The following is a 56,740-nucleotide window of genomic DNA, read 5'->3' as shown; positions in this document are numbered from 1 at the left end:
GATCTGGAACGTGTTGGTGCCGCTCGCGGCCAGCGTGAACAGCTGATTCGTCTGCGAGCCGACGCACGTGTACTGCTGCACCTGAACGCCGGACGTCTTGGACGCGGCCGGGATGTCGATGCACTTGCCGCTGTTGACGTTGGCCAGCTGGTACTGCGAGCTGGTCACCGCGGTCAGCTTGAACTGCTGCCAAGCGGCGCCGTCGGTGCAGCCCCACTGCTGGAGCAGCGCGCTGTTGTCCTTCGAGCCTGCGGTGACGTCGATGCACTTCGCGCTCTTGGTCACCACGAGCTGGTAGGTGCCACCGGCCGCGGGCAGCGTCGCCGCCTCGGACGGCATCATCGAGACCGCGACCAGCACGGCCGGAACGGCGACGGCCGCAACCGCCCCGAAAATCAGCTTCTTCCTCATAGCGGGTTCCATCCGTCCGTGCCGGCAAGGTACTTCTGCGGGGTGTAGCTGGCGGCCGTCGAGTCGGACATCTGCGGCCGGTTGCTGTTGGTGGTCGCGCCCGAGCCGGTGTTCTTGTACTCGTAGAAGCGCGCGTTCTTCCAGGAGTTGCTGGACATGTCGATCCACGGCTGGGCGGTCGCGAGCGCGGAGCTCAGCGACGACTCGCGGTAGAGGACCTGGGCGTCGGCACCCCACGGGCGGCCGAGCTGGGTCTTGCCGCTAGCGGCGCCGGTGATCGTGCACTTGTAGAACAGGAAGCCGTACGCCGTACCCGCATCGGTCTTCGCCGCGGTGATCGGCCCGCCGCTGGTGCGCTTCTCGTAGATCGACGACGCGTTGAAGACCGCGGTGCCGCCGCCGAAGATGAAGTCGACGGTGCCCTCGACGTACGAGTTCGTGTAGTACGAGCGACCGGAATTGACCAGCAGCGTGTCCTGCGCGCCGAGGAACCGGACGTTGTTGAAGACGGACTTGTCCGCGCCGACGTTGGCCGCGACCGCCTGGCTGCCCTCGCCGTAGTCGTTGGACATCGTGAGGTTGGTGGCGGCGAAGTCGTGGCCGCTCACGAAGACGGTGGCGCTGCCCGAGGTGCCGTAGCCGCCGGCCGAGCTGTGGTTGTTGACGATCACCGTCTGGGCCGCCGATGAACCGAGACCCTGCAGCGTCACGTACGGCTTGTTGGCCGGGATGGTGACGATCTCACGGTAGGTGCCGGCCTTGATGGTGATGGTCCGGCGGGTGGTGTTGTTGGCCGGCACCGCGTCGATGGCGGCCTGGACCGTCTTGTACTGCCCGGTGCCGTCCGCAGCGACGGTGGCGCCGGTGGTCGAGCCGCCGGAGACGGCGTTGAACGCCCACTGCTTGTTCGAGTTGGAGGTGCAGGTCTCTTGGATGATCGCGGCCCCGGACGCGGTGGAGGCACCCTGGTCGGAGAGGCAGAGACCGCTGTTCACGTTGATGATCTGGAACGTGTTGGTGCCGTTGGCGGCCAGCGTGAACAGCTGATTGGCCTGCGAGGACACGCAGGTGTACTGCTGCACCTGGACACCCGAGGTCTTCGACGCGGCCGGGATGTCGATGCACTTACCGCTGTTGACGTTGACCAGCTGGTACTGCGAGCTGGTCACCGCGGTCAGCTTGAACTGCTGCCAGGCCGCACCGTCGGTGCAACCCCACTGCTGCAGCAGCGCGCTGTTGTCCTTGGACCCGGCGGCGACATCGATGCACTTCGCGCTCTTGGTGACCACGAGCTGGTAGGTGCCACCCGCGGCCGGAAGGGTCGCCGCCTGGGACGGCAGAGCGGCGTAGACGATGGCGGCCGTGGGGATGCTGATCGCCAGCGCGGCTACCAAGAACCTTCGTTTTGCTCCGGACAACTCTCTCGATCCTCTCGCCCGTTCGGTGACGGTGCGTATGGGAGCGCTCCCAATGCGTCACACTGAGTGATGCCACCCGGGGGAAGGCGGCACCCTGGTAGATGGACAAGCGGCTACCCGACAACAGAAACTGCGAAAACTTCTTGGTTGTCGCTTCCGGGAAAGCTGTGTCACGATGGCGCCCGGCTTCCGTTGTCGCAGTTCATGCCACTCCCGACACTGTCCGAGATCGATAGTTGTCAATGTTCTGAGGGTTGATGGCCGACGACCACGTGAGGAAGGGCGTCAGGTGACCCAGAGTCAGATCGCTCCCGGAGTCTCGCTGCTCGTGCGGGAGGCCCAGTCCGGCCACAACGACGCCCTCGACGAGCTGATCGCGCTCCACCTGCCGCTCGTCTACAACATCATCGGCCGGGCACTGGCCGGTCACCCCGACGTCGACGACCTCGTGCAGGAGACGATGCTGCGGGCCATCCGCGGCCTGCCCGGGCTGCGCGATCCGGAACGCTTCCGCTCCTGGCTGGTGTCCATCGCGTACCGGCAGATCCAGCTCTACCTGCGCTCCCGCAAGGCGACCCGGATGCGGCGGGTGGCCGAGCCGGTCGAGGTGGCCGACCCCCGCGGTGACTTCGCCGACCGCACCGCCGCCGAGCTGGTCGTCGCCGACCAGCGCCGAGAGCTCGCCGAGGCGGCCCGGTGGCTCGACGACGGCGATCGTCGGCTGCTCGGCCTGTGGTGGCAGGAGGCCAGCGGCGAGCTCACCCGCACCGAGCTGGCCGAGGCCCTGGCCGTGCAGCCCAAGCACGCCGCGGTGCGGGTGCAGCGGATGAAGGCCCAGCTCGACGCGGCCCGCGGGGTCGTCCGGGCGCTGCGGGCCAAGCCGCGTTGCCCGGAGCTGTCCGACCAGTTGCGCCGCTGGAACGGCGTCGCCGATCCACTGTGGCGCAAACGCTTCGTGCGGCACATCCGGGAATGCCCGCTGTGCGAGCCGCGCCGGGCCGGCCTCGTCGCGCCCGAGGAGCTGCTGCTCGGCATCGGCGCGCTGCCGGTGCCGATCGGCCTGGTCGCCGGGATCAAGGTCACCGCGGTGCCGGGCAAGATGACCCTGCTCGGGCTGCTGCAGCACAAGACCCTGACGGTGGCGACGGCCACGACCGTCGCCGTCGGCGGCGGACTTGCGTACGCCGTCTATCACGAGGCCCTGCCACCGGGCGGGGACACCGTGGTCGTCGCGCCGACGCTCACCCGGTCGGCCGCGCCCGGCACCGCCCGCCGGGTGCAGACCAACCCGCCGTCGTCGGCGGCCGCGTCCGCCACTCCCCTGCCGACCGGGATCACCGGCGTCGCGCAGGCCGCCATCTTCGTGGCGCCGGGCGGGTCGGACGGCGGCAACGGCACCGCGGCCAAGCCGTTCGCCACCCTCGCGAAGGCGGTGTCGGTGGTGAAGCCGGGGCAGACGATCGCCCTGCGCGGCGGGACGTACCGCCTCACCGCCGAGCTCGCGATCACCACCAGCGGCACCGCGGCCAAGCGGATCGTGCTCAGCAACTACGGCAACGAGAAGCCGGTCATCGACGCGTCCGGGGTGCCGGTCGACCGGTGGGCGATCACCCAGTCGGCGGCGTTCTGGACGGTGCAGGGGCTGGAGGTGACCGGGGCGCGCAGTCACGCGTACGTCTGCCGGGCCTGCCATGACGTGGTGTTCCGGCGGCTGTCGATGCACGACAACGCGGGCGCGGGGCTGATGCTGCGCGACGCCGGGACGACCGGCAACCAGGTGCTGGACAGCGACTTCGCCGGCGGGAGCAGTGGCCTGAGCATTCAGTTCGGGTCGGGCACCGGCAACCTCGTGCGGGGCAACCGGGCGTACGGGAACCGGGCGGCCGGCTTCGACCTCGGCGGATTCACCGACCCGGTGACCGTCGAGTACAACTGGGCCTACCGCAACCAGGTCGGGTTCGCGCTGGCCGGCAGCGACGTGGCCGCCGCGCACAAGCTGCGGCACGACGCGGCGTGGGACAACGCCGGCAACGGGTTCACCGACGACGGCGGGACCGGGGCATTGCAGTTGAGTAATAACACCGCCTGGCGCAACGGCAGCAACGGCTTCGCGCTGCCGAACGCGCCGGCCCTGCTGCGCTCCAACGCGGCCGCCGACAACCCGGTGGCGCTGGCCGCGAACGCCCAGCTCAGCCGCAACAACTTCGCCGAGACGTTCCGGTCGACCGATCCGGCCGGCGCCCAGGGAGCCCGCCGAGCGGACGGCGCGCTGCCGCGTACCGACTTCCTGGCGACCGGCGACGGCGTCGGCGCATCGATGGGTGGCTATTGATTCACAGCTGATTCTTAGGTTGTTTAGAGGAACTTCGACCTAGCCTGACTATCGACGTTCATCGATAGTTCACCCGTTGTTTGAAGCGGGATTGGCAGGAGGTCGCCCACCATGCACCAGCTCGCACTGTTCGCGATCGATCTCGTCGCGGTGTCGATACTGGTCTTCGGCCTCTACTTTCCCCGGCACCGGCGCCGGGACCTCGTCGTGGCCTACCTCGGCGTCAACGTCGGCGTGCTCGCCGTCACCGGCGCCCTGAGTGAGAGCACCGTCGGCGCCGGACTCGGTCTCGGCCTCTTCGGCGTCCTCTCGATCATCCGGCTCCGCTCCACCGAGGTCGACCAGCGCGAGGTCGCCTACTACTTCTCGGCGCTCGCGCTCGGCATCCTCGGACCGCTGAACGCCGGGCCGATGTGGCTGAGCCCGGCGCTGATGAGCCTGATTCTGACCGTTATGTACTTGGGTGACCATCCTAAGCTGTTCCGCACCTATCGGCGCCAGACGCTGGTGCTCGATTCGGCGGTCACCGACCACGTCGCGCTGGTCGCCCAGCTCGAAGGACTCCTCGGCGCCCGGGTGCACGCCGCCGTCGTGGAGCGGGTCGACCTGGTCAACGAGACCACCATCGTGGACGTCCGCTACTCGCACGCCTCCGCCGACCGGGCGATCGCCCCGGCCGGGGTCGGCCGATGAGCGCGCTGGCCACGCTCGAACCGATCTCGCTGGACGAACTCCTCGAGAAGGCCGAGCTGCAGACCCGGGTCGACCGCAAGTACGTGCTGCCTCTCGACGAAGCGCTCGAACTTCCCGGGCGGCTCGGCGGGCAGGCGCGGGTTCTGGAGATCGCGGGGGAACGGACCTTTCGCTACCGGTCCACCTACTTCGACACCCCCGATCTGATCAGCTACCGGCTCACCGCCCACCGGCGGCGCCGGCGCTTCAAGGTGCGCACCCGCACCTACCTCGACTCGGCGCTGTGCTGGCTCGAGGTGAAGACCGAGGGCTACCGGGGCGGCACCGTCAAGGACCGCCTGCCCTATCAGGCCTGCGACGAGGACAGCGTCACGCCCGGTAACTGGTTCGTCGAGAGCATCCTCGGCGGTGCCGTGCCCGGTCTCGCGCCGACCCTGAGCACCAACTATCGGCGAGCCACCCTGCACGTCTTCGCCGACGACTCCCGGGTCACCATCGACACGTCGCTGAGCTGGGAAGACCCCTCCGGCTTCGGGTTGCACCTGCCGCAGATCGCGATCGTCGAGACCAAGACCCGGTCGGCCGCATCCCCGGTGGACCGGCTGCTCTGGGCCGGTGGACGACGGCCGGTGCGCATCTCGAAGTACGCGACCGGGCTGGCCGCGCTGCGCCCGGATCTGCCGGCCGTGCCCTGGCGTCGTACGCTCCGCCGCTTCTTTTAAGGCATTTTTTTACGCTTTTTTGAGATAAGGCAACAATCCCGTCCCCCATAGACAGGAAATTTCCATGCCACGCACCCCACTGCGCCGACGCGCGGTCGCCCCCGCCGTCCTCACCGCCACCGCTCTGGCCATCTGGGCCGGCGGCACGGCGATCGCCGGCGCGGCCCCGGTCACCACCCTCGCGGCCGGCCCGGCCGCAGCGACCGCCCTCGCTGCGAACCAGGCCAGTCACGACAGCACCGCCGATCACACGTGGAACGAGTCGGACGTTTCGACCGTCACCCTGACCGGCACCGGGGCCACCTCCACCAGCTCGAACGTCACCGTCTCCGGCAGCACGGTCACGGTCGGCGCGGCCGGCACCTACCGGTTCGCGGGCTCGCTCACCAACGGGCAGATCGTGGTCAACAGCACCGGAACCGGGATCGTCCGGCTGATCCTCAACGGCGTGACCGTCACCAACAGCACCGCGGCGGCGATCAACATCATCGCCGCCGACGAGGTGCTGGTGTTCCTGCAGGCCGGTTCCACCAACCGGCTCACCGACGGCTCCACGAACGCGAACGCGGCCCTCGACTCGGCCGCCGACCTCACCATCGACGGCACCGGCTCGCTGACCGTCACCGGTAACGGCAACGACGGCATCTCCAGCGCGGACGGCCTGGTCATCACCGGTGGCGTCATCACCGTGACGGCCAAGGACGACGCCATCCGCGGCAAGGACTACGCCATCGTCACCGGCGGCACGATCACCGCGACCGGCGGCGGCGACGGCATCAAGTCGGACAACGACGCGGACACCACCCGCGGCTATGTCTCGCTGGTCGGCGGCACGGTCACCCTGACCTCGACCGGCGACGCGGTGCAGGCCGCGACCGACGTCATCATCTCGGGCGGGAAGCTGACCGCGAAGTCGGGCGGTGGCAGCACGGTCACCCCCGGGGACACCTCGACCAAGGGCCTCAAGGGCGGCGTCCTCGTGGTGATCAGCGATGGCACCAACACCATCGACGCCTCCGACGACGGCGTGCACTCCGACGCCAACATCATCGTGGACGGCGGCACCACCACCGTCGCCACCGGCGACGACGGCGTGCACGCCGAGACCAACGTCAACGTCAGCGCGGGCACGGTCAACGTCACCAAGTCGTACGAGGGTGTCGAAGGCCTGAAGGTGTACGTGACCGGCGGCAGCGTCAGCGCCACCGCGACCGACGACGCGTTCAACGCCTCCGACCCGGCCTACGGCGAGATGCAGAACTCGCCGAACGCGCTCATCTCGATCACCGGCGGCACGGTCATCGTCAGCGGTGGCACCGACGGGCTCGACTCCAACGGCGCGCTCAGCATCGGCGGCGGCAACGTCATCGTGGCCGGCTCGCCGACCCGGGGCGGCGGCGAGGGCGGCCTCGACTCCAACGGCGCACTGACCATCACGGCCGGCACGCTGGTCTCCTCCGGCCTGAGCGCCTCCACCAGCACCCTGCCCACCGCGGGTCAGGGCTGGGTGTCGGTGACCTTCAGCGCCAACCAGGCGGCGGGCACGGTGGTGCACCTGGCCACCACGTCGGGTACGCAGATCGCGTCGTACCAGTCGTCGAAGATCTTCAAGGGCATCATCTTCTCGTCCAGCCAGATCACCCGCGGCACGACCTACGCCATCTACACCGGCGGCAGCGTCTCCGGCACCGCGGTCGGCGGCGGGCTCTACACCGGAGGCACGCTCTCCGGCACCCAGTCCACCACCGTCACCGCGGGCACCCAGACGACGACCGGCGGCGGCCCCCGCTAGTCATCTTCGCACGGAGCCGGGCAGCGCTGATCAGAACGGCCAGCGCTGCTCGGCTCCGGCCTGCTTCGCCAATTCCCCACCCCCGTCGGCGCATCTCCCGAGATCAAGCGGCGACGGCACAATAGGTGACCTGCGCCGCTGGTCGACACCGCCACAGATGGCGGCGGCGGGATTCGAACCCGCGTCTCCCCGTTTTCAGCGGAAGTATCCGTTGCCTGCGCACCGGGAGGCGCGAGGACCAAGATAGGCGCGGATCGTGGTGTGCGACAACGCATTTACGTGAGCAGCTGGGGGCGATCTCGTCTGCGGTTGTGGGGTTCCCACCGCGTACTCTTCGCTTTGTCATGCGTGAGTTTCTCGCCCGGATCGAGCCCGTCGTGGCCGCGCATCTCGGCGTGCCGTGGCGGGTCAGCGGCTTCACCGACCTCGGTGATCGCGCGTCGCATCGCTGCGGCATTTTCCATGGTTCGCCGATCGGTGTGTTCGCCAAGCTGAACACCGGCGGCGAGACCGGCCCCGAGCTGCGCGGGCTGTCGCTGCTGCGGCGGCACGGCGCGCCGGTTCCCACCCCGATCGGCGAGGTGCCGGTGCCGGGCGGCACCCTGCTGCTGCAAAAGGCCATTCCGGAGACCGCCGAGCGCACTCCCGCCGATTGGGCCGGCATCGGGCGCGTGCTGGGCACGCTTCATCGGGTGTACGGCGAATGCTTCGGACTCCATTTTGACGGGTTCTTCGGGCCGCTCCCGCAGGACAATCGGCCGTGCCCGGATTGGCCGTCGTTCTACGCTTCCCGCCGGCTGGAGCCGCTGCTGCGCCGCGCCGTCGACGCCGGTCATCTGGATTCTTCGCTCGCCGCGGGAGTCACCCGGGTGATCGACCGGCTGCCGTTGTTGTGCGGCCCTTCACCGCGCCCGGCATTGCTGCACGGCGACGCCCAGCAGAACAATTTCCTGACCGCTTCGGACGGCGCATATCTGGTCGACGTATCGCCGTATTACGGCCATCCGGAAGTGGACCTGGCCCTGCTGGACTATTTCGCGCCGGTCCCGCCGATCGTCTTCGACACCTACCGCTCGGTGACGCCGATCGATCCCGGTTTCCCGGCGCGGCGTCAGTTGTGGCGGCTGGCCGGCTATCTGGCGGTGATCACCGTCGACGGTGCGTCCGATTTCGGGCGGCCCTTCCTCGGACGCGTCGCCGACGTGCTCAAGCGCTACTCCTGACCGCTCACTTCATCGTGGAGAGAACCAGGTCGACCGCGCGCTGGATGGCGGCGCGCGACTCGTCGCTGTCGTCCTTGGTGTCGAAGCTGTGCCCGCCGTTCGGCACCTCGACGATGTCCAGCCGGGTCTTCGCGGCGTCGATGAACGCCGTCACCGTCTCCTGGATCATCGGGGAATCCTGACCGGCCCGGGTCAGCACGATCGGCAGGTTGCCGGCGTCGGCGACCGCGTCGGCGGGCAGGAAGCGCGGGTCGACCGGCCAGCCGGGGAAGGGCGCCATCAGCGGGTAGCTGTAGGCGACGCAGCGCAGCCAGGGCGGCGGTTCGCGCAGGTAGTCGGCGCTGAGCAGGGAGCCACCGGAGAAGAACCACAGGGCGATGCGGTCACCGTCGACCCGCGGATCGGCGCGGAGCGTCTCGATCGCGTCGCGCACGTCGTCGGCGGCCGGGACGTAATCGGCCGGCGTGTGCCAGCGGTGGTGAACCACGGCGCCAACGACGCCACGGTCGGCGACCAGCGACGCATAGGACTGAAAGACCGGCCACACCAGCGGGCTCGGGGCCTCGACGGGGAGCGGGCCGCCGTGCACGACGAGCACCGCCGGCCGGAGCCGGGTCACATCGTCAGGCGGATAGAGATCGACACGGCCGTGCCGCTCGGCGTCGCGGATCGTGACCGGCAGGACGAACGGCTTAAGGAGGTCCATCCGCCGCACGCTATCGATGATTATTTTTGTGCGCGATCGGATTACAGACCAAAGAAGTAAGGCCCGGTCAATTGACCGAGCCTTACCTGCGTCTTGCATGGGGTGACCGACGGGACTTGAACCCGCGACCCCCGGGACCACAACCCGGTGCTCTACCAGCTGAGCTACGACCACCATGCCGACGGGGAACCGTCCCCGTGCTGCCGGACAATCATAGCCGCTCCCCGGTGGGGGCCGTCGAGCGGGTTACCGAGCACGGTCGGGTGACCCCGATCTAGAGCTCGGCGGCGATCGCCTTGGCGGTCTCCACGTCGGGGCCCGGCAGCGGGACGAAGACCGTGCGGCGGTAATACTCCAGCTCGCGGATGCTCTCCCGGATGTCGGCCAGGGCTCGGTGGGCCAGGCCCTTCGGCGGCTGGCCGAAGTAAACCCTCGGGTACCACCGGCGGCACAGCTCCTTGATCGACGAGACGTCGATCATCCGGTAGTGCAGGAACGTGTCGAGCGCCGGCATGTCACGGGCCAGGAAACCCCGGTCGGTGGCGATCGAGTTGCCGCACAGCGGGGCGGTGCGCGGGTTGGGCACGAACTCCCGGATATACGCCAAGACCTGCTCCTCGGCCTCGGCCATGGTGATCGCCGAGCGCCGCACCTCCTCGGTCAGGCCGGACTTCGCGTGCATGTCGCGCACCACCGGGGGCATCGCGTCGAGCGCCGCGTCGTCGGCATGAATGACCAGGTCGACGCCCTCGCCCAGCACGTTGAGGTTGGGATCGGTGACCAACGCCGCGACCTCGATGAGCTTGTCCTTGCCCAGGTCGAGACCGGTCATCTCACAGTCGATCCACACCAGAAGATCAGCCACCCGAACAGACTACGCCCGAGCCGACCGCATCGCTGTCACGTCTCGGCGGCCCACCCTTCCGGGCCGTTGGGGCATGCCGCGCCCGAAGCCATGTTTTGTCCGCTTTCAGGCCGAGACTTCCCACTTTGGCGGTTATCGGGCTAAACTGGTCTTAACGGACGAAGCCCCCCTTCGGTTACTCCGTTTCCCCCGGTAAAGGGCCCTCCGCGTCGGCAGCGCGGAGGGCCCTTTCGATTCTCTTCTCGCGCGCCCAACGAAGAAGGCCGCCCTGGTGGGACGGCCTTCCGGGTTCGTTGCTCGGGTCTGTCAGTCGTCGTTCGGCGTGGTCGGCGGGGTACGCCGGCGACGGACCGGCTCGGGTGCGGCCGGCTCGATCGTTGCAGGGTTCGTAACGGTTCGGCGCCGACGGCGCTGGGCGGACGCCGCGAGGAGTTCCGCGGCCTCGGCCCGGTAGCTGGAGATGCCGGTCACCGAGGCGGCGGCCTTCATCGGGGTGGCAGCTTTCGCCGGTCCGGCGGCGGTGCCCGGCCGACCGGCCGCCGCGGCCGGGTTCACCTGGCTTGCCGAACTCCCAGCCGGCCTGGCCGCCGGGCTCACCTGGCTTGCCGAGCTCCCAGCCGACCTCGCCGCCGGGCTCACTTGGTTCGTCGAGCTCCCAGCCGGCCTGGCCGCCGGGCTCTCGATCGGCTTAGCCGCCTGGCTGCCGTCAGGCTTGGCCGTCAGGCTTCCGGCCGGCTTGGCGGCCGGGCTCCCGACCGGCTTGGCCGTCAGGCTCGCGGATGGCTTGGCGGCCAGGCTGCCCGCCACCGGCTTCGCGGCCGCGTTGCTCGCCGCAGGCCTTCCGCTCGGCCGGATGCCGGCGCCGGTACCGGTACCGGCTGCGGGATTGCCGGCCGGCTTGGCGGTGGTGGCGGCTACCCGCTTTGCGGTGGCGGCAGCGGCCGCCGACCTCGCCGTGGTCGCGGCGGTTGCCGGCTTTGCCGCGGTCGACCGAGTGGTTGCCGAGGACGCCGCGGAGGTCCCGGCCGGCCGCACCGCCGAACCAGTGGCAGACCCCGCCGCCGACCTTCCGGCAGCTGCCTTGGCCGGCTTTGCGCCGGGGGTGGCCGAGGCCGCCGACTTGGCCGACGCGGCCGACCTTGCGGTCGAGCTCGCGCGGGTCGGTTTGGCGGCCTCGGCCGGGGTGGCGGCGGTCTTCGGTTTGGCCGTCTTGGCGGTCCGGACGCGGGTGGCTTTCACGGGCTTCAGTTCGGTGTCGGCCGCCTCCACCGGCACGCCCGCCGGGGCTTGGGCCGCGTCCTCGGCGGCCTGGGCACGGGCCTGGGCGGCGCGGGCGGTCACCGTCTCGGCGGCCTTCCGCCAGGCGGCGGGTGCCGGGCGCCCGGCACCGAGGCCGGCAAGCCGACTGGTGAAGGTCGCGGCCGGGCCATCTTCAACGTCGTGGTCCGGCTGGGTGCCATCGGATTCGCCCGATTGGCGTACGACGTCGGGCGTCGGCATCGGCCGCTGCGCCAGCGGGAAGTCGACGCCCGGAGTCGACCCCGATCCCCGCTCACCCGATCCCCGCTCACCCGATCCCCGCTCACTCGGCTCCCGATCAGCCTGCGCCCGGTCACCCTGTCGCGCGTCCTCGTCCCGAGGTGCGCCGGGCATCGGACGTCGGCGACCGGTGACCGGTCCCGACCCGTCCTTACCCTCGCCGCCGCTTACGCCGGACGGTGTGGCAACCAGATCGGATCCCGCGCTGCCCGGGGTCGGCATCGGCCGCTGGGCCACCCGGCCGTCGGTGACCGGCCCGGCGATCATCGCGCTGAGGTCGGCGGTCGGGGTGGCGGCAATGTTCTGCTCGTCCCGGACCGGCGCCGAGCCACTCACCTCGACCGCGCCGGCCGAAGCCGTCACGCCGATCTTCTCCCCGCGCGCCATCGCGTGCATGACCGCCGGAAGATCCGCCGCACCGGCCGCGACCCGCATCGGCCGCTGGCTATTCGCCGCGGAGTCCGTTTCGGCCAGGTCGGCCGCGCCACCCGAGGTCACGCCACCCGAGGTCACGCCGCCAGAGGCTGTGGGAAGGGCGGCCGAGGTCCGTTCCGGGCTGGACGGCTGGGACGGCGCGGCGGGCCGCACCGGAGCCGGAGCAACCGGCTGCTCCGCGGAGCGCGCCGAGCCCGGCGCACCGGCACCCGCCCGCCCGGAGTTCGCATCACGCGCGTGTCGGCCGCCGTCATGGGCCGCGTCCTTGGCCGCGTTCCCGGCCGGCAACGTGGCGCCGGCGGCGGGGGCGGTGGCAGGGGCTGCGCCGGTCACGGAGTTCTGCTTGGGAGCGGACACCGGAGTGCGGTCGTCGTGACCGGGCTCGGTGCCCGCCCCCGCAGCCTGCCGCTCCCCACTGGCGGTTAGGGGCGGCTCGGCGCCGGCGTTCGCGGTCGTCGCGCGAGCGGACGACCCGGCGGTGCCGGCCGGAGTGGCTTCGAGATGGGACCGACCCGGGTTCGCGGCGGCGGCATTCCGCCCGGCCGCCGAACCTCGCTCGACCACCGAAGCAGGAACGGAACCGTCCGCTCCAGCGCCCTGAACGGTAGCCGCGGACGAGCCCGCCGCCGCAACGCCGGCGCCGAGTTCTACGTCACCCGCCTCGCGCTCGACAGCCGCGACGGACGCCCGTCCCAACCCGAGCACCTGCGGAAACGCGGGCCCTTTCGGAGCCGCGACAGCAGCGGACGACGACTCGGCCGCAGCCGGCTCCCCGTTCGCCGCACCCCGCGACGCGGCTTGAGTCGCCGCCGTGGCAGGAGTGGCCGACGCAGCCGGACGAATTCCGCCCGGCGCGATCGGCGTGCCAGTCGTGGCCGGAGCGGGGACTCGCGATCCCGGCGCACCGGCAGCCTGCTCGGCGGGCGTCGCGGTGGGGCGGTTGCCCGCGGCCTGCTGACGGCCGACCCGTGGGGCGTCCGCGCGGGTCAGGCCGGTCGCCGCCCAGTCGGTGGCCTTCGGCCCGGTGACCACGGAAACCCGTTGCTCGGCCGTCCGCGCCTCGCGGGCCGCCATCCGCTCCCGTCCGGCCGGAGTCGGCGACGGCGACGGCGCGGCCATGGACTCCGCCCGGTCGTGAGCTCCGCGCGCGGCGCGCGCGTCCGCAGCACCGGCCGCGTAGGCAGCGGCGACAGCCGCATCACCGGTCGGTGCCGGCGCCGGCCGACCGCCGGGCGCGCGCTTCGCACCCGACGCTTGGTCACCATCCGGCACGCGCTTCCCGTCCGATGGTTCGCCATCAGGGACGCGCGTCGCCTCCGACCGTTCGGCAGCGCCGGAAGCGGTGCGGTCGTCGCCAGCTTCGGAACTGCCGTTCGCCGATGCCGTGGCCACCGCCTTTTCGGCGCCATCGGCGTCAGCAGGAGTCTTGCCGGCCGACTCGGCAGCGGCCGCGGCCTTTTTGCGGGCCACCTCGGCCATGCGGGCGGCGGCCGTCGCCTCGGTTTCCCGGGCTCGCTCGGCGGCGGTCTCCGCCACCCACGCGCCCACGGCCGAGGCCTGGAACAACGGCAGGTCACCGGGCCCCGTGTCGCGCTTGCGCCCGAGCCGCTCCCCCCGCCGCCCGAACAGCGGGTCCGCCGACGACGGGTAGTCGCCGAGCGGGAGTGCACCGCCGGACGTCGGCTTGATGAAGTTGAGCGGTTCGCCGGGCGCCGGCCGCTGGTCGTCCGGCGCCCGGCCGGGGATAGCGGTGGCAGCCGCATATTCGGCGGCGTCCGGCGCGGCCGACCGACCGGAGGCGACGGCCGGAACAGCCGAAACCGAACCGGCCGCCGCAGTCGAAGCAGAACCAGCCGAACCAGAACCAGCCGGACCAGAACCAGCCGAACCAGCCGCCGCGGTCGAAACCGAACCAGCCGCAGACGCGACAGAACCGCTTGCCGCTGCCGCGACTGAGCCGTGGCCGGTCACTGCACCCGAAATCGAACCCCCGGGCGAAGCCGCACTCGAACCGAGGCCGGCCACGGTCGTGACCGAGCCGGCCACCGCGTAACCCGAGGCCCCCGAACCAGCCGCCGCCGAGGCCGGCGAGGACGGAGCGACGGCGGCAGGAACAGCAGAAACCGGGACGCCGGAAGCCGGAACGGCAGAGACCGGGACCGGAGAAGCGTGAGCGGGCGAAGACGGTCGCCCGGAAGCCGGCACCGCCGAAACCGGAACCGCGGCCGGCCCGGTCAGCGCGGGTGTGCCCGCCGGAGGCCAGGTCAGGCGGGAAGCGGAAGCCTCAAGGGCGGCCTTCTCCGCGTCGGCCAAGGTTCGTGGCCGGTGGGCGCCGCCGCGGCCGACGTGGACGTTGGTGAGCGGCAGCGGGACGCCGATCGCGGCCATCAGGTTGGGCACCTGGCTGGGCTCGACCACGTAGACGATCTCGCGGCGCCGGGCCGGCCAGGCCAGGATGATCAGGCCGGTCATGGCGAGCAGCGTGCCCAGGGTGAGCAGGCCCCACGTGCTGGAGTTGATCCAGCCGGGGCGCAACTCGGCCGACGACGTCAGCTGGATGCCGGCTTTCGCGCCGGGGCTCATGATGACCAGGCTGTACGGGCCGCCGGTCACCTCGCCGGGCGACCACGCCAGGTCGCCGTCGGCGCTGCTGCGCAGCCAGAACGACGCGCGCGCGGGCAGCACCCGGGGAGCCTCGCGGCCGCCGACGGGGTATGTCGCGACCGGGAGGGCGCCGGTGCCGATGTCGACCGTGCGGACCCGGACGTGCGGGACGCCCTGCAGGTACTCGTCGACGGCGGCGGACGGGGCCAGGCCGACGAACGCCGGACCGTCCTGGGTGCCGGCGTTGATCCGCAGCTGGGTGTCGCCGATCCGGGTGAAGGGCGCGTCCGTGCGGAGCAGCTGATCCACGTCGGATACGACGTACGCGTATCCGGGTGTGGCGAGACGCTGCAGTTCGCCGCTGAACGCGCCGCCCTGATCGCGGTGCTGCATGGCGGTCCAGAGGGCCGCGCCGGCGAGCAGCGCCGGCAACCCGATGGTCAACAGCAGCATTCCGAGGATGGTGCGGAGCCACCGCATCAGCTTCTCCCCCTTCTTGGGCCGTACTGCGGTGACCATACAAGTCCAAATAATCCCAAAGTGGTCAAATAGCGGCTAACACCCTGATAGATATGACAATGGCCCGGTCCCCGCCGGGACCGGGCCAAACGGCGAACCGGGTCAGGAAATGTTTGCCGTCATCGAGAGCGTCTCCTGGTCGATGTCGCTGGTGCGGACCGTGAACTTGAACGTCCATTGCCCGGCCGACGGCAGGGCGATATCGCCGACCGCGTGGAAGTCGGTGATCCGCAGCAACGGAATCTGGATCGGCTCGATGCCCTTCGACTCCAGGGCCGCCGTTCCGGTCCACTCGACCACGGTGAGCGGCTTGTTGTCGGGCGTGTAGGCATACAGGTGGATCGAGTTGTTGCCGACCGTGGCCGGGAAGATGTCCACCTGCAGCGCCATCGTGCTGCTGGTCACCGTCTGCGACACGGTGGAGCTGGTGGCCGCGGACTCGGCGGCCTCGGCCGTGCGCGGCGGGGCGATCTGCACCAGCGCGGCCGTCACCCCCAGCACCACCGCGGTGATCGCCAGCTCGATCCAGACCACCCGGCGCAGGCCGCGGGGCGAGGCCTCGGCCTGTTTGGAGCGGACCAGCCGCCGGGAGAACCAGGCGACGCCCAGCACCACCCCGGCCAGCGCCACCTTCACCAGGATGAGCCGGCCGTAGGTGCTGTTGACCAGGCCGTCCAGCGACGCCACCTCGATCAGCGCCTGCACCACGCCGGCCAGGATCAGCGCGGTCACCGCGGTGGCCGCCCAGCGCGACCAGATCGGCAGGATCGCGGCCAGCTCACGCTCGTTGGCCAGGCGCAGCAGGAACCCGCCCAGCATGACCAGGCCGCCCAGCCACACCGACATGGCGGCCAGGTGGATCGCGTCGACCACCACCGAGACACCGGCCACCGGCGACGCGGTCGGGTGCCCGGTCAGCGGCCAGGTGGCCAGCGCCGCCACCCCGAGCACGCCGAGCAGGGCCAGGTCGGTCTTCGACTCGCCGGCGCCCTTGAGCAGCGGGCGCAGCAGCAGGGCGGCCGCGCACAGCACGCCGATGCGGACCAGCATCACCGCGCCGAACGTGCTGCCCAGCACGTCGCGCAGATCGCCGACCCGGACGTCGAACAGGCCGGTGCCGATCGAATAGGGCACCTGCAGCCAGATCGCCATCAGGGTGCTGAAGCCGACCAGGCCCAGACCCGTCCAGACGACCCGGGACGGGCCGCGCCGGGAGAGGCGGTGCGGCCACAGCAGGGCCAGCACGAGCGCCGGGCCGACCAGGAGCACCAGCCCCGCGTACCCCAAGTATTTGCCGACCGGGATCAGTGCCCGGACCACCGGGTCGACCTTGCTGTCGTCGACCGTCGACGTCGGCGGGGTGGAAGCGGCACCCACCGAGTAGGTGATGCTGCCCCCGATCGGGTGGCTGTCGGCCGAGATCACCCGGAAGCTCACCAGGTAGGTCCCCCGGCCGCCGCCGGAGCGCAGCGGGATGGTGAGGGTGCCGCCGTCGACCGTGGGCTCGCCCTGGTCGGCGCGGGAGCCGTCCGGCGCGAGCACCTGGATCTTGCCGCTGACCAGCTGCACCGACTCACTGAAGGTCAGGGTCACCTTGTTGGGTGCGTCGGGCACGATCGTGCCGTTCCCGGGGTCGGTGGCGACCAGCGCGGCGTGCGCGCTGGCCGGCGCGGCCGGGCCCAGCAGCACCAGGAACAGCCCGATCAGCAGGCCGAAACCACCCGCCAGGGCGCGGCGACGATCAAAGGTCATGCGCGCCATGCTCCCCGATCCGGTCGAATGCTCCCACCGGCGGGTAGTCGTCGATCTGCCTGACATGGTTCCAGAACCCCCCGACATTTCCCGTTCCCGTACGATGGCCGACCATGACGGCTGGTGAAGGCACCACCGAATTGGCCCTGGCGGCCGGTGCGGGAGACGAGGCTGCGCTGGCGGCGTTCGTCCGGGCCACCCAGGCCGACGTGTGGCGGTTCACCGCCGCCCTGGTCGATCCGGGTGCGGCCGACGATCTCACCCAGGAAACCTACCTGCGTGCGGTCAAGGCGCTGCCCGGCTTCGAGGGCCGCTCCAGCGCACGCACCTGGCTGCTCGGCATCGCCCGGCGGACCTGTGCCGATCACCTGCGTGCCGTGGTTCGCCGCCGGCGGCTCGACGCACGGCTCGCCGCCCAGGCCTGGACCGACCTGCCCGCGCCCGACCCGGCGCATCGGCTGAGCACGGCCGACCTGCTCGGCCGGCTCAGCGAGGAGCGTCGCACCGCGTTCGTGCTGACCCAGGTGCTGGGCCTGTCCTACGCCGAGGCGGCCGAGGTCGAGGACGTGCCGGTCGGCACGATCCGCTCCCGGGTCGCCCGGGCCCGCGACGAGTTGGTCACCGCGGTGTCCCAGGCGCAAGCGGTGTGACGGGTCTCTGGACCGTGCTGATTCCCAGCCAAACCTCAGCAGAATGGTGGAACCTGCTGAGCGAGGACAACGACTGACTGGGCGTGACAATGCATTTGGGCAAGGCGTGGCCGTGGATCTCCACGGTGGCTCGTCTTGGGCTGGCGGCGGTGTTCCTGATCGCCGGTGGGCTCAAGGTCACCGACTTGGCCGAGTCCGGGCGGGCGGTGAACGCCTATCGCCTGATGGATTACGACACCGCCAAGCTGGTCGGCGCGATCCAGCCGTTCCTCGAGATAGCGGTCGGTCTGCTTCTGCTCATCGGGCTCGCCGTGCGACTCAGCGCGGCCATCTCGGCGCTGCTCCTGGTGGTCTTCATCGCCGGGATCATCTCCGCGTGGGCCCGTGGGCTGCAGATCGACTGCGGCTGCTTCAGCAAGGGCGGTGATCTCGCCGCCGGGCGCAACACGGCGTACGGCCTGGACATCGCCCGCGACACCGGATTCCTGCTGCTCGCTGGGATTTTGCTGTGGAAGCCGCGCACCCGGTTCTCGATGGACGGCCTTCTGATGGGAGAACGATGAGCAAGGGCAACCGTGACCGCGAACGCTCGGCGGCGAAACGCATCGTCGAGCAGCAGAAGGCGGCCGAGCGCCGCCGCGCGGTGACGATCTGGACATCCGTCGCGGTCGTCGGCGTACTCCTGATCGCCGGTCTGATCGGTTGGGGTGTGCTGTCCCGGCAGGAGAGCAACGACGCGAGCACGCTGACCACCCCGAGCGTCGCCGTCGACGACGGCACCGCGTTCGCGGTCGGCACCGGCCCGGTCACGGTCGACCTCTACGAGGACTTCATGTGCCCGATCTGCCACCAGTTCGAGATCGCGGCCGACGCCACCATCGACCAGCTCGTCGCGGACAAGAAGATCACCGTGCGCTACCACCCGGTGGCCATCCTCGACCGGGCCTCCAACGGCACCGAGTTCTCCACCCGCTCGGCCGGGGCCGCGGCGGCCGCGGCGGTGGGCGGCAAGTTCAGCGAGTTCCACAAGGTCATGTACGACAACCAGCCCGAGGAGAACAGCGACGGGCTGTCCAACGCCAAGATCATTGAGTTGGGCAAGAGCGTCGGGCTCGGCGACGACTTCGCCACCGCGGTGAACGACAAGACCTACACCGCGTGGGCCACGAAGGTCACCGAGACGTTCTCGACGCGCGGCTACACCGGCACGCCCACCATCGTCGTCGCCGGCAAGCAACTGCAGGGCACCGGCGGCACCATCCCGACCGCGGCGCAGCTCAGCGAGGCCGTCACGGCGGCCGCCGGGTGAGGCTCGGCGCCCTCTTGGTGATCGTGGCCGGCGCGGTTCTCGCGCCGGCCACGCCCGCGTTCGCGCACGGTGGGGACGCTCCCGACGCCACCGCCTACCGCACGACGATCACCGGGATCAGCACGCCGGAGAAGGGCCTGACGGTCCGCACGGTCGAGGCCGGCGCGCGCTTGGAGTTGACCAACAAGACCGGTCACTCGGTCGAGATCCTCGGCTACTCCGGTGAGCCCTATCTCGACGTCAGACCCGACGGGACCTGGGAAAACGTCAACTCTCCCGCGGCGTACATCAATGAAACCCGGACCGGCGACAACCCGGTGCCCGCCTCCGCCGACCCGACCGCCCCACCCAGCTGGCGCCGCATTTCCGGCTCGACCAGCGTGCGCTGGCATGATCAGCGCACCCATTGGCTCAGCTCCGGTCTGCCGCCGCAGGCGCAGGCCGACCCCAGCCGGGCGCATCGCCTGCGCGATTGGGAGGTGCCGCTGCGGGTGCAGGTGCGCACGTTCACGATCGCCGGCACCCTCGACTGGGAGCCGCCGCCGAAAGCCTGGCTCTGGTGGTCGATAACGGCCTTGACCGGCCTGACGGCCTTCGCCCTGCTGCGAAGATGGCCCAGGTCGGTGCGGCCGGTCACCCTGATCGCCGCAATGTCCCCGCTTGCGTACGCCGTGAGCACCACCCTCGACGGCGCCGCCCCTTCCCTGCTGCTCATCACGGTCGGCCTGCTGGCGATCGGGGCGAGTTACCGCCATCCCCCGTTCTTCCTGGCTCTGGCGGGCGCGGTGGTGGCGCTGTTCGCCGGCTTCACCCAGATCGGCGTCTTCGCCGCCGCGGTCCTGCCGGCCGCCGGCCCCGGCTGGCTGATCCGCGCCGCGGTGGCCGTCGCGCTGGCCGCCGGCGCCGCCCTCGCGTTCGAAGGTGTGCTCCGCCTGCGGGCCGCCCTACCCGCCCCAGCTGCCCGGACTATGGTCGTCGCATGAATGAGACCGCCCGACTTTCCGCCGGGGACACCGCGCCCGACTGGTCGCTGCCGACCGACAACGGCGACCGGCTCTCCCTCAAGGACCTTCGCGGCCGCCGGGTGGTGCTTTACGCCTACCCCGCCGCCATGACTCCCGGCTGCACCACCCAGGCGTGCGACTTCCGCGACTCGCTGGCGTCGCTGCAGGCGGCCGGCTACGAGGTGGTCGGCATCTCCCCCGACGTGCCGGCCAAGCTGGCGAAGTTCCGCGAGCGCGACGCCATCACGTTCCCGCTGGTCAGCGACGAGGACAAGAGTGTCCTGACGGCGTACGGCGCGTTCGGCGAGAAGCAGAACTACGGCCGTACGGTGATGGGCGTCATCCGCTCGACGTTCGTGATCGACGAGAACGGCGTGATCGAGCGCGCCCTCTACAACGTGAAGGCCACCGGCCACGTCGCGAAGCTGCGCCGCGACCTGGGAATCGACTGATCAATTCCCATAGTTCGCCCACGTTCCTGCCGATCAGAGGGGCACGACTCGCCGACCGGCAGGGTCCCCCGCTCCCACGGCGGCCGTCATGCGGCAACAGACCCGCAAGGCGGCCGCCGTGCTCGGGGCGGGGCCCTGTCCCGCCGGCCTCTCGGTGGGACAAGGTCACTGCCGGCGGGAGCCGGAATCCGCAGCTGACCGTCTAGAATCTGTTCGACGCTTTGCCCTGCGGGGCGAAACGGGCGGGAGTGGCGAAATTGGCAGCCGCGCGGGTTTTAGGTGCCCGTGCCCGAGAGGGCGTGAGGGTTCGAGTCCCTTCTTCCGCACCCTGGATGATGGCTGTATGGCTGTTGAGTTCGTGGTTGATCCGGAGCTGACCGACGATCTTCGGGCCCGGATCGTGGCGCTCTGGGTCGAGGTGACCAATGCCGGTGGGGCCGTCGGGTTCGTGGCGCCGGTCTCGGCCGCGCAGGTCCGGCCCGTTGCCGAAGCCGCCTTTGCCGGGGTCGACGCCGGGCTCGATCGGCTGATCGTCGGCGTCGACGACGGGGAAATCGTCGCGCTGCTCTTCGTCACCGACAACCGGTTCGATCTCAAGGATCACTGGCGGGTGCTCAAGCGGGTCATGGTCACGCCGCGCATTCAGAAGCGGGGCTACGGGGCCGGGCTCATGCGCGAGGCCGAGGCGCTCGGCCGCAAGATGGGCCTGGCCGGGCTGCACGTCACCGTGCGCGGCGGGATCGGCACCGAGAACTTCTACCGGCGGGTCGGCTACCGCGAGGTCGGGCGGCTGCCGGGCACCATCCGGGTCGCGCCGGGCGACGACCGGGACGACATCCTGATGTGGCTCGACCTGCGGGAATGACGACCGAGGCCGCCGGGACGGCGACGCACGGGGGGTGACGTGCGTCGCCGCCGGCGGCCGGCGGCCGCGCGCTCCTGACCTGGGGGATGGCCGGGGCGCGGCGGAGTGGGGCGCGGAAGTTCTTACTTGCAGGAGCTGGCCGCCAGGTCGACGGACGCCTCGCTGGGTGCTTCTTCGGTGGCGACGGCGGTGTCGGGGGCGGCCTCGGTGGATTCCAGCGCGGGGGCGGCCGAGGACACGGCCGGCGACGGGGACGCGGAGGTTGTCGCCGGTTTCGGGGCGGCAGCCTTCTTCTTGGCCGCGGTGGTCGTCGCAGCCCCGGACGTGCCGGTGGCCAGGCGAGCCGTGGTCTTCTGGGTCACCTCGGGGGACAGTTTGATGCCGGACACCGTGGCGCTGTGGCCGTACACATCAGTGACCTTGATCTTGAAAGGTCCGCTGCCAGCACCGCTGTCGATGATCCAGTAGTTGTAGTCCTCGCGGTGGGTGGTCTTGCCGTTGACCGTGACCGACTTCAGCTGGGTGGCGTGGTTGTCGATGAGGACGGCCAGCCAGTACTGCGACGAGCCCTCCTTGACGCGCACGCTGATCGGACCGGGCGCCGTCGCGGTGGTGACCGTCTTGTAGGTGATCGGGATGATTCCGTCGACCTCGGCGCCGATCTTCTTGAAGGCGGTGCGGCTCAGGTCGAGGTGGCCGGTGCCGCACTCCGGGCAGGAGTCGAGGACCTTGACCCGCACCTTGCCCTTGGGGCCGGTCACGTCGAGGTAGGTGCCGCAGGCCGCGCCGTTCGAGTATTGGTCGGGGCCGAGTGCCACGAACAGGTCGTCGGCGGGCGCGCTGGGGAAGGAGCAGTTGCCGGTCCCGGACCCCAGGTCGTAAAAGGTCGCCTTGCCGGTTTTGGCCGATGTGGACGGGGGCGCCGCGCAGGCCGAACCGGAGTTCTGCAGCACGAGCGCCACACCCAGCACCGAGGCGAGGATCACGGCACCGCCGGCGGCGAGCCAGCGGGGGGAAACGAGGCGAGGTGCGGTCACGCTGAGGGATCCTTCGCGGCGGCGGCACCGCGGGCAACCTTCCTAAGACAGACCTAAGGCATATGCGACACGCTTCACCCGGAGGGTGACGACCTCAGTCCAGTACGGTCACCGCGTCGCCCACGCGCAGTGAGCCGGTGACGACCGGGATGAGGTTGATCGCGAACAGCAACCCGTCACCGAACCGCCGGCGTTGGCCGAGCATCCGCAGCGGCTGCTTGCCCTTCTCCCCGGTCTCCTGGTCGACGGTGGTGACCAGGCAGCGGGGGCACGGTTTGTCGGCGTTGAGGACCGCGTCGCCGATCTTGAGCCGCACCCCGCGGGCGGACCAGTCGTCCTCCGCCCAGGGAAGGGCGCCCGACACGACGAGGTTCGGGCGGAAGCGGGTCATCGGCACCGGTTCGTCGCCGGCCTCGGTCAGCCAGTCGTTGAGCGCGGAGAGGGACGCCGTGTTGGCGATCAGGAGCGGGTAGCCGTCGGCGAAGCTGACCGGCTCACCGTCGGCGGGGTTGCCGCCGACGTGGCGCCCGCCGGGGTCGGCCTGCCAGGCCAGGCGCACCGGGCGGCCGAGGAATGCGCTGCTCCACGCAGTCTCGGCGATCCGGGCGGGGGCCGGCGCGTGGTTCTTGAAGACCCGCACCAGTTCCTCCGGGCCGTCGACCGGCTCGTCCACGGCCAGCGTGGGCATCCCCGGCGCCGACAACTCCAGGCCACCGGGCCGCATCCGGACCGACAGCTGGGTGAGCAGCGGCAGGATGCGCTGAGTGATCCCGACACCGTCGGCGTCGACCATCATCCACCGGCGGTCACCGGCAAGCCCCCACGGCTCGACGTCGGCGACGTCGTGCTCGATCCGGTGGCAACCCTTGACCGGGTAGGTGGCGATGGCCGTGATCTGCATACTTGCAGCCTTGCACGCCGTCAGCTGAGGCCGAGGCCGCGGCGGCCGATCTCGTTGAGGTCGGTGGGCTGGAAGCGGTTGGCCCAGTCGCGCTCGTAGTGCTCGGCCGGGAAGTCGCTGGGGCTCTCCCCCTTGGCGAAGGCGTCGCGCACGTTCGCCGCGTACTCCTCGTTGCGCGGGCACCACGGCGCGGCCGGGATGTACATGACGTTGCCCCAGCCCTTCTGGGCCTCGACCGGGGCAACACTGTGGATCATGTCGCAGTGCCACCAGACCGAGTCGCCGGCCCGGACGTCCGGGATGCCGGACAGCGCCTCCATCAGCGGGGCGTGCCACTTGTGGCCGGCCGGGAAGACCTGGTTGACCGTCACGCCGCACATGTCGTCGTCGGGGACGTCGCTCAGCAGCGGGCGCAGCATCAGGTAGGCCATCGCCTCCGGGATCGGCACGGTGTGCAGGACGCCCTGGTCGTGGTCCATGTCGGACAGCGCGGTCCAGCCCTGGAAGGTGCGGAACGCCGAGCACATGGTCGAGCCCGGGTACTGCGGGCCGGCGGTGCGGTGGGCCGCGTCCCACGGGTCGTACTTCTCGACGTCGCCGTCGAAGAGGTGCCGGAACGCCTGCTGGTAGGCCTGCGTCATCCACAGGTCGAGAGTGCCGGGGTCGAGATGGGTGCCGAGGCCGGCCGAGTCGGCGCCCTCCGGACGACGGCGGATGCGGTCGGGGTAGAGCGAGTCACGGGCCGGGTCGAACCACTGCACGCCGTCCGACTCGTGCGTCCACTGCGCATTCAGGAACGCCTGCACGGTGGCCATCCGGTCGCTCTGCCGGGCCTGCATCTGCGCGGCCGACCAGTAGATCGGGTAGATCTCGGGCTTGGAGCCGACGCTGCCGAAGAAGTCGTCGCCGGGGCCGCGGTAGTCCTCGAAGAAGTGGTTGCTCTCGACGTAGTCGACGATGTCGGCATCCCAGCCCAGGGCCTGGGCACGCTCGAAGTGCCCGCGCACGACCAGGCAGCCACGGCGGCGCAACTTGGCGATCTCGGCCGGCGAGACGGCGCCGGCGGCGATGTCGGCGTAGTCGATGACCGGCCAGACGCTCTCGCCCCGGCGGCGGGCGGCGGTGATGTCGTCGACGGCGGCCTGGACCCGCTGCTCGACGACGGCGAAGACCTCGTCGACGGTGCGGCCGGAGGCGGCGATCTGCGCGCGCAGGGCGGTCTTGATCTCGCGGGTCGCGGCCCCGAGGTCGGCGGGAGTCTCTTCCCAGTGCGGCAGAGCCACGGCGATCTCCTTCTAGTTAGGCATAATTACTTGAAAGCACGGTAAGCCCTGCGCGCTTTCCAGACAAGAGTCCTGCCTAGAATCGGCACATGGCCCCTGCCGTGCCTTCGCCCTCGCCTTCGCCCTCGCCTTCGCCCTCGCTGGAGCTGGTTCGGTCGGTGACCGACGAGCACGTGCTGCGCGCGCTGATGCGGCACCGCCGGCTGACAAGGGCGGAGCTGGCCACCGAGATCGGCATCTCGAAGCCGACCGCCGGCGAGAGCGTGCGCCGGCTGACCGAGCGCGGCCTGCTCGCCGACACCGGCGAACGCACCCCCGGCGGGCGCGGCAAGGGCCGGGTGGGTTCCTACTACGCGCTGGCACCGGCGATCGGCACGGCCCTGGCGGTGACGATCACCCCGGCCGGCGTGGTTGCCGAGTGCGTGGACGTCTACGGCGACACCGTGGCCCGGGCGACCCGGCAGCCCACCGAGCCCAATCAGGTGGCCGCGGCGCTGACCGCCGCGGTCGCCGAGATCAGAACCGGGGAGACGCGCCTGGCCGTCGTCGGGGCGGCCGACCCGGTCGACCGCGCCACCGGCCGCCTGGTGCACCTGCCCGACGCACCGTTCCTGGTCGGCGAACTCGACCCGGCGGCGATCCTCGGCCCGGGCCCGGTCATCGTCGACAACGACGTGAACTGGGCGGCCCTGGCCGAGCGCGACACCGCCGCCGACTTCGCCTACCTCTACCTGGACGAGGGCCTGGGCTGCGCGATCGTCAACGACGGCGCGGTCCGCCGAGGCCACCACGGCCTGACCGGCGAGATAGCCCACCTGCTCACCACCGGCCCCGACGGCCGCGCGGTCCGGCTCATCGAACTCTTCGGCGAGCTGGGCCTGCGCCGCCCGGGTTCCACCGCGATCGACGTCGACCGCCTGCTGGCAAGCCCTCCCGCCATCCACGCCATCCTGGGCACGGCGGTGGCCGGCGCGATCGCCGCGGTGATCGCCCTGGCCGACCCGCAGGAGATCGTCGTCGGCGGCCGCTGGGGTCCGGCCCTGCTCGACCACATCCGATCCGCGACCGCCCGCCTGCCGCGCCGGGTCTCGCTCCGCCCCACGAGGGTGACCAGCGAGCCGGTGCTGACCGGGGTGCGAGCCGAGGCCCTCGGCCGGCTACGCGATCTCATCACGGCGGGCGACACGCCGGGGCGCCCGTGACAGCATCTCCGGATGCGTGAGTCCGTAGCGGTAGTCCATGACCTGGTGTCCCGGTTCGCACCGGCCGACGAGCTCGGCGCCGAGCATCGCGCGTCGGCGCTGGCCTGGCTGGCGAGCACGGACGACGTGTTCCGCCGGGTCAAGCCTGCGTCCCCGCCGCAACACCTGGTGTCCTATGTGGTGCCGGTCGCCGCGGACGGGCGAATCCTGCTCGTCGACCACATCAACGCCGGGCTGTGGCTCCCGCCGGGCGGTCACGTCGAGGTCGATGAGGACCCCGCGCTGACCGCGCGGCGGGAGATTCAGGAAGAGCTCGGTCTGGGCGACGCGGGTCTGTCGCGGTCGCCGACCTTTCTGACCATCACGCATACGGTCGGGCAGGACCACGGCCACACCGACGTCAGCCTCTGGTACGTCCTGGCCTGCACCGGCGACGAGGAACTGCGCCCGGACGCCGGCGAGTTCAACGCCGTCCGCTGGTGGACCCGCGCCGAGCTGGCGGCGGCCGATCCGGGCCGCTTCGACCCGCACCTCTTCCGCTTCCTGGCCGTCCTCGACCGGGATGTCATGTTCGACGAACTGAACCGACGAACCGGTCTCGAGAGACTGAGAGCCGGCTCGGACCGCTTCGGCCCGGTCGCGGCCGTGCTGTTTACACCCAATGGGCACCTCAGCGTTCGCGCCGGCTGCGGCGGGGGCTACGAAGTGATGATCTTGGACGACCGTGGTGACCCGGTCGCGGCGGGTCGGACGGTCGACCTGGACGAGATCGCCGGCACGATGCTCGACCTGCACCAAGAGCATTCCGCCGCGGACCTTGCCGAGCGCCACACCTACCTTGCCGTCAGCGACCCGGACGTCGCGATCGAAGCGCTCTGGCACATCATCACCGAGCACGGCGAGGGAAGCACCGTGCCGATCGCCCGAGCCGCCGCGGCGAACCCGGTGCTCCGCCGCGTGTGGCCGTGGATCAGTCACGGCACCCTCAACCTGTATGACCGCCGCGACCGGCCCAGCCTGGTCAAACGCGGCCTGGCATTCCACCCGGCGGTGGGCGGGTTCAGAGTGCGCCCCTACGGCGACGGCGAGATCCCCGCCGCCGAGCCGGCGGAGACCGCGATCGCCCGGGCGGCCAAGATTGCCGCCTCCTGGGACGACTGAGTCGATGCCGAACCGGCAAGACCGCCTGACGGAACGCTGCTCGCGGAGCCGGCGCGGGTGATCGCTCTGGTTTCTGAAATTTTTTATGCATATGCTCCTGGGTGTGAATGACGAGGCGCTCAGGTCGGTGGTCGACCTCTTTCACGGTGCCCGGCTTACGCCGACCCAGCGCCGCATCGCGCACAGCCTCGTCGAGCATGCCGCCAAGGCGGCCTACCTCTCGGCGGCCGAGGTCGCCGAGATCGCCGGGGTCAGTCAGCCCTCGGTGACCCGGTTCGCCATGGCGCTGGGCTACTCCGGCTATCCGGCGCTGCGGCGGGAGCTGCGCGAGCTCACCGGGGGCGAGGACGAGCCGGGCGCCGTCGAGGGCAACGCCATGCAGCTCGCGGTGCGGGCCGAGGTCGAGCATCTCGGGCGGCTTCAGGAGCAGCTGGGGCGGCTCGATGACGTGGAGGAAGCTGCCCGCATCCTGATGGGCAGCCGGCCGCTTCCGGTGCTCGGGCTTCGGGCGGCGGCGCCGCTCGCGGGGTATTTCGGGTACTTCGCGGCCAAGGTCCACCCCGATGTTCGCGTGCTTGATGTCGGGGGCACGCCGCTGCTCGATCGGCTTGATCAAGCTCGGGCGGCCGGGGGCTCGGCGCTCCTTGCCGTCGTGCTGCCTCGCTATCCGCGGGAATCGCTCGAAGCGATTCGGGAAGCGAAGAAGAGTGGGTACGCGATCGTCGCGATCACCGACTCGGTGGTCAGTCCGGTCGCTGAGCTTTACGAGCCGAGGCGCTCGCCCGGCTACGCACCCTCGTCACGTCTGGCAGTTGAAGGCCCCCAGCGATCGCGTATAGTTGCGGCAAGCATGCAGGGGCCCTCGCCGATTTGGCCGGGGCCCTCTTGCTTTTCAGGGCCGCTTCCGTGTCACCGGCGCGGCTCGAGGAGGTCGACCACGTTCAGGTCGGTCTCGCCCCCGACCAGCTTCAGCCCGACCTCGGCCCGAGCGGCCAGGTCCAGCGGAGCGAGTCCCTCGACCAGCGCGGCGTGAGTGATCCGGTCGAGCCCGGCGCCCACCAACGGCGCGGCGATCCGAAGCGCAGCCTTCAATGCCGCTCCCTGCGTAGATCCACCGTGCAACACGATGTTGCGGGTGCGGTAGAGGCGCCGCATGGCGATCCGGAAGACAGTGGCTGCGGTCGCGAGCTCTCCCTTGGGGTTGATGACCACCCGGCGCATCCGATGCACCGCCGCGATGTCGGCGTCGCGCCGGAAACGGTTGGCCAGCCTCAGCGTGTCCCCTGCCGTCAGGGCCTCCGCGACCGCGAATGCCCGGTCGCGGTTGGCCGTGCAGGTTGCCAGCTTCTCGGCCAAGGCATCGGGCGTCTCGGGTTGATGCCGGTGGGCGAGAGTGGTGAGCTCCGCGCGAGGCCACGAGCAGGCAATGATCGCCGCCAGCCGGTCCGCGGCGACGGCCTTGCCCGATCGTTCCTCCTCGGCAGGATCGTCAGGATGCGACAGCAGCGACTCGACGGCGGCCCACGCCCCCGCAACCGCCGGGCCGAGAGCACCTCGATTCACGGGTGCGGCGAGTTCCAAGGCGTCGTCGATCAGGGTGCGCTGCCCGTCGACCTGGTACAGCCGGCCTTCGTTCACGAGGGACAACACATCGGCGCCCCTCGCCGGGGTAGCGAAGGGAATGGGGTCCGGATGCTGATCGACCCACATCTGCGAGGCCGGCCTGATCCCACCCCGGTTGCCTCGCATGAACGACGATCGCGCCACCATGCGTTCGACAAGTTCGCGAACCTGACTCACGGCGCTGAACGGATCTCGCGCAGTCACCCGGTAGCAGAATCCCCCGCCAGAACGGACACCGCTGGTCGAATGGCCACGCTGCTTGAGCCAACCCACGACCTCCCGCTCGGAAACCCACGAATCCTGACTCTCGGCCTGCGCACGTTCGGGCGCGCTGTCCAGGACGGCAAGAACGGTGAACTCGCGCGGTGCGGCCGCGTCGAGGGCGACCGCGCCGCGCAGCACTTCCTCGGCACTCGCCCGCTGGTGGGCAAGCTGCCCGATCCATGCCGCCAGGTGGCTCGCGTCGTAGCCGAGGTCGAGCAGATGGGCCGCGACGACACGAGCCAGCCGTTCCGGCTGTGGTCGTCGCCCTTCCGGCTGGGCGGCCGCTGCCGCCCAGCGGCTCAGGTAGCCACCGCGAGCGTGGTCGATGACTTCGCGCAGTCGACGGTGGGCAGGGCTGGGGTCGAGCAACGGCTTGCTCAGCAGCGAGGTCAGTTCGGCGCGTAATTCCTTGTCGCCGAGGCCGACGTCGGGCCCGATGACCTTCAGCAGTTCGTGGCGCTGCCAGTCGACCGCCGCCGGAGATAGAACATGGTGGCGAACCCAGGAACCAGCCTCCAGGAGTTCCTGCAGGGCGAGCAGCGAGCCGATGTCCCACAGGCGGCGCGGCCAGGGCAAACCCTCAAGGGTGAAGAAGTCGATCATTCGGGCGCGAACATGAACGTCATACATATCTATTGAAGTTCTGGACTTCACCAGTGCACAGTAGTCACCCGACACCCCCGCCGTCAGCCCCAGCGGCGGCATTCCGGGCGAGGGCTCTGGTTTCTGAAATTTTTTATGCATATGCTCGCTCGTGTGAATGACGAGGCGCTCAGGTCGGTGGTCGACCTCTTTCACGGTGCTCGGCTTACGCCTACTCAGCGCCGCATTGCGCACAGCCTTGTTGAGCATGCCGCCAAAGCTGCCTATCTCTCGGCGGCTGAGGTTGCCGATCTTGCCGGGGTCAGTCAGCCCTCCGTCACCCGCTTTGCGATGGCGCTTGGGTACTCCGGTTATCCGGCTCTGCGGCGTGAGCTGCGGGATCTCACCGGGGGTGAGGACGAGCCGGGCGCGGCTGACGGCAATGCCATGCAGCTTGCGGTTCGGGCCGAAGTCGAGCATCTTGGGCGGCTTCAAGAGCAGCTTGGGCGGCTCGATGACGTCGAGGAAGCTGCCCGCATCCTGATGGGCAGCCGGCCGCTTCCGGTGCTCGGGCTTCGGGCGGCGGCGCCGCTCGCGGGGTATTTCGGGTACTTCGCGGCCAAGGTCCACCCCGATGTTCGCGTGCTTGATGTCGGGGGCACGCCGCTGCTCGATCGGCTTGATCAAGCTCGGGCGGCCGGGGGCTCGGCGCTCCTTGCCGTCGTGCTGCCTCGCTATCCGCGGGAATCGCTCGAAGCGATTCGGGAAGCGAAGAAGAGTGGGTACGCGATCGTCGCGATCACCGACTCGGTGGTCAGTCCGGTCGCTGAGCTTGCCGATGTGGTTCTGCCCGCGGCGGTCGGCACCCAGCTGGTGTTCGACCTGCATACCGGGCCGATGGCGATGGCGATGGTGCTTCTGCAGGCGATGTGTGACGCGGCGCCGGATCTGGCGCAGCGTCGCCTCGAGGAGTTCGAGCAGGCGGCCGCTCGGCGGCACCTGTTCATGGCGTAGGAGAGGGCGATGTCCGAGATCAGGGCCGCACACGGCAGCGCGTACACCGCAATGGGATGGCCGCAAGAGGCCGCCAAGCGGATGTTGATGAACAACCTCGACCCCGATGTGGCCGAAAGGCCGCAGGATCTTGTGGTTTACGGCGGGACCGGGAAGGCGGCGCGGGATTGGCCGTCGTTCCACGCGATCGTCCGGGAGCTCGACCGGCTGAAGGGTGACGAGACCCTGCTGGTGCAGTCGGGCAAGCCGGTCGGGGTGTTCCAGACGCACGAGTGGGCGCCGCGGGTGCTGATCGCCAACTCGAACCTGGTCGGCGACTGGGCGACCTGGCCCGAGTTCCGGCGGCTGGAGAAGCTCGGGCTGACCATGTATGGGCAGATGACCGCCGGGTCGTGGATCTACATCGGAACCCAGGGGATCCTGCAGGGGACGTATGAGACGTTCGCGGCGGTGGCGGCCAAGCGGTTCGGTGGCACGCTTGCCGGCACGCTGACGCTGACCGCGGGGTGTGGCGGCATGGGTGGCGCGCAGCCGCTGGCCGTGACCATGAACGATGGCGTCTGCCTGGTCGTCGACATCGACCCGTCCCGGCTGCGCCGCCGGGTCGAGACGCGCTACCTGGACACGGTCGCCACCGACCTCGAAGACGCCATTTCCCAGGCGCTGGCCGCGAAAGCCGCGCGGACCCCCAAATCCATCGGTATCGTGGGCAACGCCGCCGACGTCTTTCCCGAGCTGCTCGTGCGCGGCGTCGAGATCGACATCGTGACCGACCAGACGAGCGCGCACGACCCGCTGTCCTACATCCCGATCGGCGTCGAGCTCGCGGACGCCGCCGAGTATGCGCGGACCAAGCCGGAGGAATTCACCGAGCGCGCCCAGGCCTCGATGGCCCGGCACGTCGCCGCGATGGTCGGCTTCATGGACGCCGGCGCCGAAGTGTTCGACTACGGCAACTCGATCCGCGGCGAGGCCAAGACGGCCGGCTATGAGCGCGCCTTCGACTTCCCCGGTTTCGTCCCGGCCTACATCCGCCCGCTGTTCGCCGAGGGCAAGGGGCCGTTCCGCTGGGCCGCCCTCAGCGGCGACCCGAAGGACATCGCCGCCACCGACAAGGCGATCCTCGAGCTGTTCCCCGACAACGAACCCCTCGCCCGCTGGATCAAGATGGCCGGGGAGAGGGTCGCCTTCCAGGGGCTGCCCGCCCGGATCTGCTGGCTCGGCTACGGCGAGCGGGACAAGGCCGGCGTCCGGTTCAACGACATGGTCGCGCGCGGCGAGTTGAGTGCGCCGATCGTGATCGGCCGGGACCACCTCGACTCCGGCTCGGTCGCGTCGCCCTACCGGGAGACCGAGTCGATGCTCGACGGCTCCGACGCGATCGCCGACTGGCCGCTGCTGAACGCCCTGCTCAACACGGCCAGCGGCGCGTCCTGGGTGTCGATCCACCACGGTGGTGGCGTCGGCATCGGGCGGTCCATCCACGCCGGGCAGGTCTGCGTCGCCGACGGCACCGCCCTCGCCGGGCAGAAGATCGAGCGGGTGCTCACCAACGACCCGGGCACCGGCGTGATCCGGCATGTGGACGCCGGTTACGAGTCGGCCGCCGCCAGCGGCGTACACATCCCGATGTCGCCGGAACACTCATGAGCGAGAAGGTCTTCTCGGCCCTGTGGGCCGAGATCGAGGTGATCGGCCGGGTGTCCAGCGGCGGCTATTTGCGGTACGCGCTGAGCGAACCCGAACTGGTCCTCCGCGACTGGTTCCGCAACCAGGCCGACCGGCGCGACATGCCGGTCACCGACGACGGCAACGGCAACCTGTTCGCTTGGTGGGGTGACCAGTGGGGGCGCGGCGCCGTGCTGACCGGCTCGCACTTCGACTCGGTGCCGCACGGCGGCGGCTACGACGGGCCGCTCGGGATCGTCAGCGCGTTCCTGGCCATCGACCGGATGCGCGCGGCCGGCCACACCCCGGGCACGCCGATCGCGGTGGTCGCGTTCGTCGAGGAGGAGGGCGGCCGGTTCGGGCTGCCCTGCCTCGGGTCCCGGCTGCTGTCCGGCGCGATCGACCCGGCGAAGGCCGCGGCACTGACCGATCAGGACGGTGTCACCTTCGGCGAGGCGCTCGGGGCGATCCCGGCCGGGCCGCTGCCCGGCCTGCGGTCGCGGATCGGCGCGCTGGTCGAGCTGCACATCGAGCAGGGCCGTCAGCTCGAGGTCCCGGTCGGCGTGGCCAGCGCGATCTGGCCGCACGGCCGCTGGCGGTTCGACTTCACCGGCCACGGCGACCACGCCGGCACCACCAAGATGTCCGATCGGCGCGACCCGATGCTGACCTTCGCGTACACGGTGCTGGCCGCCAACAAGGAGGCCCGCCTCTCCGGGGCGCACGCCACGATGGCCCGGGTCGAGGTCGAGCCGAACGCCACCAACGCCATCCCGTCGCTGGTCCGCGGCTGGCTGGACGCCCGGGCGGCGGACACCGCGACGATGGATTCGCTGGTGGAGGCGGTCACCAAGCGGGCCACCGAACGCGCCGGCCGGGACGGCACCGAGGTCGCCGTGACGCCGGAGTCGGTGAGCGCCGAGGTCACCTTCGACACCGCCCTGGCGTCGAAGTTGTCCACCCTGCTGGACGACGCGCCGATCCTGCCGACCAGCGCCGGCCACGACGCGGGCGTGCTGTCCGCGCAGGTCCCGACGGCGATGCTGTTCGTCCGCAACCCGACCGGCATCTCGCACTCGCCGGCCGAGTATGCCGAGCCCGCGGACTGCACGGCCGGCGTCGAGGCTCTGGCCACGGTTCTGAGCGAGCTGACATGACGGCCTATCTGGCCGATTACGCTTGGCTCGGCGACCGGTTGGTTTCCGACGTCGGGATCGAGATCATCGATGGCCGCTTCGCTTCCATAAATCATGAAAAATCGGGCAGGCGACTTGAAGGCCTCGTCCTCCCCGGCTTCGCCAACGCCCACTCGCACGCCTTCCACCGAGCGTTACGCGGCCGCGCCCACAGCGACGGCAGCTTCTGGACCTGGCGCGACCTGATGTACCAGGTAGCCGCCACCCTCGACCCGGACAGCTACCTGCGCCTGGCCCGCGCCGTCTTCGCCGAGATGGCCATGTCCGGCATTACCGCCGTAGGCGAATTCCACTACCTGCACCACTCCCCCGACGGCACTCCCTACGCCGACCCCAACGCGATGGGTCACGCCCTGATCGAGGCCGCCCGCCAGGCCGGCCTGCGCATCACCCTGCTCGACACGCTCTACCTGCAGTCCAGTGTGGACGGTGAGCCGCCCGAGGGCGTCCAGCGTCGCTTCAGCGACGAAACCCCGCAACGCTGGCAATCCCGGGTGGCCGAGCTGACTGCCGCGCCGCACGCCCGGATAGGTGCGGCAATTCATTCCGTACGAGCGGTGGCCGCGCACCACCTCAAAGAATTGGGCGGCCACCGGCCCTTGCACGTCCACCTCTCCGAACAACCGGCCGAGAACGAGCAGTGCCTGGCCGCACACGGCTGCACCCCGACCGAGCTGCTCGACCGGCACGGCATCCTCGGCCCGGACACCACGGCCGTGCACGCCACCCACCTGACCGACCACGACGTGCAGCTTCTGGGCGGCACCCGGACCACCATCTGCATGTGCCCCACCACCGAACGGGACCTGGCCGACGGCATCGGCCGGGCCCGCGACCTGTCCGACGCGGGCTCCCCGCTGAGCCTGGGCAGCGACAGCCACGCCGTCATCGACCTGCTCGAGGAGGCCCGCGCGCTGGAGATGAACGAGCGCCTGGCCACCCGCCGGCGCGGCCGTTTCACCCCCGGCGAGCTGCTCACCGCGGCCACCGCGCACGCGTCGATCGGCTGGTCCGACGCCGGCGCGATCAAGGTCGGCAACCGGGCCGACCTGGTCTGCGTGAGCCTCGACTCGATCCGCACGGCCGGCGCCGACCCGTCCGCCGCGATCCTGGCCGCGACCGCCGCCGACATCACCCACGTGATCGCCGACGGCCGGATGATCGTCGACGGTGGCCGACACACATCGATCGACGTCCCGTTCGAGCTGGCGGGGGCGCTCTCGTGAGCAGCCTCCTGGTCGACAACATCGGCGAGCTGGTCACCAACGACCCCAGCGGCGAGGGCCTGCTCGGCCTGCGCCGCAAGGCCGCCGTCCTGATCGACCGCGGCCGGATCGCCTGGGTCGGCCCCAGCTTCCACGCACCGGCCGCCGACCGGCGCTACGACGCCGGCGGCGCGGCGGTGCTGCCCGGGTTCGTGGACAGCCACGCCCACCTGGTCTTCGCCGGCGACCGGGCCGAGGAGTTCGCGGCCCGGATGGCCGGCGAGCCCTACACCGGCGGCGGCATCCGCACCACCGTCGGCGCGACCCGGTCGGCCACCGACGACGAGCTGCGCGGATCCACCGGCCGTCTGGTCGACGAGGCCCTCGGCCAGGGCACCACCACCATCGAGATCAAGAGCGGCTACGGGCTGACCGTCGAGGACGAGGCCCGCTGCCTGCGCATCGCCCGCGAGTTCACCGAGGAGACCACCCTGCTCGGGGCCCACGTCGTGCCGGCCGAGCACGCCGGGAACCCGTGGCGGTACGTGTCGATGGTCTGTGGTCCGATGCTGGCCGCGGCCAAGCCGTACGCCAAATGGATCGATGTTTTCTGTGAGCGCGGGGCGTTCGACGAGGACCAGGCGCGCACCATCCTGACCGCCGGCCGGGACGCCGGCCTCGGGCTGCGCGTGCACGGCAACCAGCTCGGTCCCGGCCCGGGCGTGCGGCTCGCCGTCGAGATGGGCGCGGCCAGCGTCGACCACTGCACCCACCTGGCCGACGACGACGTGGACGCGCTGGCCGGCGCGGACACCGTCGCGACCCTGCTGCCGGGGGCCGAGTTCTCCACCCGCTCGCCCTACCCCGACGCACGCCGGCTGCTCGACGCGGGCGTGACCGTCGCGCTCGCCACCGACTGCAACCCGGGTTCGTCCTACACCTCGTCGATGCCGTTCTGCATCGCCCTCGCCGTCCGGGAGATGCACATGACCCCGGCCGAGGCCGTGCGGTCCGCCACCCTCGGCGGTGCGAGCGCGCTGCGCCGCGACGACGTCGGTGTCGTCCGCGCCGGCGCCCGCGCCGACCTGATCGTGCTGGACGCACCGTCCCATTTGCACCTGGCCTACCGGCCGGGAGTCCCCCTGATCCGCACAGTTCTGCACGACGGAGTGCCTCGATGATCACTGTTCAGCCCACCGGCGTCACCCCCGCCGACGTCATCGCGGTGGCCCGCGGCGACGCCAAGGTCACCCTCGCCCCGGCGACGATCGAAGCGATGGCCACGAGCCGCGCGATCGTCGACAAGATCGAAGCCTCCGGCCGCCCGGTCTACGGCGTGTCCACCGGCTTCGGCGCGCTGGCCAGCACGTTCATCGACCCGTCCCGGCGGGCCGAGCTGCAGCACGCGCTGATCCGCTCGCACGCGGCCGGCATCGGCGCCCCGCAACCCCGGGAGGTGGTGCGGGCGATGATGCTGCTGCGGCTGCGGTCGCTCGCGCTCGGCCATTCCGGGGTCCGGCCGGAGCTGGCGCAGGGGCTGGCCGACCTGCTCAACCACGACATCACGCCGTGGGTGCCGGAGCACGGTTCGCTCGGCGCCTCCGGTGACCTGGCGCCGCTCGCGCACTGCGCGCTCGTCCTGCTCGGCGAGGGCTGGGTGCTGTCCACCGACGGCCGGCGGCTCGACGCCGGCGCGGCGCTGCGCGACGCCGGGCTGAAGCCCCTGGAACTCGCGGCCAAGGAAGGCCTCGCGCTGATCAACGGGACCGACGGCATGCTCGGCATGCTGCTGCTGGCCCTGGACGACGCGCGGCACCTGTTCGCGATGGCCGACGTGACCGCGGCCCTCGCCATCGAGGCGATGCTCGGCTCGGAACGGCCGTTCCGGCCCGAGCTGCACGCGATCCGGCCGCACCCGGGCCAGGCCGCCTCGGCCGCCAACATCCACAAGCTGCTGCAGAACTCCCGGATCATGGACTCGCACCGGGACGACCTCGCACACGCGGTGCAGGACGCCTACTCGATGCGCTGCGCGCCGCAGGTGGCCGGCGCGGCCCGGGACACCCTCGACTTCGCGGCCCAGGTCGCCGGCCGCGAGCTGGTGTCGGTGGTGGACAACCCGGTGGTGCTGCCGGACGGCCGGGTCGAGTCGACCGGCAACTTCCACGGCGAGCCGCTCGCGTTCGCCGCCGACTTCCTGGCCATCGCGGCCGCCGAGGTCGGCTCGATCGCCGAACGGCGGGTCGACCGGCTCCTCGACGTGACCCGCAACCGCGACCTGCCGCCGTTCCTCTCCCCCGACGCCGGGGTCAACTCCGGGCTGATGATCGCCCAGTACACGGCGGCCGGCATCGTCGCCGAGAACCGGCGGCTCGCGGTGCCGGCCTCGGCCGATTCGCTGCCGACCAGCGGCATGCAGGAGGACCACGTCTCGATGGGGTGGGCCGCCACCAAGAAGCTGCGGACCGTGCTCGACAACCTCACCAGCCTGCTCGCGGTCGAGCTGCTCAGCGCCGTCCGCGGGCTGCAGCTGCGGGCGCCGCTGACGCCGTCGCCGGCCGGGCAGCTCGCGGTGACCGCGCTCGCCGCGTTCGCCGGCGAACCGGGGCCGGATGTCTTCCTGGCGCCGGTGCTCGAGCAGACCCGCGCGGTGGTGGGCGGCCGGGAGCTGCGCGCCGCGATCGAGGCCCAGCTCGGGGAGTTGCGCTAGAAATTCAGACGCGGAAACGTCGCTGTCCGGGCTAACTTCCGCTCATGACGGGCTACGACTTTCGCGCGCTGCAGGAACGCTGGCTGCCGGTGTGGGATTCGCTGGCCCTCTTCGCCCAGCATGATCCGGCGCGCGAGCGGCGCTATCTGGTCGACATGTTCGCGTACCCGTCCGGCGACCTGCACATGGGGCACGCCGAGGCGTATGCGATCGGTGACGTGGTGGCCCGCTACTGGGTGCAGCGCGGTTTCGACGTGCTGCACCCGATCGGCTGGGACTCGTTCGGCCTGCCCGCCGAGAACGCCGCGATCAAACGCGACATGCATCCGGCCGACTGGACGTACGCGAACATCGCCACCCAGGCCGAGTCGTTCCGCCGGTACGCGGTCTCGATCGACTGGTCGACCCGGCTGCACACCAGCGACCCGTCCTACTACCGCTGGACCCAGTGGCTGTTCCTGCGGTTCTTCGAGCGCGGGCTGGCCTACCGGCAGGCGGCCGAGGTCAACTGGTGCCCCACCGACCAGACGGTGCTGGCCAACGAACAGGTGGTGGGCGGCCGCTGCGAGCGGTGCGGCAGCGAGGTGACGACCCGGTCGCTGACCCAGTGGTTCTTCCGCACCACCGCCTACGCCGACCGGCTGCTGGCCGACATGTCCCAGCTGGAGGGCCACTGGCCGGCCCACATCCTGACCATGCAGCGCAACTGGATCGGCGAAGCCCCCGACTACCACCTGCGCGACTGGCTGATCTCCCGGCAGCGATTCTGGGGTTGCCCGATCCCGATCGTGCACTGCCCGGCCTGCGGCGAGGTCGCTGTCCCCGACGACGAACTGCCGATCCGCCTGCCCGACCTGCGCGGCGCCGAGCTGGCCCCGCGCGGCGTCTCCCCACTGGCCGCCGCCACCGACTGGGTGTCGGTCCCCTGCCCGTCGTGCGGTTTATCGGCCCAACGCGACACCGACACGACGGACACGTTCGTCGACTCGTCGTGGTATTTCCTGCGCTACCCCAACGCGGCCTACGACCAGGGCCCGTTCGACCCCGCCACGGTGCGCCCGGTCGACCAGTATTTCGGCGGCCCCGAGCACGCCGTGCTGCACCTGCTGTACGCCCGCTTCTTCACCAAGGTCCTGTACGACCTGGGCCTGATCGACTTCACCGAGCCGTTCCGCACCCTGACCACCCAGGGCCACGTGATCCTGAACGGCGCCGCGATGAGCAAGTCCAAGGGCAACATGGTCGACCTGGGCGAACAGATAGCCACCTACGGCGTGGACGCCGTCCGGGTAGCCATGGTCTTCGCCGGCCCGCCGGAGGAGGACATCGACTGGGCCGACATCTCCCCGGGCGGCTCGTCCCGCTTCCTGTCCCGCGCCCTGGCCCTGACCGACCAGGTGCCCGCGCCCGCTGAGAAAGTCACAGCGCTGCGCCGCACCACCCACCGGCTGCTGAGCGCGATCACCGAGCTGATCGAGGCAAGGCGGCTGAACGTGGCCGTCGCCCGCCTGATGGAGCTGGTCACCGCCGCCCGCGAGGCGCCCGCCGACGACCCCGCCATGCGCGAGACCGTCGAGGCGATCGCCGTCGTGCTGTCGCTGTTCGCGCCCTACACCGCCGAGGAGATGTGGGCCCGCCTGGGCCACGACCCGGGCGTCGCCAAAGCCGGCTGGCCCGCGATCGACCCGGCCCTGGCCGCCGAGGACACCGTCGTCTGCGCCGTGCAGGTCAACGGCAAGGTCCGCGACCGGGTGACCGTCCCGGCCGACATCACCGAGGCCGACCTGGTCGCCCTGGCCCTGGCCTCCCCGGCCGTCGCCGGTCGCCCGGTGACCCGCACGATCGTGCGGGCCCCCCGACTGGTCAACGTCGTCGTGCGCTAAGGCACTTCCTTCGCGATGACCTTGGCCAACTCGCGGAACGCCTTACCGCGGTGGCTGATCACGTCCTTCTCGGCCGGCGACAGCTCGGCGTTGGTGCGGCTCTGGCCGTCGCCCAGGAAGATCGGGTCGTAGCCGAAGCCGCCCTCGCCGCGCTGCGCCCGCAGGATCGTGCCCCGCTGCTTGCCCTCGACCAGATGCTCCCGCCCGTTCGGCAGGACCAGCGCGGCCGCGCACACGAACGCACCACCCCGCTGCCCGTCGCCCACATCGGAGATCTGCGCCAGCACCAGCTCCAGATTGGCCAGGTCGTTGCCGTGCTCGCCGGACCAGCGCGCGCTGAACACCCCGGGCATCCCGTTGAGCGCGTCGACCGCGATGCCCGAGTCGTCGGCCACCGTCGGCAGCCCGGTGCGCCTGGCACCCTCACGCGCCTTGATCAGCGCGTTTTCGCCGAACGTCAGGCCGGTCTCCGGCACATCCGGATAGTCCTCGAAGTCGCCCAGGCCGACCAGCGCGATCCGCTCGGCGCCGAGCGCCAGGTCGAGGATGCGCTGAAGCTCCACCAGCTTCTTCTTGTTGGCCGTAGCCAGCAGCAGCTTGCTACTCATGCCAGCTCCTCGCTTCGCTCCGAGCTGCCAAGAGCCAGTTCCGCACTGAGCTCGCCGATTCGCTCGCTACGCTCGCTCATGACGCCAGTGCCTTCTGCTGGGCGGCGGCCAGCTCGGCGCAGCCCAGGACGCCGAGGTCGAGCAGGGCGTCCATCTGGTCGCGGCGGAACACGCCGTTTTCGCCGGTGCCCTGCACCTCGACGAAGTCGCCCTCGCCGGTGCACACCACGTTCATGTCGACCTCGGCGTCGACATCCTCCAAATACATCAGGTCGAGGCGGGGCTCGCCGTCGATGATGCCGACGCTGACCGCCTGGATCGAGCGGTGCATCACCTTCTCCACCTTGCCGGCCAGCGACTTGCGGTCGGCCAGCCAGTTGACCGCGTCGTAGAGCGAAACGTAGGCGCCGGTGATCGCGGCGGTGCGGGTGCCGCCGTCGGCCTGGAGCACGTCGCAGTCGAGGACGATCGAGTTTTCGCCGAGCGCCTTCAGGTCGATGCAGGCCCGCAGGCTGCGCCCGATCAGCCGGGAGATCTCGTGGGTGCGGCCGCCGACCTTGCCCTTGATGCTCTCCCGATCGCCGCGGGTGTTGGTGGCGCGGGGCAGCATCGCATATTCGGCGGTGACCCAGCCGAGGCCGGAACCCTTGCGCCAGCGGGGCACCCCCTCGGTGACGCTGGCGGTGCAGAGCACCCGGGTGTTGCCGAACTCGACGAGCACCGACCCCTCCGGGTGGATGCTCCACTTCCGGCTGAGGGTCACGGGTCGTAGCTGGTCGGCCGCTCGGCCGTCGGGACGTGCCATGCCCCAAACCTTATTGCTTCGGGCGCTCGTTCGCTCTGCCAGGTCCCGCGCCTGTGGATAACCCTTGAAGAGGCTGGTCAGGTGGTCGGGCGGGGCACCGACGGCCGCAGCACCGTCTCCGGCCGCGGCCGGGTGATCGCGACCCCCGCGGCGGCCGGCTCCGGCAGCGCACCGTGCGCGCGCAGGAAACCGTCGACCGCCCGCTGCCAGCCGAAGCCCTCGGCGCGGGACCGGGCGGCCGCGCGCCGCTCCGCCTCGGGCCGCTCCATCAGGGTGCGGACCCCCTCGGCGAACGCCTCCGGAGTGCCGGCCACCGCGACACCGGCGTCACCGACCACCTCGGGCAGCGCGCTCGACCGGTTGACGACCACCGGCGTACCGCAAGCCAAGGCCTCCAGGGCCGCCAGGCCGAACGTCTCCACCGGGCCCGGGGAAACCACCACATCGGCGCTGGCCATCAGCGCCGCGACCGCGGAGCGGTCGGCGATGTGCCCGGCGAACCGCACCGGAAGCCGCGCCGCTCGATAGGCGAGCGCCGCCCGGCGGGTGCCGTCCCCGGCCACCGCGAGCACCGCCGGCACCTTCGCGTTGCGCAGCGCGGCGATCGCGTCGACCGCCAGCTCGGGCCGCTTGGCCGCGGACAGCCGGCTGCAGAACGCCACCAGCAGCTCGTCGGGCCGGGCATAGCGAGCCCGGATGGCCGGGTCGCGGCGGGACGGGTGGAACTCGTCGAGGTCGACGCCGAGCGGCACCTCGACCAGGTTGGGCACGCCCAGCCGGCGGAACTCGGCGGCGGCGAAGCCGGTGGTGCAGACGATCGTGTCGAAGTGCTCGGCGGTGCGCAGGTTGAGCCGGTCGGCCAGTTGGTCGCGCTTGGGCATGCCCCAGACGCCGAGCAGCCCGGCCAGGCTCTCGTGCGAGACCATCAGCGAGCCGACGCCGGCGCCGCGGGCCCAGCCGCCGGTCCAGCGCAGGGTGGCCCGGTCGGAGACCTCGATGCGGTCCGGCTCGAGCGAGTCGAGCAGCCGGGTCAGCTCGCTGCGGCGGGCCATCACCCGATAGCCGCCGGTGCGCGGCAGTGGTGAGCTGGGCAGCGTGATCACACGGCCCTGCGAAGTCTCGATGTCGGAGCGCTCACGGCCGGGGACGATCAGGATCGCCTCGTGGCCGGCGCGCAGGTAGCCCTCGCCGAGATTACGTAGGGCTGTCCGGAGGCCACCGGTATGAGTCGTCACGAAGTTGGCCAAGCGGACAATGCGCATGCAGCAACTCCAAGATCACGATCCGGTGGTGCAACGGTGCCAGAGCAGACCCCCGCCCCCCGGTCCGGGCCTCAGAGATCGTACCGGGCGCCGGGGCGAACCACCTCAACCGGGCCGGTGTATGCCGCGGTGGCCGCATCCACAATAGATGCCTCGGAGAACCACGCAGGTATCAAATGGGTCAGCAAAAGCCGGCCAACGTCCGCCTTGGTGGCCGCCTCGCCGGCCTCGCCGCCGGTCAGGTGCAGGCCGGGCGGGTTGTCCACGCCGTCCAGATAGCTCGCTTCACACAGGAACAGGTCGGCGCCGGCCGCCAGGCGCAGGAGCGGTTCGCAGGGCGCGGTGTCCGACGAGTACGTCAGGACGTGCCCGCCGTGCTCGACGCGTACGCCATAGGTCTCGATCGGATGGTTGACCCGGTCCACGGTGATCGTGAACGGCCCGATCGGAAACGTCCCCGGCTGCAGACCGTAGAACGTGTAGACGTCGTCGAGGGCTTCATTCTCCGAGCTGTACGCCGCGGAGATCCGCTCGGCCGCACCGAGCGGCGCGTAGACCGGAATGGCCGGCCGGGCCCCGGCCGGATCGTATCGACGGACCACGATGTAGGTACAAGCGTCCAGCATGTGATCGCAGTGCAGATGAGTCAGGATGATCGCGTCGATCGAGTTCATGTCGGTGTAGCGCTGCATTGCCGACATCGAACCGGATCCGAAATCGATGAGAAGCCGGAAGTTGTCTGCCTCGACGAGATAGGCGGAACAAGCCGCCTCGGGGCCGGGAAAGCTACCGGCACAGCCGAGAACGGTCAGTCGCATGCGGGTCCCTTTGCCTCACGCTGGGTCGTCCACGCCCCGCTGGACCGGTCCGTGGCAGTCTCGTCAGACCAGTCAATCACGGAGCGAAGCGTACTTCGCGACCTGCGCGGCAAGTAAACGTCTGATCGATTTGTCGCCAAATCGACAACGTACATCACACCGCCCGTGACCTCGGTCATTAGCGCAATTCCCGTTACGTCCGGTGAGTCGTTTGCGTTGCACAAAGTGAGGACTTCATAGGGCGGAACAGATGGAGGCAACAGCGTGACAACGGTCGAGAAGAACCGCGCCACGCGGACCGAGGCGGCCGAGATCATGCCGTTCGGTGGCTGGGAGACTACACCGGCTCCGGCGGCCGTCGGTGGCCATGAGTCTCTTTTCCGCTTCCCGGCGGCGGACGACCCGGCACCGACGCCGGCCCGGCTGCTGACGATGGCTCTCTACGCCGCGGCACTCGGCCTCACGGCCGTCGGGGTCGGGCTCCGGGCGATGGTCACGATCTTCGGGGGTACGGCGTTCTGGTACATCCCGACGCTGTCCCTTTTCGGTCTGCTGAGCGTCACCCTGGTCGTCGGATCGTTCCTGTCGATCCACCGCCCGATCCTCCCGTGGCTGCTTTTGACCGCGGCCACGGCACCGCTGGCGCTCGACGTGCTGATCGCGGTGCTCTACCAGAACTGATCGGCCGCTACGCCCAGAGCTGGCCTTCGAGGGCCTCTTCCGCGTCGTTGAGGGTGCCGCCGTAGGCGCCGGTCGACAGGTATTTCCAGCCGCCGTCGGCGATCACGAAGGCCACGTCGGCGCGGCGGCCGGCCTTGACCGCCTCGTGCGCGACCGCGAGGGCCGCGTGCAGGATCGCGCCGCTGGAGAACCCGGCGAAGATCCCCTCCACCTCGACCAGCTGACGGGTACGCAGCACGGCGTCCCGGGTGCCGACCGAGAAGCGGCGGGTCAGCACGCTCGCGTCGTACAGCTCGGGAACGTACCCCTCGTCGATGTTGCGCAGGCCGTAGACCAGCTCGCCGTAGCGCGGCTCGGCCGCGATGACCTGGATGCCCTCGACCTTTTCCCGCAGGAAGCGGCCGGCGCCCATCAGCGTGCCGGTGGTGCCCAGCCCGGCCACGAAGTGGGTGATCGTCGGCAGGTCGTGCAGCAGCTCGGGACCGGTGGTCTCGTAGTGCGCGCGGGCGTTGGCGGGGTTTCCGTACTGAAAAAGCATCTTCCAGTCGGGGTGCTCGGCGGCGATCTGCTTGGCGGTGGCGACGGCTTGGTTCGACCCACCGGCGGCGGGCGAGTTGATGATCTCCGCCCCGTACATCCGGAGGAGCTGGACCCGCTCGGCCGAGACGTTCTCCGGCATGACGCAGACGAGGCGATAGCCTCGCAGTTTCGCCACCATGGCCAACGCGATGCCGGTGTTTCCGCTGGTCGGCTCGAGGATCGTGTCGCCCGGGCGCAGATGGCCGGCCTCCTCGGCCTCGCGCACCATGAACAGCGCCGCCCGGTCCTTGATGCTGCCGGTCGGGTTACGGTCCTCGAGTTTCGCCCAGAGGCGCACCGGCGGTGCCCCGTCGGGCACCGTCGGCGAGAGTCGGGGCAGGCCGACCAGCGGCGTGCCCCCACACGCGTCCAGCAGGCTCTCGTAGCGAGCCATCCGGATTAGCGCCCGAGCAGGGCGGCGGCAGCCGCGAAGCCGAGGGCACCACCGGCGACGGCCGGCAGGATGGTGACCGAGTCACCGTCGTTGAGCTTGGCGTCGAGCGCGCCGAGGAAGCGCACGTCCTCGTCGTTGATGTAGATGTTGACGAAGCGGTGCAGACCGCCCTCGGGCGTGATCAGCCGGCCCTTGAAGCCGCTGTGCTTGGCGTCGAGGTCGTCGATCAGCCCGATGAGCGTGTCGCCGGCCCCCTCGACGGTCTTCGAGCCGCCGGTGTAGCTGCGCAGAATGGTGGGAACGCGAACTTCGATGGCCATGTCGGTGAATGCTCCTGAGTAAGGGTCGAACGGTGGGCGGGAAAGCTACGAGGTTGTCGTCAGCGACACTCGTAAACCACCGTCACCGGGCTCTGCCCGAACATGTAGGACTGCACGCTCGCACTCACGCGTCTACCTTCGCATCCACGATGTCGACCTTTTCTTCGGTCACCGCACCGTCCACGATGCGGAACGACCGGAACTCGTCGAGGCCCGGCTCGCGGGTCGACACCAGCACGTAGTGCGCGCCCGGCTCGCCGGCCAGGTTGATGTCCGTCCGGGAGGGGTAGGCCTCGGTGGCCGTGTGCGAGTGGTAGATGACCACCGGCTCCTCGTCGTTGTCGTCCATCTCGCGCCACACACGGAGATGCTCCATGGAGTCGAACTGATAGAACGTCTGCGACCGGGCCGAATTGTCCATCGGGATGAACCGGGTGGGAGCGTCGCTGCCCGCCGGGCCGGCGATCACGCCACAGGCCTCGTCGGGGTGGTCCCGGCGAGCGTGGGCGAAGATCGCGTCAACGATCGCCCGGTCGATGGTCAGCACACCGTTCACATTACCGTGCGGATTCGGTGCGCCGAGTATGGCCGTGGCCACACTGAGTCTTGTTCGCGACGGTGGAGACCACGCGGTCAGCCCGCGCTGAGCGGAGCTCAAGGTAGGTCGCGAACAAGACTCATCAGTCGATCTCCGGCAGGGCGTTCAGCAACGACTCCTGCAGGTAGCCCAGGTAGGCGTAGACGCTGAGCTGGAAGACCCGGCTCGAGCTCGGGTCGCGCACGACCGCCAGCTCCAACTCCTCGGACAGATCCGTCTCGGCGGTGATGTCGAGGCGGGTGCCCATCGCCAGGCGCGCGTCGTTGATGGCGCGCAGCCAGGCCTCGGCGGCCTCGCCGTCCAGGCGGACCTCACCCTCGCCCTCGTCCGGCAGGGCCGCGAGGATCGCGCCCGCCTGGTCGATCTTCCCGGTCTTGAGCTCGCCCTCGGTGTAGAGGCGGAACTCGGCCGAGTCGTCCGGGCGATCCGGATAGATGTCCGGAAAAAGGCGGGACACCACCGGGTCGGTGTGATCCATCCCGTCGGTCAGCAGGCCGACCACCTCACCGGCGACCTTGCGCAGCACGCGCACCTCGTCGTTGGCGAAGGTGGCCACGCACTGGCTGCCGTTGCGTCGGAACATCTGCTCTCTCCCGCGGTTGCTCAGGCCCGGTCAACCGTCGCCCAGAGACCGTATCCGTGCAGCTGGTTGGCGTCCATCTCCATGCGCTCGCGCGCGCCGGAGGAGACCACCGCCCGGCCCTTCGTGTGCACGTCCAGCATCAACTGCTCGGCCCGCTCTTTGCTGTAGCCGAACAACTTCTGAAAAACCCAGGTCACGTACGACATGAGGTTGACCGGATCGTCCCAGACGACGGTCACCCAGGGGCGATCGTCGGCGGGTGCTTCCTCGATCTCCGGTACCTCGACGGGAGCGACCTGTGGCAACGCCATGACCCCCATGTTGCCACCGGATTTGCGCGATCGGTGAACCGGAACGCCGAACCGCAGGTCAGGACGCCATTCGTAAGGGGCAGGAGCGCGCAATAGGGTGAGGGGGTGAACTCCTTCGCCCCCGCGCTGATGACCGACCAGTACGAGCTGACGATGGTCAGCGCCGCGCTGAAGGACGGCACCGCCGACCGCAGTTGCGTGTTCGAGGTCTTCGCCCGCCGGCTCCCCACCGGCCGGCGCTACGGCGTGGTCGCCGGGCCGGGCCGGCTGATGGAGCTCATCCGCGACTTCCGCTTCACCGACGAGGACGTCGACTTCCTGCGCCGGGCGCAGATCGTCGACGAGAGCACGGCGGCCTGGCTGGCGGCTTATCGGTTCACCGGCGACATTGACGGGTACGCCGAGGGCGAGCTCTTCTTCCCCGGCTCGCCGATCATGACGGTCGCCGGCACGTTCGCCGAGTGCGTCGTCCTGGAGACCCTGATCCTGTCGGTGCTCAACCACGACTGCGCGATCGCCACCGGCGCGGCCCGGATGGTCACGGCGGCCCGCGGGCGCCCGATCATCGAGATGGGTTCCCGGCGTACGCACGAGGCCGCGGCCATCGCCGCCGGTCGTGCCGCCTACCTCGCCGGGTTCGCGTCCACCTCCAACCTGGCGGCCGGCGCTCGGTACGGCATCCCGACCACCGGCACCTCGGCGCACGCGTTCACGCTGCTGCACGACAACGAGCCGGCCGCGTTCGCCTCCCAGGTGGCGGCCCTCGGGAAAAACACGACACTGCTGGTCGACACGTACGACATCGCCCAGGGCATCCGGAACGCGATCGCGGTGGCCGGCCCCGACCTGCGGGCCATCCGGATCGACTCCGGCGACCTGTCGGTGCTGGCCCAGCACTCCCGGGAGCTGCTCGACTCGCTCGGCGCCACCGAGACCAAGATCGTCGTCTCCGGCGACATGGACGAGTACGCGATCGCCACCCTCGCCGCCGAGCCGGTCGACATGTACGGCGCCGGCACCGCCGTGGTCACCGGCTCCGGGGCGCCCACCGCCGGCCTGGTCTACAAGCTGGTCGAGGTCGACGGCCGGCCGGTCGTCAAGCGCTCGGAAAACAAGGCGACGGTCGGCGGCCGCAAGACCGCGGTGCGCCGGCACAAGCCCACCGGCACCGCCACCGAGGAGATCATCGTCTCCCAGGGGGTGCCCGACCACCTGGCCAACGACCGGCTGCTGCAGCGCTCGTTCGTGGCGGCCGGCGAGGTGGTCCCGCTGCCCACGCTGCAGGAGTCCCGCGAGCATCTGCGCCAGTGCCTGATCTCGATACCGTGGGAGGGCCTGAAGCTCTCGGCCGGCGACCCGGCCATCCCCGTCACCATCGTCCCGACCGTTTAGGGGTGTTCCTGTGGCACGCGCGCTGATCATCGTCGACGTCCAGAACGACTTCTGCGAGGGCGGCTCCCTGGCCGTGACCGGCGGCGCGGCGGTGGCCGCCGACGTGTCCGCCGCCCTGGCCGCGGCCGACGGCCGCTGGGACCACGTGGTCGCCACCAAGGACTGGCACATCGATCCCGGAAACCACTTCAGCGACCACCCCGACTACCTGGACACCTGGCCCGTGCACTGCGTGGTCGGTTCGGGCGGGGCCGACTTCCACCCGTCGCTGGTCACCGAGCGGGTCGAGGCGGTCTTCCACAAGGGCGAGCACAAGGCGGCCTACTCCGGCTTCGAGGGCCACACGTCGGACGGGCTCGGCCTGGCCGACTGGCTGCACGTCCGCGAGGTCACCGAGGTCGATGTGGTGGGCATCGCCACCGACCATTGCGTACGCGCCACCGCGCTCGACGCCCGCGCGGCCGGTTTCGCCACCACGGTCCTGCTGGACCTCACCGCCGGGGTGGCGGCCGGCACCACCGAGGCCGCCCTGGCGGAATTCCGCACCGCCTCGGTCGAGATGTCGGGATCGCCAAGGGTTTCGTAGGTTTTGGGCCGCAGAAAGTAGTTGGTTTTCTGTCGTACCCCCGAGGCAGGATGTCGGGCGGAGGTCAGGAACCACATGCTGCTCACGCCTTACCGCGAAACACTCGCGTTACCCCGGATCAAGTCGCTGCTGACCGTGGCGACGCTGGCCCGCATCCCGATCGCGGCCAGCGCCGTCGTCCTGACCCTGCACGTGGTCGCCGACCTCGACCAGAATTACGCCGCCGCCGGCCTGGTCGGCGCGGCCTTCACCATCGGCGGCTCGGTCGGCGCGCCGGTGATGGGCCGCTTGATCGACCGCAAGGGCCTGCGCCCGGTCCTGGTCCTGACCACGGTGGCCGAGGTCATCTTCTGGTCGGTGGCCCAGGGCGTGCCCTATCTGACGCTGCTGATCATGGCCCTGTTCGGCGGCTTCCTGGCGCTGCCCGCGTTCGCCGTGGCCCGCCAGTCGATCGCCGCGCTGACCCCCGAGGCCCAGCGGCTCCCCGCCTTCGCCCTCGACTCGATCACCACCGAGCTCTCCTTCATGACCGGCCCGGCCCTGGGCGTCCTGATCGCCACCGGCCCCGGCCCGCGCGTCGCCATGCTCACCATCGGCGGCGGCATCCTGCTGTCCGGCATCGGCCTGTGGCTGCTCAACCCGCCGGTCCGCGCCGCACACGAGACACCGGTGGCGTCCGGCGAGCGCGTCCCCCGCCGCTCGTGGCTGAGCCCGCGCTTCGTGGCGATCCTGGCCGTGACGATGGCCGCCACCCTGGTCCTCTCCGGCACCGATGTGACGGTGGTGGCGGTGCTGCGGGAGAGCGGCGAGGTCGGCTGGACCGGCCCGGTGATGACCCTGTGGGCGCTCTACTCACTGCTGGGCGGCTTCGCCTACGGCACGATGAGCCGCCGGCTGCCCGCCGTGGCGCTGCTGGCCCCGATGGCCGTGCTCACCATGGCGGTCGCCCTCGGCGGCGCCCATTGGTGGCTGCTGGCCATCCTGCTGATCCCCTGCGGCGCCCTGTGCGCCCCCACCATCACGGCGAGCGCCGACGCGGTGAGCCGGATGACCCCGGCGTCGGCCCGAGGCGAGGCGATGGGCCTGCACAATTCGTCGCTGACGGTCGGCGTAGCACTGGGCGGCCCACTGGCGGGCCTGGCGGCCGACACGTGGTCCCCAGTGTGGGGTTTCGTAGCTGTCGGCGGCGTCGGCACGCTGATCGCCCTGGCGGTGATCCCGATCGAGCTGCTACGCCGCCGCCGAGACGCATTCACCGCCGACACCAGCACCCCAGCGCCGTCTCTACACGCAGCCGACACCTCGGCCGCCGACACCTCGGCCGCCGACACGTTGGCCGCCGACACGTTGGCCGCCGACACGTTGGCCGCCGGCGCCGCCGGCCCGGCCGGGGCAATCCCCCGCCAATCGCGGGAGACCATCCCCAGCCCCGCCGGCCACCACTGACGCCCACTCAAACGGCCCCGCCCTAGCCGGCCGGGTCCGGCTCGGCCGGTCCTGCTTGGCTCAGGGCGGGTCCTGCGCGTCCGGCTCGGCGCGTCCGTCTCCGCTCGGTGTGTCCGGCTCCGCCCGGCGCGTCCGCCACGGCTCGGCGCGTCCGCCACGGCTCGGCACGTCCGGCTCCGCTCGATGTGTCCGACTCCGCCCGGCGCGTCCGCCACGGCTCGGCGCGTCCGCCACGGCTCGGCGCGTCCGCCACGGCTCGGCGCGTCCGTCGCGGCTCGGCGCGTCCGGCTCTGCTCGGTTTGTCCGGCTCTGCTCGGTTTGTCCCCGGCTCTGCTCGGTGTGTCCGGCTCCGCTCGGCTCATTTTCACGCGCCCGACCGGCCGGAACCCCTCTTCATCGGCCGCCAAAACCAAGAGATGAGCTTTCCTCAGAGCTGTTGTACGATCGTACTTGTACAAACGTACAAGAAGAGGTGTGATCGTGTCGTACGTGTACCTGCTGGCTGCCATAGCCGCAGAGATCGTCGCTACCAGCCTGATGAAGTCGACCGAGGGATTCACCCGGCTCTGGCCCACCGTGGCCTGCATAGCCGGCTATGCGTTCTCGCTGGTCGCCCTGTCCCAGGCGGTGAAGGGCGTCCCGGTCGGCGTGGCCTACGCTCTGTGGTCAGCCCTGGGCACCGCCGCGATCGTCGCCATCGGCGCGGCCTTCCTGGGCGAGCCCATCACGCTGATCAAGGTGGCAGGCGTAAGCCTGATCATCGCGGGCGTGGTAACCCTCAACCTCGGCGGTGCCCACTGAGCCCCACCCCCAGCCACCCACCCACCACCAGCGCCGCCCCCAAGAGCGACGCTTTACCCGCTGCGAAGGCATCGGCCGTCCCGGCAGCGACTCAGGCGGCCCCGGCGGCTTCCGCCGCAGAGGGCACTCCGGCGGGACCGGCCACCCCAACCGCCCCGCCAGCATCGGCTGCCCCGGCAGCCCCAGCCGCACAAGCTCCAGCAACAGGCGCCCAAGCGGCACCGGTCGCAGGCGCCGAGACGGCAGGAACTCCGGCGGCGAGCACTCCGGCGGCTCCGGCTGCGAGCGCTCCGGCTGCGAGCGCTCCGGCGGCAAGCGCTCCGGCGGCTCCGGCTGCGAGCTCTCCGGCTGCGAGGGCTCCGGCGGCTCTGGTTGCGAGCGCTCCGGCGGGGCGGCGGGCCCGTGATCCGCAGGCGCGGCGGGAAGCTCTGGCCGCGGCGACGATCGAGGTCATCGCCGAGGTCGGCATCGGGCGGACCACGCACCGGGCGGTCGCGGCCCGCGCCGATCTCCCGCTCGGCGCCACCACCTATTACTTCCCGACGCTCGACGCCCTGATCGCCGCGGCCCTGCAGAAGGCCGCCGCGGACCAGGAGGCCGACCTGCGCCGGTGGGCCGAGGGCCTGGAAAACGCCACCGACCTGGCCGAGGCCCTGGCCACGCTGGTCGACGAATACATGGCCGATCGCCGCCGGGCCCAGATCGAGTTCGAGCTGTGCGTGGCCGCCGCCCGCGACGCGGCACTACAGCCGCTGGGCCGCGACTGGCTTCAGGGCCTGCACGAACTCCTCGCCCCGCACGTCGGCGAGCAGCCGGCCCACGACATCTCGGCGCTGCTGGACGGCACCATGCTCCACATGCTGACGACCAACCGCCCGCTGAACGCCCCAGCCCTGAAGGCCGCCATCCGCCGCCTCTCCACGCCCTGACGGACCGGCAAACAGACCCGCCGCCGCCGAGCCGCGCAGGCCCTGCCTGCCGGATCCAGGCATGAGCTCGTGCAGCCCGGACCCACTGATTTCCGTCATGCGCCTGCGCATCCCCTGCCCGCGCTCCGCCGAGCCAGCGCAGCCTGGACGTGATCGCCGTGGCCGAACTGGTGGCCTGACCAGGCATGCTCCTCCGCCGGGTCCGCAACACGAACGGTGTTTCCGGCTTCGGTCAGCACCTCTCGGCTCCCCACCGCCTCTTGCCCGCTCAGCGCGGAAGGCGGGACGCGTAACGCGCGGCAGGCCGGCGCAGCAGCGCGGCAGGCCGGCGCAGCAGCGCGACGGGCCGGCGCAGCAGCGCGACGGACGGATGTGGTCGGGTTGGCTCGCGGCGATGAGGTGAGGCCGAAAAGCACTCGGCCCGCCCTCCCCAGTGGGAAAGCGGGCCGTGTGGTGCGAGAAACTCAGCGGTCGCGGTCGGAGGCGGTGTCTTCCTCATAGGAGGCGCCGCCGTCGGACTCGCTCGTCAGGACTCGGGCGCCGCCCTCCGGCGGGCCCGCCAGCGAGTGGCCGGCCGCCAGCTCCGGGAACTTCACGTCGAAGGCCGGGCGCTCGGAACGGATGCGCGGCATCCGGTCGAAGTTGCGCAGCGGCGGCGGGGACGACGTGGCCCACTCCAGCGAGTTGCCGTGCCCCCACGGGTCGTCCACGTTGACCACCTGGCCGACCTTGTAGGACTTCCAGCAGTTGTAGAGGAACGGCAGCGTCGACAGGCCCAGCACGAACGAGCCGAGCGTCGAGAACGTGTTCAGGAACGTGAACCCGTCCGACGGCAGGTAGTCGGCGTAGCGGCGCGGCATGCCCTCGGTGCCCAGCCAGTGCTGCACCAGGAACGTCGCGTGGAAGCCGATGAAGGTCAACCAGAAGTGGACCTTGCCCAGGCGGTCGTCGAGCATCCGGCCGAACATCTTCGGGAACCAGAAATAGATCCCCGAAAAGACGGCGAAAACGATGGTTCCGAAGAGTACGTAGTGGAAGTGCGCGATCACGAAGTACGAGTCGGACACATGGAAGTCGATCGGCGGCGACGCCAGCAGCACCCCGGACAGACCGCCGAAGAGGAACGTCACCAGGAAGCCGATGGCGAACATCATCGGCGTCTCGAAGCTGATCTGGCCGCGCCACATGGTGCCGATCCAGACGAAGAACTTCATCCCGGTCGGCACCGCGATCAGGAAGCTCAGGAAGCTGAAGAACGGCAGCAGCACCTGGCCGGTGACGAACATGTGGTGCGCCCACACGCTCATCGACAGCGCGCCGATCAGCAGGGTCGCGGCGACCAGGCCCTTGTAGCCGAAGACCGGCTTGCGGCTGAACACCGGGATGACCTCGGTGATGATGCCGAAGAACGGCAGGGCGATGATGTAGACCTCGGGATGGCCGAAGAACCAGAACAGGTGCTGCCAGAGCATCGGCCCGCCGGTATCCACGTCGAACACGTGGGCACCGAGGACACGGTCGGCAGCCAAGGCGAAGAGCGCGGCGGCCAGGAACGGGAAGACCATGATCACCAGGAGGCTGGTGACCAGAATGTTCCACGTCATGATCGGCATGCGGAACATGGTCATGCCGGGGGCGCGCAGGGTCAGGATCGTGGTGATCATGTTGACGCCACCGAGGATGGTGCCCAGGCCGGAGAGCGCCAGGCCGACCACCCACATGTTGCCGCCGATGCCCGGCGAGTGCAGCGAGTCGCTCAGCGGGGCGTAGGCGAACCAGCCGAAGTCGGCCGCGCCACCGGGGGTGAGGAACCCGCTGATGGCGATCGTGCCGCCGAACAGGTAGAGCCAGTAGGCGAACGAGTTCAGCCGGGGGAACGACACGTCGGGCGCGCCGATCTGGATCGGCACCACGAAGTTCGCGAAGGCGAACACGATCGGCGTCGCGAAGAACAGCAGCATGATCGTGCCGTGCATCGTGAACAGCTGGTTGTACTGCTCCGGCGAGAGGAACTGCATGCCCGGGCGGGCCAGCTCCGCGCGCATCAGCAGCGCCATCAGGCCGCCGAGCATGAAGAACACGAAGGACGTGATCAGGTACATGATCCCGATTTGCTTCGCGTCCGTCGTGCGCAGGATTCGGGCAAGAGCCGAACCCTTGACCTGCCGCCGGACCGGATAGGGCCGGGTCACGATCGGCTTAGGCGCAACGGTCGTCACGAATAGCCTCCGTTGTCTCGTTCGTACCGCTCAGTACGCCCAAAGCGAAAGGCGTACCTCGCAGGCAGAATAGTCCCCCACGCGCCTCACGCGACCGGGGGGTTGCCCAGGGGTGATCGTCCTCAGGCGGGCGGGACCAACGGCCGGTAATGATCTGCGAAGATCCGCAGGCCCCGCCTCCGGAGCATCGGATCACGCAGGGCCGGCGGCACGTCCCGGGTGCGGTCGCGCTCCCGGGTGCGGTCGCGCACGGCACCGCACCGGGGGCGGCGGCGCGCCTCGTAGGCCTGGAGCGCGGCCGGAACGTCCCCTCCGGAGCGTTTCAACTCGGCGCCGAGCACGACAGCGTCCTCGAAGGACATGGCCGCACCCTGGGAGAGGGTCGGCGCCGTCGCGTGTGCCGCGTCCCCGACGAGCAGGACCGGGCCGCGGTGCCAGCTGTCCAGGACGACCTCGTCGGTGCGGGCCACCGACACGTTTTCCAGGGCGGCGAGGATGGCCGGCACCGGACCGCCGAACGATCCGAAAATGGTGCGCAGGTGCGCCCGCGGGTCGGCCGGGTTGGGCGTGTCGGGGGCGGTCTCGTCGGCGTAGCAGTAGAGCCTGCGGCCGCCCATCGGCATGGCGGTGAACGACGACCGCCGGCCGAGCAGCGCGGTCCAGTCGCTGAGCGGTGGGCCGCCGCTGACCACCGACCGGTAGACGATCTGCCCGGTGGGCACCGCGGCACCGCCGAGCCCGGCCTTGGCCCGGATCGTGGACCGCCGGCCGTCGGCGCCGATGACCAGGTCGTATTCGGCGACGCTGCCATCGCTGAACTCGACCTTGGCGGCGCCGTCGAAGATCTCCAGCTCCTTGACCGCGGTGTCGTAGCGGACCTCGCCGCCGACCCCGGTGAGCAGCACCTGCTGCAGGTCGGCCCGGGACAGCGCGCGGGACTCACCCACCCCGGCCCAGAGGCCGGCCACGTCCATCTCGAACAGCGAGCGGCCGCGGGCGTCGAGGAACACCTGCCGGAAGATCAGGTCGCCGAGGGGACGCAGCGGGGCGTCGAGGCCGAGCTGGCGCAGCGCTCGCGAAGCGTTGCCGGGCAGGTAGATGCCCGCGCTGGGCAGCATGCTGGCGGGCAACTCTTCGACAACATCCGGCCGGTAGCCGGCGAGCCGCAGCGCCCGGGCGGCGGAAAGACCGGCAATTCCGGCCCCCACCACGAGGATGCGCAAGGTCATCGCGGCAATGCCTCCCAGGGGTCGGACACGCGTCGGAGCCAGAACACTACCCCTAGCCACCGAGGCGGGAAACCCTCGATCATCCTCGAGTCCGATTTGTTCAAGACATCGCCGAAGTCAGCTCGTAGCGTCGACCTCATGGCACCGAACATCAACGGAATCGGCCTCGGTGTGGCCGACATGGCAACCTCCCTCACCTTCTATCGCCGTCTGGGCCTCGACCTCCCGGCCGAGGCTGATCACGAGCCGCACGCCGAAGTGGAGCTGCCCGGCGGCATCCGGCTCATGTTCGACACCGAGGCGCTGCTCGCCTCGATCGACCCCAACTTCGCCCCGGGGGCAACGAAGACCGGGCCGAGCCTCGCCTTCCTCTGCGCCGACCCGGCCGAAGTGGACGCGGTGCACGCCGACCTGATGGCGGCCGGTTACCGCAGCTACCAGGAGCCGTGGGACGCCGAGTGGGGTCAGCGTTACGCCGTCGTGCACGATCCGGACGGTTACACGGTTGACCTCTTCGCATGGTTCAAGAACTGATCAAGGCACCCAGCGGCACCCCGGCCATGGCCCGCACCTCCCGAGCGAGGTGGGCCTGGTCGGCGTAGCCGGCCGAGGCCGAGACGGAGGCGAACGACACACCGCCCCGGGCCAGCCCGACCGCCCGCTGCATCCGGAGGATCCGGGCCAGCGTCTTCGGCCCATATCCGAACGCGGTGTTGCTCCGGCGCAGCAACTGGCGGTTGCTCAGGCCGCAGCGGGAGGCGATCTCGTCGACCGGCCGCCCGGCGGTGGCCGCCGAGGCCAGCGCGACCGTCACCGGATCGGGCTCCGACCAGCGACGACGGGCGGACTCGGTGATCGCCGCCAGCGGATCGTCCGCTTCGGCCAGTGGTCGCACGGCGGCCGCCGGCCACAGGTCGTCGAGCGGCACCTGCCGGTCGACGAGCTCGGACGCGGGCACCCCGAGCACCGGCGGCCCGGTGCCGGCGCCGAACCGCAGCGCGAACAGCCGGCTCCCCGGTGCCGGACGACCGATCTGCGCGGTCGTGTCGGGCCCGGCCACGAAGACCCGCCCGTCCTGCCAGATGATGTCGAGACATCCGTCCGGCAGGATGCGTTTCTCGCGCGCTCCCGGTGGGGTCACACTCCACCAGGCCACCACGTGCGGCAACGACGACGCCCGTTCCGAGTACATGCGGACAGCCTGGCACTGGGGTATGACAAAAACTATGACGGACCGGCTCGGCGAATACCGCCGCAAACGCGACGAAAAACGCACCCCCGAGCCGGTTCCGGCGAGTCATCCGGGCGAGACCGGGCGGAACCGGTTCGTCATCCAGCAGCACCACGCCCGCAGCCTGCACTGGGACGTCCGCCTCGAACGCGACGGCGTGCTGGTCAGCTTCGCCGTCCCGCGTGGCCTGCCCCGCGACCGCACCCGCAACAACCTGGCCAAACACACCGAGGACCACCCGCTCGAGTACCTGGACTTCAGCGGTGAGATCCCGGCCGGCGAGTACGGCGGCGGCCGGATGACGATCTTCGACCGGGGCACCTACGACACCACGAAGTGGCGCGACGACGAGGTCGAGGTGACCTTCCACGGCGACCGGGCGACCGGGCGGTACATCTTCTTCCAGACCGGCGGCGCCGACTGGATGGTCCGCCGGATGGATCCGCCCGAGCCGGGCTGGGAGCCGATGCCCGAGGTGGTGCCGCCGATGCTCGCCGCCCAGAACAAAAGACTTCCGAAGGACGACGACCTCTGGGCGTACGAAATGGGGTGGGGTGGTCGGCGCGTCGGAGCGTACGTCTCAGGTGGACGCGTACGTCTGATGGAAGCCGGCGGAGCCGATGTGACCTCGTGGTTTCCGGAGATCCGGGCTCTCGGGCCGGCGCTCGCGCCGATCGAAGCCGTCTTCGACGGTGAGCTGATGGCGTTCGACGGACCGCGACCGGACGCCAAGCTGCTCGATCGCCGTAAGGCGCCGAAGGACGCCGGGGCGGCGCGGCGCGCGGCCGAGCGCACGCCCGTGCAGTTCCTCGCGTTCGACCTGCTCTGGCTGGAGGGGCACGGCACGGCGGAGATCGCGTACGCGCAGCGCCGTGAACTGCTGGACGGGCTGGCGGTGGCCGGCGAGCACTGGCAGACGCCACCGTAT

49 protein-coding genes, 3 tRNA genes and 2 pseudogenes (2 of these 54 cut by a window edge) are annotated in these 56,740 nt (G+C 70.6%); 30 read left to right on the top strand and 24 right to left on the bottom strand.

Translation table 11 applies throughout. The features are described from left to right. Window positions 1–411: the beginning of an RICIN domain-containing protein gene (locus Adu01nite_RS20085; protein ID WP_239132553.1), read on the bottom strand. The gene continues 1,035 nt to the left of window position 1, outside the view; only the first 411 of its 1,446 coding nucleotides appear in the window; the start codon lies at window positions 409–411; its stop codon lies off the left edge, out of view. Next, on the bottom strand, window positions 408–1,805 hold the full coding sequence (locus tag Adu01nite_RS20080) for a pectinesterase family protein (RefSeq protein ID WP_239132552.1): 1,398 nt from the start codon (window positions 1,803–1,805) through the stop codon (window positions 408–410). Before Adu01nite_RS20080 ends, Adu01nite_RS20085 begins: the two co-directional genes overlap by 4 nt. Window positions 1,806–2,118: 313 nt before the next feature. Here Adu01nite_RS20080 and Adu01nite_RS20075 point away from each other — a divergent pair, with 313 nt between their 5' ends. The 4 genes from Adu01nite_RS20075 to Adu01nite_RS20060 all read left to right on the top strand — a co-directional run bounded on the left by Adu01nite_RS20075 (window position 2,119) and on the right by Adu01nite_RS20060 (window position 7,368). Continuing rightward, window positions 2,119–4,161: a sigma-70 family RNA polymerase sigma factor gene (locus Adu01nite_RS20075; RefSeq protein ID WP_239132551.1), complete on the top strand. Its 2,043-nt coding sequence runs from the start codon at window positions 2,119–2,121 to the stop codon at window positions 4,159–4,161. A 111-nt stretch (window positions 4,162–4,272) separates the two neighbouring features. Then, window positions 4,273–4,854, top strand: a complete 582-nt coding sequence (locus tag Adu01nite_RS20070) for a DUF4956 domain-containing protein (RefSeq protein WP_203728432.1) — start codon at window positions 4,273–4,275, stop codon at window positions 4,852–4,854. Beyond that, entirely contained in the window at window positions 4,851–5,576 is a 726-nt protein-coding gene (locus tag Adu01nite_RS20065) for a polyphosphate polymerase domain-containing protein (RefSeq protein WP_203728431.1), read from the top strand. The genes Adu01nite_RS20070 and Adu01nite_RS20065 overlap by 4 nt, the downstream gene beginning before the upstream one ends. A gap of 64 nt (window positions 5,577–5,640) precedes the next feature. Beyond that, a complete protein-coding gene (locus tag Adu01nite_RS20060; RefSeq protein ID WP_203728430.1) occupies window positions 5,641–7,368 on the top strand; it encodes a carbohydrate-binding domain-containing protein in 1,728 nt (575 codons plus the stop codon). Between the two features lie 158 nt (window positions 7,369–7,526). On the opposite strand, the gene Adu01nite_RS20055 is transcribed toward Adu01nite_RS20060, so the two are convergent. Continuing rightward, window positions 7,527–7,584, bottom strand: a tRNA-Ser gene (locus tag Adu01nite_RS20055). A gap of 128 nt (window positions 7,585–7,712) precedes the next feature. Between Adu01nite_RS20055 and Adu01nite_RS20050 the strand changes: the two genes are divergently transcribed. Next, entirely contained in the window at window positions 7,713–8,591 is an 879-nt protein-coding gene (locus Adu01nite_RS20050; RefSeq protein ID WP_239132550.1) for a fructosamine kinase family protein, read from the top strand. A 4-nt stretch (window positions 8,592–8,595) separates the two neighbouring features. Here the strand turns inward: Adu01nite_RS20050 and Adu01nite_RS20045 are convergent, their stop codons facing one another. From Adu01nite_RS20045 to Adu01nite_RS20025, 5 genes are all read right to left on the bottom strand, one after another. Further along, the gene (locus Adu01nite_RS20045; protein ID WP_203728429.1) at window positions 8,596–9,297 is read right to left on the bottom strand and encodes an alpha/beta hydrolase; all 702 of its coding nucleotides are present in this window, start codon (window positions 9,295–9,297) and stop codon (window positions 8,596–8,598) included. Between the two features lie 98 nt (window positions 9,298–9,395). Further along, window positions 9,396–9,471 (bottom strand) — tRNA-His (locus tag Adu01nite_RS20040). Window positions 9,472–9,571: 100 nt separating this feature from the next. Then, window positions 9,572–10,162, bottom strand: coding sequence for an oligoribonuclease (orn, locus tag Adu01nite_RS20035; protein ID WP_203728428.1), 591 nt, complete (start codon window positions 10,160–10,162; stop codon window positions 9,572–9,574). Window positions 10,163–10,468: 306 nt separating this feature from the next. Beyond that, window positions 10,469–15,220, bottom strand: coding sequence for a hypothetical protein (locus Adu01nite_RS20030; protein ID WP_203728427.1), 4,752 nt, complete (start codon window positions 15,218–15,220; stop codon window positions 10,469–10,471). A 141-nt stretch (window positions 15,221–15,361) separates the two neighbouring features. Beyond that, window positions 15,362–17,077 carry a copper resistance CopC/CopD family protein gene (locus tag Adu01nite_RS20025; protein ID WP_203728426.1) on the bottom strand — a complete coding sequence of 572 codons (1,716 nt, stop codon included), beginning with the start codon at window positions 17,075–17,077 and terminating at the stop codon, window positions 15,362–15,364. 47 nt (window positions 17,078–17,124) lie between these two features. On the opposite strand from Adu01nite_RS20025, the gene Adu01nite_RS20020 reads away from it, so the two are divergent. The 7 genes from Adu01nite_RS20020 (at window position 17,125) to Adu01nite_RS19990 (ending at window position 21,291) form a co-directional block, all read left to right on the top strand. Beyond that, the gene (locus Adu01nite_RS20020) at window positions 17,125–17,661 is read left to right on the top strand and encodes a sigma-70 family RNA polymerase sigma factor (RefSeq protein WP_203728425.1); all 537 of its coding nucleotides are present in this window, start codon (window positions 17,125–17,127) and stop codon (window positions 17,659–17,661) included. 89 nt (window positions 17,662–17,750) lie between these two features. Then, a complete protein-coding gene (locus tag Adu01nite_RS20015) occupies window positions 17,751–18,224 on the top strand; it encodes a MauE/DoxX family redox-associated membrane protein (RefSeq protein ID WP_203728519.1) in 474 nt (157 codons plus the stop codon). Next, window positions 18,221–18,970, top strand: coding sequence for a DsbA family protein (locus tag Adu01nite_RS20010; protein ID WP_203728424.1), 750 nt, complete (start codon window positions 18,221–18,223; stop codon window positions 18,968–18,970). Before Adu01nite_RS20015 ends, Adu01nite_RS20010 begins: the two co-directional genes overlap by 4 nt. Beyond that, window positions 18,967–19,953 carry a hypothetical protein gene (locus Adu01nite_RS20005; RefSeq protein WP_239132549.1) on the top strand — a complete coding sequence of 329 codons (987 nt, stop codon included), beginning with the start codon at window positions 18,967–18,969 and terminating at the stop codon, window positions 19,951–19,953. The genes Adu01nite_RS20010 and Adu01nite_RS20005 overlap by 4 nt, the downstream gene beginning before the upstream one ends. Then, on the top strand, window positions 19,950–20,426 hold the full coding sequence (gene bcp / locus Adu01nite_RS20000) for a thioredoxin-dependent thiol peroxidase (RefSeq protein ID WP_203728423.1): 477 nt from the start codon (window positions 19,950–19,952) through the stop codon (window positions 20,424–20,426). Before Adu01nite_RS20005 ends, bcp begins: the two co-directional genes overlap by 4 nt. A 242-nt stretch (window positions 20,427–20,668) precedes the next feature. Beyond that, window positions 20,669–20,752: transfer RNA gene (locus tag Adu01nite_RS19995), tRNA-Leu, on the top strand. Window positions 20,753–20,769: 17 nt separating this feature from the next. Then, window positions 20,770–21,291 carry a GNAT family N-acetyltransferase gene (locus Adu01nite_RS19990; RefSeq protein WP_203728422.1) on the top strand — a complete coding sequence of 174 codons (522 nt, stop codon included), beginning with the start codon at window positions 20,770–20,772 and terminating at the stop codon, window positions 21,289–21,291. 122 nt (window positions 21,292–21,413) lie between these two features. On the opposite strand, the gene Adu01nite_RS19985 is transcribed toward Adu01nite_RS19990, so the two are convergent. The 3 genes from Adu01nite_RS19985 to Adu01nite_RS19975 form a co-directional block, all read right to left on the bottom strand. Beyond that, window positions 21,414–22,328, bottom strand: a complete 915-nt coding sequence (locus Adu01nite_RS19985; RefSeq protein WP_203728421.1) for an expansin EXLX1 family cellulose-binding protein — start codon at window positions 22,326–22,328, stop codon at window positions 21,414–21,416. Between the two features lie 94 nt (window positions 22,329–22,422). Further along, window positions 22,423–23,229 (bottom strand): MOSC domain-containing protein, encoded by an 807-nt coding sequence (locus tag Adu01nite_RS19980; RefSeq protein ID WP_203728420.1) that lies wholly within the window; start codon window positions 23,227–23,229, stop codon window positions 22,423–22,425. Window positions 23,230–23,249: 20 nt separating this feature from the next. Continuing rightward, window positions 23,250–24,512, bottom strand: coding sequence for a DUF1479 domain-containing protein (locus tag Adu01nite_RS19975; RefSeq protein ID WP_203728419.1), 1,263 nt, complete (start codon window positions 24,510–24,512; stop codon window positions 23,250–23,252). A 158-nt stretch (window positions 24,513–24,670) separates the two neighbouring features. On the opposite strand from Adu01nite_RS19975, the gene Adu01nite_RS19970 reads away from it, so the two are divergent. From Adu01nite_RS19970 to Adu01nite_RS19960, 3 genes and pseudogenes are all read left to right on the top strand, one after another. Further along, window positions 24,671–25,714 carry an ROK family transcriptional regulator gene (locus Adu01nite_RS19970; RefSeq protein WP_239132548.1) on the top strand — a complete coding sequence of 348 codons (1,044 nt, stop codon included), beginning with the start codon at window positions 24,671–24,673 and terminating at the stop codon, window positions 25,712–25,714. A 12-nt stretch (window positions 25,715–25,726) separates the two neighbouring features. Further along, the gene (locus tag Adu01nite_RS19965; RefSeq protein ID WP_203728417.1) at window positions 25,727–26,875 is read left to right on the top strand and encodes an NUDIX domain-containing protein; all 1,149 of its coding nucleotides are present in this window, start codon (window positions 25,727–25,729) and stop codon (window positions 26,873–26,875) included. 103 nt (window positions 26,876–26,978) lie between these two features. Continuing rightward, window positions 26,979–27,635 (top strand): annotated as a pseudogene (locus Adu01nite_RS19960) (MurR/RpiR family transcriptional regulator); the annotation flags it as partial. A 149-nt stretch (window positions 27,636–27,784) separates the two neighbouring features. Here Adu01nite_RS19960 and Adu01nite_RS47895 read toward each other — a convergent pair. Then, a complete protein-coding gene (locus Adu01nite_RS47895) occupies window positions 27,785–29,365 on the bottom strand; it encodes a hypothetical protein (RefSeq protein WP_239132547.1) in 1,581 nt (526 codons plus the stop codon). Between the two features lie 153 nt (window positions 29,366–29,518). On the opposite strand from Adu01nite_RS47895, the gene Adu01nite_RS19955 reads away from it, so the two are divergent. The 7 genes from Adu01nite_RS19955 to Adu01nite_RS19925 are packed head-to-tail and all read left to right on the top strand — an operon-like array spanning window position 29,519 to window position 39,020. Then, entirely contained in the window at window positions 29,519–30,358 is an 840-nt protein-coding gene (locus Adu01nite_RS19955) for a MurR/RpiR family transcriptional regulator (RefSeq protein ID WP_203728415.1), read from the top strand. Between the two features lie 9 nt (window positions 30,359–30,367). Next, window positions 30,368–32,008: a urocanate hydratase gene (gene hutU / locus Adu01nite_RS19950; RefSeq protein WP_203728414.1), complete on the top strand. Its 1,641-nt coding sequence runs from the start codon at window positions 30,368–30,370 to the stop codon at window positions 32,006–32,008. Beyond that, entirely contained in the window at window positions 32,005–33,183 is a 1,179-nt protein-coding gene (locus Adu01nite_RS19945) for an allantoate amidohydrolase (protein ID WP_203728413.1), read from the top strand. The genes hutU and Adu01nite_RS19945 overlap by 4 nt, the downstream gene beginning before the upstream one ends. Beyond that, on the top strand, window positions 33,180–34,448 hold the full coding sequence (locus tag Adu01nite_RS19940) for a formimidoylglutamate deiminase (protein WP_203728412.1): 1,269 nt from the start codon (window positions 33,180–33,182) through the stop codon (window positions 34,446–34,448). The genes Adu01nite_RS19945 and Adu01nite_RS19940 overlap by 4 nt, the downstream gene beginning before the upstream one ends. Continuing rightward, on the top strand, window positions 34,445–35,608 hold the full coding sequence (hutI, locus tag Adu01nite_RS19935) for an imidazolonepropionase (protein WP_203728411.1): 1,164 nt from the start codon (window positions 34,445–34,447) through the stop codon (window positions 35,606–35,608). Before Adu01nite_RS19940 ends, hutI begins: the two co-directional genes overlap by 4 nt. Continuing rightward, window positions 35,605–37,137, top strand: a complete 1,533-nt coding sequence (gene hutH, locus Adu01nite_RS19930; RefSeq protein ID WP_203728410.1) for a histidine ammonia-lyase — start codon at window positions 35,605–35,607, stop codon at window positions 37,135–37,137. The genes hutI and hutH overlap by 4 nt, the downstream gene beginning before the upstream one ends. 44 nt (window positions 37,138–37,181) lie before the next feature. Then, window positions 37,182–39,020: a leucine--tRNA ligase gene (locus tag Adu01nite_RS19925; RefSeq protein WP_203728409.1), complete on the top strand. Its 1,839-nt coding sequence runs from the start codon at window positions 37,182–37,184 to the stop codon at window positions 39,018–39,020. Here the strand turns inward: Adu01nite_RS19925 and rdgB are convergent. The 4 genes from rdgB to Adu01nite_RS19905 all read right to left on the bottom strand — a co-directional run bounded on the left by rdgB (window position 39,017) and on the right by Adu01nite_RS19905 (window position 42,513). Further along, window positions 39,017–39,628: an RdgB/HAM1 family non-canonical purine NTP pyrophosphatase gene (gene rdgB / locus Adu01nite_RS19920; protein ID WP_203728408.1), complete on the bottom strand. Its 612-nt coding sequence runs from the start codon at window positions 39,626–39,628 to the stop codon at window positions 39,017–39,019. The genes Adu01nite_RS19925 and rdgB overlap by 4 nt on opposite strands. Before the next feature lie 76 nt (window positions 39,629–39,704). Beyond that, a complete protein-coding gene (gene rph, locus Adu01nite_RS19915; RefSeq protein WP_203728407.1) occupies window positions 39,705–40,433 on the bottom strand; it encodes a ribonuclease PH in 729 nt (242 codons plus the stop codon). 77 nt (window positions 40,434–40,510) lie between these two features. After that, window positions 40,511–41,695 (bottom strand): glycosyltransferase, encoded by a 1,185-nt coding sequence (locus tag Adu01nite_RS19910; protein ID WP_203728406.1) that lies wholly within the window; start codon window positions 41,693–41,695, stop codon window positions 40,511–40,513. Window positions 41,696–41,766: 71 nt separating this feature from the next. Then, entirely contained in the window at window positions 41,767–42,513 is a 747-nt protein-coding gene (locus Adu01nite_RS19905) for an MBL fold metallo-hydrolase (RefSeq protein ID WP_203728405.1), read from the bottom strand. 264 nt (window positions 42,514–42,777) lie between these two features. Here Adu01nite_RS19905 and Adu01nite_RS19900 point away from each other — a divergent pair, with 264 nt between their 5' ends. Then, entirely contained in the window at window positions 42,778–43,194 is a 417-nt protein-coding gene (locus Adu01nite_RS19900) for a hypothetical protein (protein ID WP_203728404.1), read from the top strand. 7 nt (window positions 43,195–43,201) lie between these two features. Here the strand turns inward: Adu01nite_RS19900 and Adu01nite_RS19895 are convergent, their stop codons facing one another. The 5 genes and pseudogenes from Adu01nite_RS19895 to clpS all read right to left on the bottom strand — a co-directional run bounded on the left by Adu01nite_RS19895 (window position 43,202) and on the right by clpS (window position 45,979). Beyond that, on the bottom strand, window positions 43,202–44,167 hold the full coding sequence (locus tag Adu01nite_RS19895; protein WP_203728403.1) for a PLP-dependent cysteine synthase family protein: 966 nt from the start codon (window positions 44,165–44,167) through the stop codon (window positions 43,202–43,204). Between the two features lie 5 nt (window positions 44,168–44,172). Then, on the bottom strand, window positions 44,173–44,487 hold the full coding sequence (locus Adu01nite_RS19890) for a MoaD/ThiS family protein (RefSeq protein WP_203728402.1): 315 nt from the start codon (window positions 44,485–44,487) through the stop codon (window positions 44,173–44,175). A gap of 59 nt (window positions 44,488–44,546) precedes the next feature. Then, window positions 44,547–45,034 (bottom strand): annotated as a pseudogene (locus Adu01nite_RS19885) (M67 family metallopeptidase). A gap of 133 nt (window positions 45,035–45,167) precedes the next feature. After that, the gene (locus Adu01nite_RS19880; RefSeq protein WP_203728400.1) at window positions 45,168–45,668 is read right to left on the bottom strand and encodes a DUF2017 domain-containing protein; all 501 of its coding nucleotides are present in this window, start codon (window positions 45,666–45,668) and stop codon (window positions 45,168–45,170) included. Window positions 45,669–45,688: 20 nt separating this feature from the next. Beyond that, window positions 45,689–45,979: an ATP-dependent Clp protease adapter ClpS gene (clpS, locus tag Adu01nite_RS19875; RefSeq protein WP_203728399.1), complete on the bottom strand. Its 291-nt coding sequence runs from the start codon at window positions 45,977–45,979 to the stop codon at window positions 45,689–45,691. Between the two features lie 105 nt (window positions 45,980–46,084). Between clpS and Adu01nite_RS19870 the strand changes: the two genes are divergently transcribed. The 5 genes from Adu01nite_RS19870 (at window position 46,085) to Adu01nite_RS48950 (ending at window position 51,133) form a co-directional block, all read left to right on the top strand. Continuing rightward, window positions 46,085–47,371, top strand: coding sequence for a nicotinate phosphoribosyltransferase (locus Adu01nite_RS19870; protein ID WP_203728398.1), 1,287 nt, complete (start codon window positions 46,085–46,087; stop codon window positions 47,369–47,371). Window positions 47,372–47,381: 10 nt separating this feature from the next. Beyond that, window positions 47,382–47,957 carry an isochorismatase family protein gene (locus tag Adu01nite_RS19865; protein WP_203728397.1) on the top strand — a complete coding sequence of 192 codons (576 nt, stop codon included), beginning with the start codon at window positions 47,382–47,384 and terminating at the stop codon, window positions 47,955–47,957. Window positions 47,958–48,032: 75 nt separating this feature from the next. Next, window positions 48,033–49,403: an MFS transporter gene (locus tag Adu01nite_RS19860; RefSeq protein ID WP_203728396.1), complete on the top strand. Its 1,371-nt coding sequence runs from the start codon at window positions 48,033–48,035 to the stop codon at window positions 49,401–49,403. A 480-nt stretch (window positions 49,404–49,883) separates the two neighbouring features. Continuing rightward, window positions 49,884–50,204, top strand: a complete 321-nt coding sequence (locus Adu01nite_RS19855) for a DMT family transporter (RefSeq protein ID WP_239132546.1) — start codon at window positions 49,884–49,886, stop codon at window positions 50,202–50,204. After that, complete coding sequence (locus tag Adu01nite_RS48950; RefSeq protein WP_344518891.1) at window positions 50,201–51,133, top strand: TetR/AcrR family transcriptional regulator; 933 nt, start codon at window positions 50,201–50,203, stop codon at window positions 51,131–51,133. The genes Adu01nite_RS19855 and Adu01nite_RS48950 overlap by 4 nt, the downstream gene beginning before the upstream one ends. A 464-nt stretch (window positions 51,134–51,597) precedes the next feature. On the opposite strand, the gene ctaD is transcribed toward Adu01nite_RS48950, so the two are convergent. Further along, the gene (gene ctaD, locus Adu01nite_RS19845) at window positions 51,598–53,352 is read right to left on the bottom strand and encodes an aa3-type cytochrome oxidase subunit I (protein WP_203728394.1); all 1,755 of its coding nucleotides are present in this window, start codon (window positions 53,350–53,352) and stop codon (window positions 51,598–51,600) included. A 122-nt stretch (window positions 53,353–53,474) separates the two neighbouring features. After that, entirely contained in the window at window positions 53,475–54,590 is a 1,116-nt protein-coding gene (locus tag Adu01nite_RS19840; RefSeq protein WP_379138189.1) for an FAD-dependent monooxygenase, read from the bottom strand. Window positions 54,591–54,719: 129 nt separating this feature from the next. Between Adu01nite_RS19840 and Adu01nite_RS19835 the strand changes: the two genes are divergently transcribed. Further along, window positions 54,720–55,115 (top strand): VOC family protein, encoded by a 396-nt coding sequence (locus Adu01nite_RS19835; RefSeq protein ID WP_203728392.1) that lies wholly within the window; start codon window positions 54,720–54,722, stop codon window positions 55,113–55,115. Here the strand turns inward: Adu01nite_RS19835 and Adu01nite_RS19830 are convergent. Next, window positions 55,105–55,773: a helix-turn-helix domain-containing protein gene (locus Adu01nite_RS19830; RefSeq protein WP_203728391.1), complete on the bottom strand. Its 669-nt coding sequence runs from the start codon at window positions 55,771–55,773 to the stop codon at window positions 55,105–55,107. The two genes, Adu01nite_RS19835 and Adu01nite_RS19830, sit on opposite strands and share 11 nt — an antisense overlap. Window positions 55,774–55,807: 34 nt before the next feature. Here Adu01nite_RS19830 and Adu01nite_RS19825 point away from each other — a divergent pair, with 34 nt between their 5' ends. After that, window positions 55,808–56,740: the 5' portion of a DNA polymerase ligase N-terminal domain-containing protein gene (locus tag Adu01nite_RS19825; protein WP_203728390.1), read on the top strand. The gene runs 156 nt beyond the window's last position; the window shows 933 of its 1,089 coding nt (coding positions 1–933); the start codon lies at window positions 55,808–55,810; its stop codon lies off the right edge, out of view.

This window comes from Paractinoplanes durhamensis (assembly GCF_016862175.1).
GTDB lineage: Bacteria > Actinomycetota > Actinomycetes > Mycobacteriales > Micromonosporaceae > Actinoplanes > Actinoplanes durhamensis.
Note: the sequence above shows the minus strand (reverse complement) of the source record. Positions and strands in the feature narration are given on the sequence as shown.

What these genes read in the sequence shown, in the direction of transcription:
- Adu01nite_RS20070 (WP_203728432.1), top strand. Translation starts at nt 4,273, where the DNA reads ATGCACCAGCTCGCACTGTTCGCGATCGATCTCGTCGCGGTGTCGATA.
- Adu01nite_RS20065 (WP_203728431.1), top strand. Translation starts at nt 4,851, where the DNA reads ATGAGCGCGCTGGCCACGCTCGAACCGATCTCGCTGGACGAACTCCTC.
- Adu01nite_RS20060 (WP_203728430.1), top strand. Translation starts at nt 5,641, where the DNA reads ATGCCACGCACCCCACTGCGCCGACGCGCGGTCGCCCCCGCCGTCCTC.
- Adu01nite_RS20050 (WP_239132550.1), top strand. Translation starts at nt 7,713, where the DNA reads ATGCGTGAGTTTCTCGCCCGGATCGAGCCCGTCGTGGCCGCGCATCTC.
- Adu01nite_RS20045 (WP_203728429.1), bottom strand. Translation starts at nt 9,297, where the DNA reads ATGGACCTCCTTAAGCCGTTCGTCCTGCCGGTCACGATCCGCGACGCC.
- Adu01nite_RS20030 (WP_203728427.1), bottom strand. Translation starts at nt 15,220, where the DNA reads ATGCGGTGGCTCCGCACCATCCTCGGAATGCTGCTGTTGACCATCGGG.
- Adu01nite_RS20025 (WP_203728426.1), bottom strand. Translation starts at nt 17,077, where the DNA reads ATGTCAGGCAGATCGACGACTACCCGCCGGTGGGAGCATTCGACCGGA.
- Adu01nite_RS20020 (WP_203728425.1), top strand. Translation starts at nt 17,125, where the DNA reads ATGACGGCTGGTGAAGGCACCACCGAATTGGCCCTGGCGGCCGGTGCG.
- Adu01nite_RS20015 (WP_203728519.1), top strand. Translation starts at nt 17,751, where the DNA reads ATGCATTTGGGCAAGGCGTGGCCGTGGATCTCCACGGTGGCTCGTCTT.
- Adu01nite_RS20010 (WP_203728424.1), top strand. Translation starts at nt 18,221, where the DNA reads ATGAGCAAGGGCAACCGTGACCGCGAACGCTCGGCGGCGAAACGCATC.
- bcp (WP_203728423.1), top strand. Translation starts at nt 19,950, where the DNA reads ATGAATGAGACCGCCCGACTTTCCGCCGGGGACACCGCGCCCGACTGG.
- Adu01nite_RS19990 (WP_203728422.1), top strand. Translation starts at nt 20,770, where the DNA reads ATGGCTGTTGAGTTCGTGGTTGATCCGGAGCTGACCGACGATCTTCGG.
- Adu01nite_RS19980 (WP_203728420.1), bottom strand. Translation starts at nt 23,229, where the DNA reads ATGCAGATCACGGCCATCGCCACCTACCCGGTCAAGGGTTGCCACCGG.
- Adu01nite_RS19965 (WP_203728417.1), top strand. Translation starts at nt 25,727, where the DNA reads ATGCGTGAGTCCGTAGCGGTAGTCCATGACCTGGTGTCCCGGTTCGCA.
- Adu01nite_RS47895 (WP_239132547.1), bottom strand. Translation starts at nt 29,365, where the DNA reads ATGATCGACTTCTTCACCCTTGAGGGTTTGCCCTGGCCGCGCCGCCTG.
- hutU (WP_203728414.1), top strand. Translation starts at nt 30,368, where the DNA reads ATGTCCGAGATCAGGGCCGCACACGGCAGCGCGTACACCGCAATGGGA.
- Adu01nite_RS19945 (WP_203728413.1), top strand. Translation starts at nt 32,005, where the DNA reads ATGAGCGAGAAGGTCTTCTCGGCCCTGTGGGCCGAGATCGAGGTGATC.
- Adu01nite_RS19940 (WP_203728412.1), top strand. Translation starts at nt 33,180, where the DNA reads ATGACGGCCTATCTGGCCGATTACGCTTGGCTCGGCGACCGGTTGGTT.
- hutH (WP_203728410.1), top strand. Translation starts at nt 35,605, where the DNA reads ATGATCACTGTTCAGCCCACCGGCGTCACCCCCGCCGACGTCATCGCG.
- Adu01nite_RS19925 (WP_203728409.1), top strand. Translation starts at nt 37,182, where the DNA reads ATGACGGGCTACGACTTTCGCGCGCTGCAGGAACGCTGGCTGCCGGTG.
- rdgB (WP_203728408.1), bottom strand. Translation starts at nt 39,628, where the DNA reads ATGAGTAGCAAGCTGCTGCTGGCTACGGCCAACAAGAAGAAGCTGGTG.
- rph (WP_203728407.1), bottom strand. Translation starts at nt 40,433, where the DNA reads ATGGCACGTCCCGACGGCCGAGCGGCCGACCAGCTACGACCCGTGACC.
- Adu01nite_RS19910 (WP_203728406.1), bottom strand. Translation starts at nt 41,695, where the DNA reads ATGCGCATTGTCCGCTTGGCCAACTTCGTGACGACTCATACCGGTGGC.
- Adu01nite_RS19905 (WP_203728405.1), bottom strand. Translation starts at nt 42,513, where the DNA reads ATGCGACTGACCGTTCTCGGCTGTGCCGGTAGCTTTCCCGGCCCCGAG.
- Adu01nite_RS19895 (WP_203728403.1), bottom strand. Translation starts at nt 44,167, where the DNA reads ATGGCTCGCTACGAGAGCCTGCTGGACGCGTGTGGGGGCACGCCGCTG.
- Adu01nite_RS19890 (WP_203728402.1), bottom strand. Translation starts at nt 44,487, where the DNA reads ATGGCCATCGAAGTTCGCGTTCCCACCATTCTGCGCAGCTACACCGGC.
- Adu01nite_RS19880 (WP_203728400.1), bottom strand. Translation starts at nt 45,668, where the DNA reads ATGTTCCGACGCAACGGCAGCCAGTGCGTGGCCACCTTCGCCAACGAC.
- clpS (WP_203728399.1), bottom strand. Translation starts at nt 45,979, where the DNA reads ATGGCGTTGCCACAGGTCGCTCCCGTCGAGGTACCGGAGATCGAGGAA.
- Adu01nite_RS19860 (WP_203728396.1), top strand. Translation starts at nt 48,033, where the DNA reads ATGCTGCTCACGCCTTACCGCGAAACACTCGCGTTACCCCGGATCAAG.
- Adu01nite_RS19835 (WP_203728392.1), top strand. Translation starts at nt 54,720, where the DNA reads ATGGCACCGAACATCAACGGAATCGGCCTCGGTGTGGCCGACATGGCA.
- Adu01nite_RS19830 (WP_203728391.1), bottom strand. Translation starts at nt 55,773, where the DNA reads ATGTACTCGGAACGGGCGTCGTCGTTGCCGCACGTGGTGGCCTGGTGG.